Here is a 52,476-nt window from a genome sequence, read left to right as displayed (position 1 = left end):
CTGCGTCCCGGGTAGTGGGCGTGCCCCAACTATCTACCTGGGGTTTTGTCCGCGTGCCTTTGGGGGTGCGTGAAAATCCTTCACCCGCCCCGCCGAAGCAACACCACTGCCCCGGACATCAGCGCAGTCGGGTTAGACTGGCCCAAGTTCATTTGCTCGTTGCAAGACCTTTTGAAAGACCTCTGAAAGACCGCTGAAAGACATCCGCCATGCTCGTGAGTGAAGCACTGTTTCTCCTGCTCTCCAACAAGTCCGCGCACCCTGAGTTGGGTGTGAGCCACCAGCGCGTTGCCCTGAATGGTGCGCTGCTGTGTGACCTCGTGGCCACGGGTTTGGTGGAAGTCCACGGTGGAAAGACCCCCACCCTTTCAGCCGTCCCCGGTGCTGCTGAGCGCGCTGCATCCCACCCGGCACTGGCGCATGGTGTGGAGCGGGTGGAACGGAAAGAGCGTCCCACCCTGTACTCGGCGCTGACTTCCCGGAAGTTCGCCGCTAAGGAGGCGATTGCGGAGCGCCTTATTGAAGAAGGCGTGCTCGATGAGGAACGCGCTGGCTTCCTCGGCCTGAAATGGTCCCGCTTCCCGGAGAAGGACGAGACCATCGAGGCCGTGATGCGCCAGCGCTACCGCGACATCTTCCTGGGTAAGGCGGAGCCGCGCCCGGAGGAGGCCATGCTCATTGTGCTGCTGCGCAATACCGGTGAGCTGCGCCGCCTGTTCCTCGAGGAGATCGAGGGCATCCCGTTCGACGCCCTCCGCGTGCGCGCCCACGACATTGACAAAAATGTCCTCGACGCCGCCACCTACGACAACGCCGAGGGCATCAACCTCATCCTCGAAGGCGTGGCCAAGGCCGCCGCGATCGAGGAAGAGGCCGCTTCCAGCTAACCCCCCAAGGCTCACGCCTTGTCTTAGGCCCTCAGCCTTTAGGCTGGGGGCCTAAGGCACGCGGTAGGTCCACTCGTCGGTGCTGAACTTCTCCTCGACGAGTTTCTCGGCCGCCGCCAAGTCCTCATCGGACAAAGAACCCACCTGGGATGGGTAGCGCGCCATGAAGGTGCTGATCAGGGTATCGATGACCTCTGAACGCTCCACACCCGTCTGCCTGCGCAGCGGGTCCACGCGCTTGGCCGCGGACTGCACGCCCTTGGAGGACAGTTTCACCTTGCCCACGCGCAGGACCTCAAGCATCTTGTCGGCGTTGATGTCGTAGCTCATGGTGGTGTGGTGCAGCACCGCACCGGGGATGCGCTTTTGGGCGGCGCCGCCGATTTTGCCGCCGTCGGAGGTGATGTCATTGATCGGTACGTACCAGGCGTTCACACCCAGGGATTGCAGGCCGGCGAGCACCCATGTGTCCAGGTACTGGTAGCTGTCCACGTAGCTCAGGCCGGCGACGATGTCCTCAGGCAAGTACATGGAGTAGGTGACGCAGTTGCCACCCTCCATGAACATCGCGCCACCACCAGAAATGCGGCGGACCGGCACGATGTCGTGCTTCTTGATGCCCTCCGGGTCCAGCTCATTCTGGAAGGACTGGTAGGAGCCGAAGACCACAGCCTTGTCGTCCCATTCCCAGAAGCGCAGGATCGGGCCCTTGCGCCCAGCCGCGACTTCCTCCAGCAGGTACTGGTCCAGCGCCACATTCACCGGCGTGGGCAGGACCGGGCAATGGATGACAGTCCAGTCATAGTCCGTCAGGTCCTTCGCGTCGAGCAGCGCGCGTCGCGCGACCACGGCCACGTCGCGGGTGGAAAAGCCGTGCAGGTAGACGGGGCCGAGGGGGGCCAGGGCGTCGTCGATAAACTTCTGCAACTCGTCTGTACTTGCGCCGACGGGTGCGCCGATGAGCGCGCTGTTGATCGCGTCGAAGGCTTCCTCAGGTTCGAGGAAGAAGTCGCCGGAGATGCGGGCGTCGGTGATGTGGGCCCCGTCATCGTCGATATCCGCGACGACGAGCTTGCCGCCGGCGACCTTCACTTCAAAGTGGTGCTTCACTTGGCGAACTCCTCTACGATCGCCTTGTTAAATGCCGGCAGGTCAGCCGGGGTGCGCGAGGAAATGATTCGCTTATCGACGACCACCTCCTCATCCACCCACTCCGCCCCCGCATTCTTGAGGTCGGTCTTCAACGAAGGGTAGGAGGTCACGCGCACGCCCTTCAGCGCGTCCGCATCGGTGAGGATCCAACCACCGTGGCAGATCACGCCAACCGGCTTGCCCGCCTGGGTTAGCTCGCGCACGAAGGTAACAGCGGCCTCATCCATGCGGATGTGGTCGGCGTTGCCGGTGCCGCCGGGGAGAATCAGCGCATCGAAGTCCGCAGCGTTGGCCTCAGCCGTAGTCAGATCGACCGTGACGCTCGCGCCCTTCTTGCCGTCGATCGTGCCTGCCTCCGGGGCGATAACCTGCACCGTTGCGCCTGCGGCTTCAACGGCCTCGCGCGGGTCCGTCAGCTCCGAATCCTCAAAGGCGTTCGTAGCAAGGATGGCAACTTTCTTGTTCTGCAAAATGTTTTCACTCATGGCACCCCAGGGTAGAGAAAAACGTCAGCCCGTGGGCTGACGTTTTCGTAAGGGTTTGCGTAGAGGCGGTTAAGCGTCCTGCTTGGCTTCTGCCTTGTTGTCTGCCTTGTATTCTGCCTCGCTGTCGTCCTTCTTGCGGCCAATGGACAGCATGCGATCTCGCACCGCATGGTAGGCCTCGCGCCCATCCAAAGACTGACTTTCCTGCGTGGAAATCTGGATGTCATCCACCGTGATCTCCCCAGTGCGCAGGGACACCATCTCAGCCCAGTAGCGGAACCACACGGCGAACACCGCCGCGATCGGCACAGCCAGGAACGCACCCACGATGCCGAAGATCGTGCCACCCACCGCCACGGACAGCAGCACGATCGCGGCGTGCATGTTCATGGAGCGGGACTGCAGGATCGGGGACAGGACGTTGCCCTCCAGCTGCTGCACCAGAATGACAAGACCCAGCACCAGCAGCGCGTTGGTCAGACCGTTGGACACCAGCGCCACAATCACCGCAAGGGCACCAGCGGTGAACGCACCGATGATCGGGATGAAGCCACCGAAGAACGTGAACACGGCCAGCACCGGCGCGAGCGGCACGCCCAGGATGACCAAGCCAACGCCGATGAAAATCGCATCAACCAGGGACACGATCGCCTGCGTCCGAATGAAGCCCGCGAGCGTATTCCAGGACCGCATGAGCACCTCCGACAGGTGCCAGCCAGCCTTCTGGCCAGCGTATTTACGCAGCCACGGCAGGAAACGGTCGCCGTCTTTGAGGAAGAAGAAGGTCAGCACCAGCATCAGCGCGAGCGTCGTGCCTAGCGACGTCACCACCCCCACACCACTCGCCACCCCCGAAGCGATATTGGATGCCTGCCCGCGTACGAACTCACCAACCTTGTCCATCGCCTCCTGGATCTGGCCGGTGTTCACGTCGACCGGCGAGGACGTTTCCACCCAACTCAGAATCCGGCGCACGCCCTCCTCCGACTGGCGGTACAGGTCCACCGACTGCGATTTGATCATCGGCGCCATCGCCGCGAACAACCCACCAATCGCCCCGAAGAACGTGATGAGCACCAAGAACACCGCCAACGCCGACGGCACCTTATGGTTGCGCAGCCACCGCACCGGCGGCCACAGCACCGTGCAGAAAATCAGCGCCAGCAGCAGCGGCAGCACACCGACCCACACGTAGCCGATGATCTTGAACAAGAACACCGACGCAATCACCACAACGATGAACCGCAGCGCCCACGCCGCAGCCGTCTTGCCGTCATCCGCGATCACCTGCGCCCGGTCGATGCTCTCGCCCCGGTTCACCGGCTCCTGCTCGCGTTCTTTGTCGCTTTGTTTGTCGCTTTGCTTGTCGCTTTGCTGTTCGTTCTGCTCATCGACTTGCTCGCCGACTTGCTTGTCGCTTTGCTTGTCGCTTTGCTTGTCGCTTTGCTTGTCGCTTTGCTTGTCGACCGAATCAATCAACGTCTCAGCAAAATCCTTCTTGCCCTTTTCGGTGCCCTTGTTAGTCACAAATGTGCATTGTGCCAGACATCCCCGAAAACTAATGAAAACTAATGCTGCTGTGCAGCAGATTTCGGCCTCGTGTATCTGGGGTTAGGTCCAAGCCCGTGCTTGGGTTCGCCTTTTGGTCGTGGGTTGGGCGTGGGTTGGGCGTGGGTTGGGCGCAGGTTAGTCGCGTCCGCATTCCACGCCACATGAGTCACAGTTGACCTGGACTTTTCTTGAGCGCGTTCCAGACGCGACTAACCACGCCTGTGAGACTGCGAGGGGACCTTGCTGGGAAGCTCAAAAAATTTTGTAGTTTCCCTGACAAGGCAAAGGATGTTGCGTAGCATTCCCTTCAATCCGAAGTTTTCCTCACGAAAGGAACTCAAGTCATGTCCCGTTTTCTGCGCCGTACCATGATGGCCACCGCCCTAACCGCTGCCGTGAGCGCCAGCGCTGTCGTCCCCGCGAACGCGTGGGAGAACACCTACCAGACGTACGAAGAGGCGGGGAACAGCGAGGGCATGTGCATCCTCGAGTTCACTGAGCAAGAGAAGAACGACGTTAATAATGCCTACAAGCTCTTGTTCGAGACTCTCGCGGACCTTTCTGCTGAGAAGCTCCAGAATAGGGAGCAGGCGGAAATTTGGTACCCGTGGGCGAAGGAGAATCCGAATAAGGATCCGCTGGCATGGCACCTTGGCACCAAGTACAAGGGCAAGGATGTCGGGACTGCGCAGCGTATTTTGGCAACAATTCATCCAAGCAGGAGCTCTGGTCCGTACTACATGGCCGGCAACTTCTTGAAGCAATCCCGTAAGCCGATTCTGGAAGAGCGGACCCTGAAGATCACTCCGTATGAGGCTGGTAAGCGAAAGGGTTCTGGTGCTGTCAAGGTGGGTGACTTTGTAGCACCTGGTCTGTGGGGAATTATCACTGGCAGTCTGAGTATTAGCGGTGCTGCTGACATGGCCGGTGAAGCCCTGAACAAGCTCGGCCCGCGCATTCAGCCGACGATCAAGAGCTACGAAGAGGCACTCACTGCTTGCGAGAAGCGCCAGACGACGAGCGGCAAGATCAAGCAGGGCTCCAGCCTGGACACGAACCAGTTCATTGGTCTTGTTGCCGGCGGTGTCCTGGGTGGCCTTGCTCTCCTGGGATTCATCGCGGTGGCGGTTGGTCCGCTGGTGAATGACTTCTTCACGAACTTCTGGAAGAACGCTGGCGTTCTGCGCTAAGCACCTGAGAAGTTAAGGGGCGTCGAGTGGGAGACCGCTCGGCGCCCCTTGTATGTTGGGAGGGATTTTTGTCCGGTTTCTAGGAAAGAGTTCCTCTGTGTTTATTCGTCGTTCTGCGGTGGCTGCTGCTACCGCCGCTGCTGTTGTCACTGGTGCTGTTGCTGTTCCCGCGCAGGCCTATACCGTCGATTACAACAAGGAGACGGATAAGTGCACGATCTCCTTCACTGAACGGGATCAGGAGCGGATCAATGAGGCGTACAAGAATGTGTACGGCCTGCTCGCGGATCAGCTGGTGAAGACGCTGGGTGAGAAGGAATCCACGGCACGCTACTCGCAGGAGCAGCGTAAAGAAGATGTGGATGTGTATGTGACGTGGGCGAAAACTGCCGACGATCCGTACGGCTGGTCCAAGGATCCCGAGGTGGCGAAGGCGCAGGATCGCCTGTGGAAGTACGAGCGCAAGAACTACAACATGTTCGTCGCGCTGATTAAGGCGTCGCGCAAGGATGTGATCACCCAGGGTGAAGAAGTGATCAGCCGTGAGGAGGCGAAGCAGCGTGGTGAGACCTTGGGGTTGGATCTGAAGGCGATCCTTAAGGATCTTGGTCTGACGGGAATCCTGGGCAGCGTGTTCGGCGGTGTAGAGGACATCACCCACTCGGTGAAGATCATGATGCGTGACGACGTACTGCAGGTTGCCGGCCCGATCGGTGCGTACAACAAGGCGCTGACCGCGTGTGCGGAGAGCAAGAGCGAGTCCAGTTCGGTGCCGGCGGGTTCCTCGCTGTCGATTAATGGTCTGATTGGTGCGGTCATCGCGGGCATCGTGGGCCTGGTTCTCGTGGCTGCGGGGATTGGTTTTGCCGTGCGTCCGGCAGTGGATGATTTTTTGGGTCGTGGGTAGGGGCGCGGAAAAGCAAGCGCCATATTTTTAGCTACAAAACTATCCTGTATGCTTCGGTTAACTTCAAGCGCCGATACCGAAACCCAGGTTAAAAATGGGCGAATTCTTGAGTTTTACCTACTCCTCGGAGTGTAGCTCAGGGTGAAGAGCCTTATCGTTCGCTGTGAAGATCCCTGTACCCCTGTAGGAGAAAACTCAATGCTGAAGCATCTCGCCCGCTCGGTCGTAGCGGGAACCACAGCCCTGGCGCTGGCCGGCGGCATCCTCGTCGCGCCCCAGGCACAAGCACAAGTCGGACCGATGAAGACCACGCAGATGACCGTCAATATGGCGTGCAACCTGCAGATTGATAAGGATAAATCAGCTGGTGTAGTAAGAAGTTTCGCTGGCCTAGCTGAAGGTGTTTATAACGCTGGTAAGTATGAACAGTTAAAGTTCACTCCGTCCGTGACGGCTCCAGAAACCGTGGAGGCCAACGCGGATTTTGATTACGTGATTAGCCCTGGCTCAGTTGGCGCGCCTGGTCAGCTCAGTGCAAGCGCGTACACCATTACGGTAACTAATGCGGATCAGCTCAACGTGTGGGTTGACTTGCCCAAGAACGCTAAAGTCAACGACGTGATCCTTGAGGGCGGGGATAGCCGAGTCAAGCACGAAATCGTGAACAATCGCCTGCGTCTGTACGGCAAGGGGCTTCCGAATGAGTCGAACCCGGCGACGTGGACCCAAAGCGGTTACAGAGGTTGGAAGCACGGCGGGTTGACCGCGTCGAAGCAGCGGGTGGGCGGCGAAGACATGGTCGTGGTGAATCTGCCAAAGATCCGTCTGAAGATGACAGCAACCGGTGCGCCCGGCAGCAAGATCCAGCCATCTTTCGATACGGCAGATGCCAACAAGTTCCCAACATCAGCTTTTGCCCAGATGTACGCACAAGCAAGTGTCAAGGGACCATTCGTTAATAATGCAGTTGCTCACGCCATGGCGCGCTGCGGCCTCTCCGACCGGGACAGCGCCTCGGACACGGCGACGAAGCGCTCGGACAGCTTCCCGGCCGTGACCATCACGGAGCGCAGCCACAAGGCGCAGGCGCTGGTGAAGGTGCTGAAGTACAACGGCGAGCCGGTGGCCAAGGGCACGGCGGTGGACATCACCGTCGACGGTGCTGCGCAGAAGATCACGGTGGGTGACAACGGTGTTGCGTCGCTGCCGGAGGTCACTTTGAAGGAGGGCGCGACCAAGGATGTGGCGGTGGCGCTGGCTGATCACCCAGAGGTGAAGCAGACGGTGACGCTGAAGGGCCAGGCCACGGCGCAGCCGGAGGCGGAGCGCACCGCAACGTTGACGCTGCCGCGCAAGTCCTACCCGGCGACGCTGCGCGTGCTGGTCAAGGATTACCTGGGCAACCCGATCCCGGGTGCAGAGGTCAAGGCAGGCGAAGACGTGGTCAAGGCCGACAGCAACGGCGTGGCTGTGGTGGAGCGGACGGTGTTGGAGGATGCGTCGGAAAGCGTGACCGTCGTTCTCGTAGGCGATGAATCCGTCACTGCAACCGCTGAGCTGACCGGCAAGAAGGATGCGGCGCCGGTTGAGGTGACGCTGCAGAAGGAAGCGCAGCAGGTGGAGTCGAAGGTGTCGGTCACGGTGATTGACACCAACGGCAACGTCCCGCCGGCCGGCACGCAGGTGGCGCTGAAGAAGGGCGATGACGTCCTCACCGCCACCACCGATGACCAGGGCAATGTTGAGTTCACCACCACCGTGACGGAGGGTTCCACCGTCCCGGCGAAGGTCTACCTCGTCGCTGAAGAGTCTTCTTCCGCTGATGTCACCCTCACCCCGGGCGGCACCGCGAAGGCAGAGCTTTTCCTGACCGTGTCCAAGGACGAAGGGCCGGAGGAGCCCGAGGCACCGACCGATGTGACCCGCCGCGCGGAGATCACCGTCAAGCGCATCACCGGCGATGCCCTCCCCGCAGGAACCAAGGTTGACCTGCTGATTAACGGTGAGCCGGAGACCGGCACGGTGAACAAGGACGGCGTCATCGTGATCACGCGCCAGCTGAAGTCCAATGAGAACCTGGACCTCAACGTTGCGCTCGCCAGCGCCCCGGACACGGTCAAGAGCACCAGGCTCTTCGGCGGTTCGGATCGAGTGGGCTCCGTGCAGCTTGTCATGGAGGCGCAGGAGCTGGAGCAGAAGATCATCATCGAGGTCAAGAATTTTGATGGGTCGCTGGTGGCTGGGGAGAGCGTCGATATGCTTATCGACGCCTCCGCGCACACCCTCACCACCGACCCCAAGGGCCGCGCGACCTTCCCCGTGACCGTGACCGAGGGCCAGGACAAGACCTTCCAGGTCGCGCTGAAAGACAACCCCGACGCCAAGCAGGCCGCTGTTGTCACCGCCCAGCCGGGTGCTGCCCCTGCACGCGTGACCGTCACCCGCGGCGCGATTGACGTGGAGATGCCAGTCCGCGTGACCGTCCGCGACGAAGACGGCAAGCCCGCCGCGAATGAGCAGGTAGAAATGCTTATCGACGGTACCTCCCACACCGCCACCTCCTCTTCCGAGGGCGTAGCCACCTTCACACCCAGGCTCACCGAAGGCCAGCGCGCCACCGCCAAGATCCGCGTCGTCGGCGAAGGCGGAACCCCCGCCAACGTTGTCCTCGTGGGCAAGCGCAACGCCAACCCGGTCCAGATCACTGTGACCAAGGGTGCGGCACCGGTCGTGGAGGAGCCGGAGACCCCGCCGACCACTGACGAGCCGGGCACCGATGCGCCAGATACCCCTGATACTCCAAATGAGCCGGGCGACCAGAGCTCCACTGGCTCCTTCCTCCCCATCCTCTTCATCATCCTCGGCACCCTGCTCGGCGGCCTCGGCCTCGGCGCCGCCCTCGGCTGGGCAAAGGATGCCTTCAACCTCCCGTTCTAGCTCTCACTCGCATTGAAAGGTCCTCACACCATGAAGAAGCACAGGATTGCGTCCCTGGCCATCGCCGGGTTGACCTCTGTGGCCGTGGCCATCACCCCCGTGGCCGTTCCCGACAACTCCGTTCTCTCCGCCGCCGTCGCCCAGGCGCAGGAGCAGACCGTCAGCTTCACCAGCGGCCCTGGTGAGATCAAGCTCGGTCAGAACGCAACGTTCACCGTTTCCGTGCCCAACTCCACCGGCGGCTCCGTCCAGTTCTTCCTGGACAACGTCCCCCAAGGTGGGCCGGTGAAGATCAGCAACGACACCGCCTCGGTGCGTATCTCCCCGAAGTCCTACCTCAACCACACCGTTACTGCCCGCTACGTTGACGCCGATGGTTTCAACCCGCGTGCGGACGTGACGCGTGACTTCAACACGCCGATGGACCTCCCGCCAATGCTTCAGGGGTCTGGGCGTGATGATACGGATGATATTTACCGTTCCAAGGTCAATGGCCAGGAACGCACGGTTAGCTCTCCTTTGATTGTTCAGCCCGGCCAGGATGTCACGCTGTGGGCGAATATGGTGGTCAATCGCGGGAATTGGACAATTTCTGGCACTCGTATCTATGAACTTGGCATCAATCCGCCCGTCGGAGCTGAATTTAAGAGTGCTCGACGAATTGACTCGGGTGCGAATGAAGTGACCACTCGTGGCACTGCTGATGGCACAGCCACCAAGACGGGACGTGATTCCGGCTCAGCGTGGGGAACCAGCGGTAATCCGCGTGTCAACCCGGGGTACTTTGGCATCAATGTCACGGACCTCTATTTCAACCGTGACATGCAGATCGAGGGTGCATTCCGGGCACCTGAGGCCCCAGGTGTGTACGTTCCCCAGTTTGGGTACTACAAGTTTTACAACAAGACGAACCACTACCTGCGACGCATGGACAACGCAGCCTTCCGCGTTGTTGCACCGAAGCTTCCGGACCGCAACGTCCGCGGTGCCTCCATTGTGAAGCTGGTGGAGAACCAGGAATTCCTCCAGCGTGAGCCGGGCACCCTGACCGCTGAGGTCACGCCAGCTGACGTGAAGGGCACCGTGGTGTTCAAGCACAACGGCGAGGAGATCGCCTCCGCGCCAGTTGAGAATGGCAAGGCTGTGGCGGAGAACGTCACCTTCGACGAGGCTGGTCACCTGCCCATCACCGTCGAATTCACCAGCACCACCGAGGGCGCAAGCAACGCCATGGGTGCCGGTTCGGTCAACGTCAAGGCCGTTGCCGTACCGACCACGCTGAAGCTGGACGTCCCGGCAGAAGCTGAGATTGACGAGTCCGTGAAGCTCACCGCCACCGTCGACCCCGTCGCCGAGGGCACCGTTGAGTTCTTCGACCGCGACACCTCGCTGGGCGAGCAGCCGGTGGACAACGGCACCGCGACCCTGGACCACACCTTCACCGACGCCGGCGAACGCACCATCAAGGCCGTGTTCACCCCAACCGACGCCGAGAAGTTCGAGGCCAGCGAGGCCACCGCTTCCCTCACCGTGAAGGAGAAGCCGACGCCGGAGCCGGAGCCGGAAGAGCCGACCACCGAGCCGACTGAGCCGGAAGATCCCACCACGGAGCCGACGGAGCCGACGGAGCCGGAGGATCCCACCACCGAGCCGAGCCCTGAGCCATCTCCCGAGCCAGAGGAACCGACTACGGAGCCGACCACCGAGCCAACCCCTGAGCCCAGCCCAGAGCCGGAGGATCCGACCACCGAGCCAACCCCGGAGCCGGAAGAGCCGGAAGAGCCAACCCCGGACAACGAAACCTACGAGCCTGAGGCTAAGAAGGACTTGTCGGAGATCGACGCCAAGGATGGGGTGCCGGCGCCGCTGGATTTCGTTGATAATGCTGATGAGCTGCCTGGTGGCACCGCGTACGAGTGGAAGAAGAAGCCGGACCTCAACAAGACTGGTGACCAGGACCTCGTCATTGAGGTCACCTACCCGGATGGCACCAAGGATGAGCTGAAGATCACCGTTCCGGTGAAGGCGCGTCCTACCCAGGAGCCAACCCCGACGACGCCGACCACTACCACTCAGGCGCCGCCGACCAAGGAGCCTGAGCCGGACAAGGGCTCGTCGGGTTCCTCTGAGAAGGATGATGAGGGCGGTTCCAGCCAGAGCACGGCGCTGAAGGTTGTGCTCGGAATTCTGTTCTCCCTGCTGGGCCTTGGCGGTGGTTTCGCGCTCTGGCAGGCGTTCATGGGTGGCTCTCGCTAATCGACGAGCCCATCCCTCAACCACCTAAAAGCCGCGTCCAGCTGGGCGCGGCTTTCGCATTCCTAGGAGTCGTTCTTAGTCTTGGAATGAGTAGCCAAATGTGTGACTGGTGCCACCCTGCCGCGGCGGTTGTTTCCGTGGGATCTAACTTTTTGGAGTTTGGTGGGAACTGACCTGTTCCTGCTGGTTACGTGGACTCTTTGTCTTTCCTGACGAACGCTTCACCGTGCGTGGCCTGTGGATAATTTTGTGTTATCCACAGGCCGTTTTCGCTGGTCCTTCCGTTTTCTTGCGTTTGCGTTTAGCGTGCATGGCATGAACGTATTCGGATCACTGGTGGCGGGTTTAACCAACCCGATCGAGGCCCTGGCAGACGTTGATGCCCAGCTACTCCTCGATGCTGGCTTCAAGCCCGCCCTTGTTTCTGAATGGACCAAAGCTCACAAGGTCTACTACGGCAAGACCAAGTTCACCCGCAAGCAAGCCAACGCAATGAAGGTGGCCAAGTCGACTCAGAAGTCGATGGATCAACTTGTCTACATCGAGGGCCGGATTTCCGGGATCACAGATCCCGGAAAGAAGTGGGACTTACGGCTGGCGTTGCTTTCCGTCTCGGGCAACTACGACACGTTGAAGCGCCGGTCGAAGGACATCGTGCCTGAGGTGGATAAGCCTGTCCCGGAACCCACAATGCGGTTTGGTCGCTCCCAAGATGAGAGACGCCCGGTCATCATCATGGCCTTGGAAGAAGACGCGGCAGCTATTGAGTTCGCGGCCCGTCAAAACCTGGGGGATGGTCCTGCCGGACCACAGATGTACGAAAACGTGATGAAAAGGATCGGCCTACGCCCCGACGAAGACGATCAACCTTCAGGTATTGCCCCAGCAGTACCCCGCCCCTTGATCCTCATCCCACTGGAGGAACACATCAACATCATGAAAGGTCACGGCAATGATGTCATCCTGGGGCTGACCGATGGCACCACCATGACCGGTGCGGAATTCCTTCAGCAGAATTTTGGGGATGTCCTAGAAGTAGCGATGTTCCACCCCCAAGAAGGACCCGTCAACCTGTACGACACGCAACGCTTCGCCAACCAGAAGCAGCGTGATCTCGCCCGGGCGACCATGCCGACGTGTCCTGTGCCTGATTGCCGGCACGCGGCCGATAACTGCGAGGTCCACCACATCAAAGCCTGGTCGAGGGGCGGGCTGACGAACATGGACAACCTGGCGATGCTGTGCCGGTACCACAACCGCACCAACGATGATGACCCATCCAAACCCCACCACGGCCGGGTAGAGAATATCCGCGGCACACCAATGTGGAGATCACCCAACGGATACTTAGTGCCCAACACAGTCCACCCCTTCGGAGCAATGACACTGCTCTACGGCAGATAACCCACCACCTCACCGAATAGCCGGCATGTCCGGCTATTCGGCATGCCCATTTGCGGGCGCCTGGCCCCGCCTATCGCACCGCAGGGTCTGCGACGACCCCCGAGGGGCATGCCCTCCCGAGCTATCTTTCGTGCGCGGTTAACTCCAATGGACGACTCGCCTCAAAATGTTGAACGCCCCACCGTTGTTCCCATGTTTGGGTGGCGGGGCGCTCGGCGTGTGAAGGTAAAGGCGAGGTGCTTAGTCGCTCGAGCCCAACTCGGTCTTGCACTTTGCTATTGCTACGCCTGCTGAGGTGAAGAAGATCATCGCGCCGACGATCCCTCCGATGATGGAGACCCAGTTATTGGCATTCTCTGCCCGAGCGGGGTTGTGAATTCCTAGTGCGATCTGAATTTGCGTGTTGGCGGCCTTAATCCCATCGCTGAGGCCAGGGATGTTCAGCTGGGAGACAATGGCGATGAGCAGACCCAAGACGCCGCCAATGCTTCCGCCAATGATGCTGCTCCGGCATTCGGAGCTGAGATCCTTGAAGCTGGAGCCCTGCGGCTCGGGGGTTTTCTCCTTCGCCTTGACCGAAATGATCACGATGACTTCGTCAGTGGATCCATCCGGGTACTTGACCGTGATGGTGACCTGCTTGTCACCGGGTTTCGTGAAGTCAGGCTTCGGGTCAGCGAACTCAAACTGGGTGCCCTCAGGCAGCTTATCGACGCCCTTCACATACTCCTTCGCCTCCGGTTCCTCCCCAGCGGTGACCGGTGCCGGGTCAGTCACAGCAACCGGGCCATGCAGCTCGGCCTGGGTGGGCTTTGCCTTGACGGGGATGGTGACTTCGACAGTGTCGGTGGACTTGTCGGGGTAGGTCACGGTGATGGTGGTCTTCTTGTCGCCCGGGGTGGAGAAGTCAGCGTCGTCGAAGCCGAAGGTGGTGCCTTCGGGAAGCTTGTCGGCGTCCTCGACGTAGGACTTCGCCTCCGGGGTCTCCCCAGCGGTGACAGGCTTAGGCGCATCCACGGCAACCGGATCATGCAGCTCGGCCTGGGTGGGCTTTGCCTTGACCGGGATGGTGACTTCGACAGTGTCGGTGGACTTGTCGGGGTAGGTCACCGTGATGGTGGTCTTCTTGTCACCCGGGGTGGAGAAGTCAGCGTCGTCGAAGCCGAAGGTGGTGCCTTCGGGAAGCTTGTCGGCGTCCTCGACGTAGGACTTCGCCTCCGGGGTCTCCCCAGCTGTGACAGGCTTAGGCGCATCCACGGCAACCGGATCATGCAGCTCGGCCTGGGTGGGCTTTGCCTTGACGGGGATGGTGACTTCGACAGTGTCGGTGGACTTGTCGGGGTAGGTCACGGTGATGGTGGTCTTCTTGTCGCCCGGGGCGGAGAAGTCAGCATCAGCGAAGGTGAAGGTGGTTCCTTCAGGCAGTTTGTCGGCGTCCTTGATGTAGTCCTTGGCATTCGGGGTTTCGCCCACGGTGACTTCAGCGGGGTCAGCCACGGCAACCGGGTCATGCAGCTCGGCCTGGGTTGGCTTTGCCTTGACCGGGATGGTGACCTCGACGGTGTCGGTGGACTTGTCGGGGTAGGTCACGGTGATGGTGGTCTTCTTGTCGCCCGGCGAAGTGAAGTCAGCATCAGCGAAGGTGAAGGTGGTTCCTTCGGGCAGCTTGTCGGCGTCCTCGACGTAGGACTTCGCATCCGGGGTCTCACCTGCGGTCACCGGTGCAGGGTCAGCCACGGCAACCGGGTCGTACTGTTCAGCCTGAGTCTGAGTCGGCGGTTCTTCTGTCGGCTCGTCGTCGCAGCCGATCGGGATGAAGTCGGGGGCGGAGGCGTCGACGGGGGTGAAGTTGTCGGCGTCGTCAAGCGTGCCTGGCTGGGCGGTGGTTGCCCATACCGGATCGATCCTCTGGTCGGGGCTGGACCACTCGTAGCCCGGAGGGACAGCGACCCAGTCGGTGATGGCTACGTAGGAGCCGGACGGGATGATGACCTCGGCGATGAGAGCGCCACGCTCGGAAGCCTGCAGGGAGGTGGGTACACCCGAGCCGATGAGCCAGAGGAAGCCGTCGGCAGGCTTTTCAGCCTCAGGGGCGGCAGGGGCGGCGGGGTACGAGATGGCAGATGGCTCGACCGACGCGGCATCAGCGGTAACCGGTCCCACTGCAGCACCGAGCGCGAAGTAGGCGTCCGGGGTGGACGTGGATTCGCTGAGGTTGATGGTCCACTTCACGGGGCGGGCGTCGAGATTGCGCACGGCGTAGCTGCGGTAGACACGCCCGCCGGGCAGGAGGCCTTCGCCGCCCCATTGAGTCGGGGTGTTCTCGGACCAGGTGGAGGAATCAGCAAGGCCAATGGCAATTGGGCTGGCATCTTCCGGCACCGAGGAGCACTCCGCGGAGGCAGCCACGACGGTCTGGTTCGGCAGGTTGATCTGCTGCGCGACCGCCACGCCACCGCCGATGAGGGCAACGGAAAGGCCAGCTGCGATCGCTGTGGATTGTCCGCGGCTCAGTTTGTTCTTGAGGTTCATGGTTGAGCTGCCTTTCTAGGATTCCTGCGCGGTGACACGCCAGGTGGCGGTGGCTGTTGGGGGAGTCTTGCCGCCGAGGAGCCAGTTGTTGTCGTTCATCCATGCCTTCACGCAGACGCGGACAGCCTCACCGGGCTGGTTGGCCTGCGTGGGTGCGGGCAGATCGAAGGTGGAGGTGCTCTGACCTCGCATGTTCAGGGAGTTCTGTGCGCCGTCACCGCTCACGCCCGAAGCGGAGCAATCGTCGACGCCCGGGTAGATGCGTGCGCGGAGGGACTGCTCAAACGCTGAGGCGCGCAGGCCGTTTTCAGCGATGGTCGCGGTCGCGCCACTCGCCGTACCAGCGCCGAGGCGGAGGTACATCGGTGCGTACACAGCGTTGTTTTCGCCGACCTTCAGCGCCATGGCCCTGGAATCGAAGGTCATGCTCTGCACCTTGCCGTCGTTGGCCCAGTCCACGCCGTTCGCGGAGTGTTCGAGCACGAAGGCGGAATCAACGGTGAAGGGGAATTCGGCGCCAAGGTTGAAGCCCTTGGAGCGTGCCGCTTCGGTCGGGGAGGTCAGCGCGAGCACCGTCGCGGAGAGGAGCGCGGCGGATGCGGCTGCTCGTATCATCCGTTTGTTCATTACTCTGCCCCCAGTTCGTTGAGTGCTTCGATGCTGTTTGCCAGGGCGTTGATGTCGTCCGCGTTCAGGCCGCCTTCAACGGGCGCGATCTTCGGGGTGACGCGTGCATAGCCGCCGTCAGGGAGGGAGATGGTTACCGTCGGCAAGCCATTTGCTTCACGACGAATCCACCCCTCACCCCCTTCCTCCCCACTCGCCCGATCGAGGATGGTGTGGATGTGCGCGACGTCGGCGTCGGTAAGCTCGCGCGTTGCTTCGACCTCGAATTCGCTGTCGTTGATGGTGAGGTCGTCCTGGCGGGTCAGGCCGGTGACTGCTTCGAGTTCGGCGGTGGTCTCGTCGGATGGTGCCTCAGTCGGAGACAGCTCCGGCAGCTCAGCGCCGAACGCGACCTCCGGCAGCTCCGCATCGAAAGCTGCACTGCGGGATGCGGACGGGCCGGTGGAGCCGGTGTCGTCGTTCATGTTCAGGCCGCAGCGGGAGCTGAGCGTGTAGGTCCAGGGGCCGCCGGTCTGCGAGCGGCCGGGCTGGTAGTAGGGCAGGACCCTAATGGTCAGTTCGGACCAGGCTTCCTTCGTGCGTTGGTTGGTGCCCCAGTGTGGGGTGATGGAAATTTCACCGAAGGTGTCGGCACCGTTGGCCGATTGCTGAACGAACTTGAAGGTTTGGCCACTGCGCAGGCGGGTGAACCGTTCACCACTGTCGATGGTTTTGTTGTCGTTCCAGCGGAGGTATTGCATACCTCTGTTGCGGAAGTAGCTGCTGTTGCCGTACTTGATGCCCCAGGTTGGTTCGAACGCTTGGATGGATCCGTCGGGGCGGCAAGCAACCTTGGTTGTCGCGCCGGTGTCGAGAGTGAAGTAGAAGGCCGCGAGAAGCTTCCACGACGAAGGGGTCCAATTCACCTCAGGCTGCGCCGGCATGTTCACGCTGGCGCCGGAGCGGGTGTTGTTGTCGCCGCACTTGGCGCCGTTGCCGCCGTGGGCGCAGGCGTAGTCGCGGGTGCTCGTGCCTTGGGGCGTGGTGCGGTAGGGGGAGTTGGCGCCGGAGTTGGTGCCGTTGGCGGAGTAGGAGGACTGGGCCCATTGGCCGACGACTTCGAGTGGTTTCTCGTCAGCGCGGAAGGCGGCTTCGAAGTCCGCGGTGCGGGTTTCGGCGCCGAGGGTCTCCGTCGGGCCGAGGGCGTGGAGGGAGCCGAGGGTGAGAGCGCCGGCAGCGAGGATGGAGCCGGTGGCGGCGACCAGGCGGGTGGTGCGTGTCGTCTTCATTATTGGGAAACCTCCGTCACCGTGACGGGCCAGGTCACCTTGCCGGAGGTGTACTCACCCGGCTGAAGGTCGTGGATGTTTTCTTTCGGGAGCTCGACGGTGAAGCAGAATGCTTGTGCCTCGCCGGAGGCGGCAAGGATGAGGGCATCGGTTACGTCGTTACTGATGGCGGTGAGTTTGCCCTGCTGGAGGACGCCTTCCGTGGCGCCGCATGCGCCCTTTTCGACGGTCGCCGTAAACCGGTCCGCAATCTCGTTACTGTCGTTGTTATTGAATTGTGGCCGGCCAAGAGTCACAGTCGCGCCGTTGCCTTCTTTCACGCGCAGCCAGTGGGTTGCGGTGACGGGCAGGTCGGGCTGGATCTTTTCGCCGGTGAAGCTGAAGTTGAGGTCCTCGGTGGGGTTCTGGAAATCCGAGGTGTCGGATGCCTGGGCCTGGAAGCTGCCGGTGAGGAATGAACCGACGGTCCATTCCGCATCGGACCAGGCTGCCAGGGTTGTCATCGCGCCAAGCCCGATGACAGCGCCTGAGGCGGCAATGGCTTTGCCGCGGCGAGTGAACTCTTTACGCACGATGTGTCCTTTTGCTGTATTGCTGTCATCGGGTGGGCATGGGCCCCGGAAACGAGGGTTAGTTCTTCGGAGCTGCGTCGAAACGCCAGACGATGTCGTTGGATTCGTCCTGGCCCTCGTAATTAGCACCGAGGGTGACCTTGATGCAGAAGTTCTGTACGTCCTGGCCGGTCAGGTCGAAGGTGCCGCCAACGTTGACCTTGTCGCCGGTGGTGTCAGCCGCGCAGTTAGCGTCAGCGGTCTTGAGCACCTCGGCGGTGAGCGGCAGGTTGCCAACCTTGGTCTCAGCGGCGAGGGTGACGGTGGAATCAACGCCGCCCTCGATGTTCTTCAGCTGGTAAGCCTGAACCACGGTCTGGCCTGGCTGCATTGGCTGCTCAGGGGAGAAAGCGAGGGTCAGGGCTTCGTTCTCAGCGGCGTGGTCAGCGAAAGCAGAGTCGCCAGCAGCACCCTGGATGCCGAACTTGGCGGTGGAGAAGCTGCCCTTGGCAAATTCAGAATCGGACCAAGCAGCAAGGGTCAGGGCAGCGCCAAGACCAATAACAGCAGAACCAGCAGCGATCGCGCGGACCTTACGGGATGCAGTAGACATATGAGACTCCTGTGAGTGAGGGATATAAGGGGGACTGCACAGAGAAATATAAGGTTTCTGCCGGGTTATTGCAGGGTCCTTAGGAGGGGGAGGCCATGTCCTGTAGGGGTTGGTTTGCCGCGAATTAACCGCGTTGGCGTGGAGAAACAGTTCGACGTGGGAGTTTAGTTTTGGGTGTGAATGTATTTAACCTGCCGTTAACCGTGCGTCTAGTTTTCATTTTGTCAATAATTCATCTGAACCCCGCCCGTCGGGGGTAGTTTTGCGGGGCCAAAAGGCCCATCCAACAATGAGGCCTGCGAGCAGGGTGATGAGCAGCATGATGCGCGGATCGGACAGGGTGGTGACAACTTTGCCGAGTCCAGGAGCGGACCAGAAGAGCTTGCCCACTTCCTCCACCTTGTAGGGGGCAATGTCGGGGGTGTCGTTCGCATCGCCCTTCATCTCAATGATGCGGCCGACGGGGTTCTCTGGGTCGGGCTCGTTGCTAATCACGCGGTGTGTGATGGGAAGTTGGCCTTCGCGGTAGACGGTGGTGACATCGCCGATGGCGGCGTCCTCGGCAGGAATCATGCGGACCAAAGCTACGGATCCAGCCGGAATGTCGGGGCTCATGGAGCCGGTTTTGAAGACCATGATGCGGACGTCGAAAAGCAAAGCGGCGACGACGGCGGCCACGCACAGGACGCCGAACATAGCCAAGAGGGTCAGAACCGACTCCGCGAGCCAGTAGCTGAGGCCCTTCTTTTTTCTTTCCACGCGATGGGTCATGCCGTGAACACTAGCGCCTTGCTGCGGAAATGGCGCAACAAAAAGAAAGTTGAGCGAAGCGGGAACAACTTTGAACACAGTGCCGTTGTAAAGATTGAGTCAGTCAGGCTCAACCTCGCGGCACTGTGGTCGTTCTAAGTGATACAGTGGCTCGCAGAAGTTGAGTCGTAGGGACTTAACTTGAGAAACGAAGACACTAAAACACTTAGGAGGACATGATTATGGGACGCGCAGTTGGTATTGACCTTGGTACGACGAACTCGGTTGTTTCGGTACTTGAGGGTGGCGAGCCGGTAGTTATCGCTAACGCGGAGGGTGCACGGACGACGCCGTCGGTCGTCGCTTTCGCTAAGAACGGCGAGATCCTCGTCGGCCAGTCCGCGAAGAACCAGGCGGTGACGAACGTTGACCGCACCATCCGTTCCGTGAAGCGCCACATGGGCGACAACAGCTGGAACGTTGATATTGATGACAAGAAGTACACCCCGCAGGAGATTTCCGCCCGCACGCTGATGAAGCTGAAGCGCGATGCGGAGGCTTACCTGGGCGATGAGGTGACGGATGCTGTTATTACCGTCCCGGCATACTTCGAGGACGCGCAGCGTCAGGCAACGAAGGAAGCTGGCCAGATCGCAGGCCTGAACGTTCTGCGTATCGTGAACGAGCCGACGGCAGCTGCCCTGGCTTACGGCCTGGACAAGGGCGAGAAGGAGCAGACCATCCTGGTGTTCGACCTGGGTGGCGGTACTTTCGACGTCTCCTTGCTGGAGATCGGCGACGGTGTCGTTGAGGTTCTCGCTACCGCTGGTGACAACGAGCTGGGTGGTGATGACTGGGATCAGCGTGTGGTGGATTGGCTCGTCGATAAGTTTAAGAGCCAGCATGGCATCGACCTGACGAAGGACAAGATGGCTCTGCAGCGTCTGCGTGAGGCTGCTGAGAAGGCGAAGATTGAGCTGTCCTCTGCGCAGCAGGCCTCCATCAACCTGCCGTACATCACGGTGGATGCGGACAAGAACCCGCTCTTCCTCGATGAGAGCCTGTCTCGCACCGAGTTCCAGAAGATCACCTCTGACCTGCTGGATCGCACGAAGCAGCCGTTCAACCAGGTGATCAAGGACGCTGGCCTGTCCGTCGGCGACATTGATCAGGTTGTCCTGGTTGGTGGTTCCACGCGTATGCCGGCTGTGTCTGACCTGGTCAAGGAGCTCACCGGCAAGGACCCGAACAAGTCCGTCAACCCGGATGAGGTCGTGGCACTCGGTGCTGCACTCCAGGCTGGTGTGCTCACCGGTGATGTGAAGGACGTGCTGCTTCTCGACGTCACTCCGCTCTCCCTCGGCATCGAAACCAAGGGTGGTGTGATGACCAAGCTGATCGAGCGCAACACCACGATCCCGACGAAGCGTTCGGAGACCTTCACCACGGCTGAGGACAACCAGCCGAGCGTGCAGATCCAGGTTTTCCAGGGTGAGCGCGAGATGGCTGCGGCCAACAAGCTGCTCGGCTCCTTCGAGCTCGGCGGCATCGCACCGGCACCGCGTGGTGTCCCGCAGATTGAGGTCACCTTTGACATCGACGCCAACGGCATCGTTCACGTGACCGCTAAGGACAAGGGCACCGGTAAGGAAAACACGATCAAGATCCAGGAAGGCTCTGGCCTGTCCCAGGAGGAGATCGACCGGATGATCAAGGACGCTGAGGCTCACGCTGACGAGGACAAGGCTCGCCGCGAGGAGCAGGAGACCCGCAACAACGCGGAGTCCATGGCTTACCAGACCCGTAAGTTCCTGGATGAGAACTCCGACAAGGTCTCCGAGGACATCAAGTCCAAGGTCACCGCTGCAGCTGATGAGGTCGATGAGGCGCTGAAGGGCACCGACATCGAGGCCATCAAGGCCGCAGTGGAGAAGCTCTCCACCGAGTCCCAGGAGATGGGCAAGGCCATCTACGAGGCAGAGGCCAACGCTGGCGCTGCTCAGGCTGACGCCCCGGCGGATGACAATGTCGTCGACGCCGAGGTCGTTGAGGATGACGCTGACAACTCCGAGGACAAGTAAGGAGCTGGCACCATGACCAACCCGAATGAGCCCATGCCTGAGAACCCAGGAACTCCGGAAACCCCGGACAGCCCGGACACCGCCGAGCTCCCCGAGACCGAGGAGTTTGACGCCCAGGTCGACCCTGACGTGGACGGTGACGGGGAGGTCTCCGACCTGGGGCGTCAGCTCGCTGAGCGCACGGAGGATCTCCAGCGCGTCAGCGCCGAGTACGCCAATTACCGTCGCCGCACGGACCGCGAGCGCACACAGATCGCTGATCTTGCAAAGGTCAAGATCGTGTCGCAGTTGCTCCCGCTTCTCGACGATTTGGAGCTCGCCCGCCAACACGGCGACCTGAACGAAGGTCCCCTGAAGGCATTCGCTGACAACCTGAGCGCGGTTCTCACCGGTCACGGTGTTGCCCCCTTCGGTGAGGAAGGCGACGCCTTTGACCCGGAGATTCACGAAGCCGTGCAGGATCTGTCCTCCAGCGACGAGAAGGTCCTGGGGACGGTGCTGCGCCGCGGCTACAAGCTGGGTGACAAGCTGGTCCGCAACGCGATGGTGATCATCGCTGACCCTGCTGGGGCTGATGCCCCAGCAGGGGAAGCTGAGTAGTCGCCCAGGCTGACCTTGGGGGCGGGACGGGGAACCCCGCCCGCCCCTTTTTGCTCGACGGGGTCGAGAAATCTGACAGCGGAAAAATCGGCTCTTTCAGGCCTAAGGCTCTGACCAGTACTTTTAATAACTCAACAAAATTGGCTCCCCGCTGGGGCGTTAGATAAATCGAATTAGTTCCGAAAGCTTCCTATGTGGAAAGGAGGAGGTGCAGATGGCTATGCAACAGGAATGGTCCAATAAGGACTATTACGGCGACTTGGGCTTGAGTAAGTCGGCCACAACCGCCGAGATTAAGAAGGCGTACCGCAAGCTGGCCCGGGAGAATCACCCGGATTCGAACCCCGGTAATAAGGCTGCGGAGGAGAAGTTTAAGCGCGTGGCCGAGGCGTATGACGTGCTCGGTGATGAGGCAAAACGCAAGGAATACGACGAATTTAAGTCGATGATGGACTCCGGAGGCTTCATGCGCTTCGGGGGGAGGGGAGGCTCGGGTTTCCCGGGCGGGTTTCGCTCGACGGGATCGCAAGGCTCCTCAGGCTTCGGCGGAGGATTCGACGACTTCTCGTTTGGACAAGGCGGAGGATTTTCTGCGGAAGGCGGTCTTGGTGACATCTTCGGTGGCCTCTTTAACCGCGGCGGCAATGGTGGCAGGAATGCTCGGCCGACGCGGGGGGCCGACGTCGAGACGCAAATAACGCTTGACTTCCGTGAGGCGGTGAAGGGCACGACGATCCCGGTGGAGCTCACCGGTGAGGCGCCGTGTACGGACTGCCATGGCTCCGGCTCGAAGGACGGCAAGACCACGACGTGCCCGGATTGTGCTGGTAGTGGTTTTGTCAGCGAGCAGAAGGGCGCCTTTGGAATGTCCCGTCCGTGCTCTCGCTGTGGTGGCACGGGCCAGGCGATTGAGGATCCGTGTGGGACCTGCCACGGTAGCGGGACGGTGCGGAGGACTCGGTCGATCAGGGTGCGCATCCCGGCTGGTGTGATTGATGGGCAGAAGGTCCGTCTGGCTGGTCAGGGTGAGGCGGGCCCGAATGGGACGCCCGCGGGTGACCTGTTTGTCAACGTCACGGTCCGTCCGGACAAGGTGTTCACCCGTGATGGGGATGACCTGGAAGTGACGGTTCCGGTGAGCTTCAGCGAGTTGGCCTTGGGTGGCACGGTGACTGTGCCGACCTTGGATAACCCGGTGAAGGTGAAGGTTCCTGCGGGCACGCCGAATGGGCGGACCCTGCGCGTGAAGGGCCGTGGTGTGCAGCGCCGGTCGGGCACGAGCGGTGATCTGATGGTCACGGTGTCCATCGAGGTGCCGAAGGACCTGGATGCGGCAGCAACGAGCGCGCTGCGTGCCTACGCCCAGGCTGAGAAGGATTCCGGTTTCAACCCGCGCGCGGGTTGGGCCGGGGCGGTGTAGGAGGTGAGCGCGATGGCTAGTTCGGAACAGTACTTTGTTATCTCCGTTGCCGCCGAGCTCACCGGCATGCACGCCCAGACGCTGCGCACGTATGACCGGATGGGTTTGGTTAGTCCGGCGCGCACGTCTGGCGGTGGTCGCCGCTACTCGGAGCGCGATATCAAGCGCCTGCGCCAGGTGCAGTACCTCTCCCAGGAGGAGGGGGTGAATCTGGCCGGGATCAAGACGATCATCGAGCTCAGCGAGCGGATTGATCGGCTTGAGGATGAGAATGCGGAGCTCAAGGAGAGCCTGGCCAAGGCACGAGTTGCTTCTCGACGGGGTGGTGAACTCGTCCACGTTCCCCGCTCCACCGCGCTCGTGGCATGGTCACGCGGCGCCCGCCGCGAGCGGGGGTAGTCAGGCAAGCTGGAGCGGTGTTTACGGAAGGGGTAGTTTCTGGCATTATTTCTTCGGTAAACACCTACTAAAACGCACAAGAGAAGAGGGCGCGCTGTGTTGAGGAATGCGCACCGACGGTTTACTGCCATTGCTGTGGCAGTGGCGTTGAGTGCTCCCATGGTGGCTCAGGCGGAAGAGGCGCCTGTTGCGCTACCCGCTGCGCAACCGGTGGCGGTCAATGAGGTCCGCGAGGACCCTCGTGTGGCGTACATCGGGGACCGGTTGGTGCTCCGTCCGGTGGGATTCACTCCGACGAAGATGGAGTGGGTCGTGGACGGGGCATTGGTAAAAACGTGTGAGTTCCCCAATGGTTTTGAGGCCTCTGAGTGTGGGCTGGTGCTGGATTTCCCAGCGGGCACGATGGTGGAATTGGTCAGCTACTCCCCGTCAGGCAAGCGAATTGTGCCGCTGGTGGTCACCGACCCGGCAGAAGGCTTTGGTTTTGCGGGTACGCAGCAGACGACCGTGAACCGCGAGGTGGGGCAGGCTATTACTCTGCGTGCGGGGGAGAAGCTGCCGGCTGAGTCGAGCACGATCGTGTGGCGCCGGGCAGACCAGGTGCTCAAGACGTGTGAGCTGGGATCTCTGGAAGACGTGGAGAAGTGCTCCTACACCCCGAGTGAAGCGGATGAGGGCGCGATTATCGACGTCCAGTTGGTGTACCGGAGTCGCGTCGTATCCACGCTGACGGCCAATGTGGGCACCATCAAACCGGTTCCTGGCAGTGATGTGCCGGAAGATGGCAAGCAGGCGGACATGTACGTGCCGGTGTACCCACAGGCCTACGCTCGCACGGGGCATGGTGGCAGCACCCACACACCGACCTTTGATTTGTCGCATGATGGCCGCACCTTTGAACGCCAGCCGGCCCCGACGGGCACGACGTTTGAGGTGCTCACCGGCCCCGCCACGGTGGACCCGGATGGTCGCCTGACCGTAGTGGCGCCGAAGGAGAAGAAGACGGGGGAGAAGGTCCCCGTCACTGTGAAGGTGACGTACCCGGATGGCTCCACGGACATCACGACGGTGGAGTTCTTGCTGGTGGAAAACCTGTTGGCGGATAAGTATGACCCGGCTTATGAGCAGGGCCGTACTGCCGCGAAGGGCAAGACGATCACCGTGCACCAGGTGGAAGAGCGCACCATGCCGGGTGTGGAGTACACCGTGGTGGAGCCGGAGGGCGGATTCGGGGGGTGGCTGGTTGGCGTCGATAAGCTGACTGGCACTCTGACGCTGACCGCGCCGAAGGACAGCAACGCCCCGCTCACCGTGAAGGTGCGCGCGATTTATGCGGATGCGTCGAGCGACGATCTGACCACCACTGCCCACGTCAACTCCGGCAACGATGATGCCAGCAAGTACGTGCCGTCCCAGGCAGAACCGGTGATTGCTGCGCCGGGTGAATCCCGCAGCGTCACCCCGAAGGGCACGCTGCCGGGGTCCACGTTTGATCTCGTGGGGGATGGCGGGCTGGAGAAGGTGAGCGTCGATAAAGCAACTGGCCGCACTGATTTCACGGTGCCGGCCGATGCGAAGCCGGATGCGCTGTACCTGCCGGTCATGGACGTGACGTACCCGGATGGTTCGCAGAATCGTGTGGCTACGCCGGTGCGCGTGACTTCGCTTGCGCAGAGCGCGAAGCCGGCATGGGAGAAGCTCACGGTTGCTTTTAATCGCTCCGCCGAGGTCAAGCAGACCGGCACGGTACCGGAGGGCACGAAGTTCGGCCTGTCGGAGAGCTTCAGCCCGGCAGGCTGGCACGTGCGTATCGACGAAACAACCGGCCGTCTCACCGCCACCACCTCCCGCGACGTGAATCCGGGGGCAACCCTGAAGATCCCGGTTGTGGTGACGTATGCCGACCGTTCCCAGCGTCAGATTGAGGTGCCGGCCGAGGTAGTGAAGAACAAGTGGTTGGAGATCAACGAGAAGCTGGGCTCCAGCAACGTGGACTGGATTGCCATTGCGGTGTCGGTGGTTGTGAGCTTGGTGCTCTCGCTTGCGGCATCGAGGTATGCCCAGCAATTTGTGGATCAGATCAAACGGCAACTGAACCTGAGGTAATAATGCGCGCGATGTTGACACGCTTTTTAGCTGCAGGAACCATCGCCGCGGTGGCGCTGGGTGGTGCGGTGGCTCCGGCACAGGCTGAGGTGACGGAGCATGAGAAGGGGCATTTCTATTCCTCAGAGACCGGCACGTTGACCGGTGCCACGATTCAGGCGACGAACAAGGACCTTGTGGATCTGACCTGGCGTTCCGTGGCGGGTGTGCTGCTGACACGCCTGGAATCCTTCGTGTACCTCAACGATGTGGAGCAGCACAGCACCCCAGATTCTGTGCGTACCTGGCGCGAGGGCACCACCGACATCGTGGAGATGCGCTCCGTTGACCGGGAACCCGGCTCCAATACCGGCATTGAGGTTGTGCGCACGCTGCGTCTCGACGGCACAAAGGCCACCATCGACGTCACCCTGCGCAACACCACCTCCCGCACCCAGAAACTGCAGGTGGACCTGCAGCATGCCGGGACTAATGCTGCGCCTGCCTTCACCATCGAATCGGATCACGGCGCGTTGGTGACGACCACGGATCGCCCGGATTTCACCGTCAATGTGGACTTTTCGGGCAACCCGCAATCCACCGGTTTCTCCGGCGGCGGCAAGTGGGCTGACGCCCCCTACGGCAAGCCGGGTGTCAAGGGCTACCGCGGCATTGGTGGCGCGCGCTACCAAGGTGGCCGCTGGTTTACACCGCTTAAGCCGGGGGACACCTTCACCGGTTCCATGACCGTGACGGCCACCCCGGCCGCGCACGCCGTGGACGTGGACCGCGACGGCATTCCCGACGAATGGGAACGCGACGGCTACACCCCCGCCGGCACTAGCGACAAGTTGGATCTGCCGGCCTGGGGTGCATCCCCCGATAAGCCAGACGTGTTCTTGCAGCTCAACTGGATGGAACCGGAAGTGGACTCCAAGTCCTGCGCGCCGGGCGGCCGCTTCGCCCGCTCCACTGGCGGTTACAGCAGCTTCCTCGAGTGCGCGGAGGCCAACAAGAACGAGTACCGCCCGTCTAAGAAGGCACTGAAGGAGCTCGTGGACCTCTTCGCGGATAACGGCGTGAGGTTGCATATCGACGCTGGATCCTGGTTCAACACCTTCACCAACGACCCCGCCGAGATGAAGGGCGGCCCAACCGTGAAGTACAAGTTCCCGTACTACGACTCTGAGGCGGCCATTAAGCCGACCCTCGAAGCCGACCGCATGTCTTATCTGGGTGACCGCGCCAGCGTGTTCCGCCTGGGCATCATCGGTGACCGCTTCCTTGACGGGGATCACTCCTCCGGTGTGTCTTCCACCCCGGGTGGGTCCTTCTACGTGGCCAAGCAGTCCACCATGACCAGTGATGATCAGGTGCGCAACACGATCTTGCACGAGCTGGGCCACAACCTTGGCCTCACCCACGGTGGCACCTACGCCGTACCGGCGAACCGCAACCTGAATAACCTGCCGAATTACCTGTCCACGATGAACTACCTGTACCAGTTCTCCCACTTCGGGTATTCGGATAAGGAGTCCCGTTCCGGCGGCGTGCAGCCACCGGTGTGCGCGGTGAAGTACTGCTACTCGGGCTCCTATGTTGTGCCGGCGGACTGGCAGAACCTCTTGCTGGCGGAAGGCCTCAAGGGTCACAACACCCCTGATGCTGGTGACATCCACCACGAGGACTCCACCGTCCGCGACCTTGAAGTCAACGCCGCGGACAAGAACAGCGGCAAGGGTGGCTTCCGTCTGACGGAGGACCACGGCCACCGCAACGGCATTATCCCGGCCCTGCCGGATAACCACATCACCGGTGAGATTTCCAACCTCGGCCGTGCGGCCCACACCTTCATCCTTGAGGCCACCTACCCCGGTGGCGCGGTGTGGCGGGAGAGATTCCGTGTCGAGGGCATCCCGCATGACCTGCCCGCCGAGGATTCCACCGAGCCCACCGCCGGTAAGCGCCGCGTGAGCATCCCGCTCCAGGTGAAGAAGGACTTCGCTGGAGCATCCCTGCCGGTGACCATCCGCCTGTACAACGAAGGTGGCGTGCAGCAGTACAACGAGACGCTGTCCATCCCGGTGCTGGATTACAACTCCGAGGAGTTGTCCAAGGTCCTCGAGGAAGTTCTTGCGGACCCGAACGCCGACCCCAAGGTGAAGGAAGCAGCGCGGGAAACCGCTGAGCGCCTGAAGCAGGCCAATTCCGGCGGCGGCAACGGTAACGGCAACAACGGCGACGCGGACAATCCCATCGTCCGTCCGTCGCTGCCGAACAAGCCGGAGACCTCGCCGCTCGCGGGCAGCTCCAGCAAGGGCGGCTCCGGAATTGAAAGCGGCGCCGAGTGGAAGATCCCGCTCATCGTGCTGGGATCTCTCCTCGGCTTGCTTGGCCTTGGCGCTGCGGCGCAGTGGTTCTTGGCGCAGAGCCAGAACCGCTAGAGCTAGCTAGAACTCGATCGCCGCCGCACCCTTGATGTTGCGGAGGTTGGAGCGAGCAACCTTGACCATGTTGCCAATGCCGCCGTCAAGAACCGTCTTCACTGCGGATTCAGTGAAGCCCTTGATCATGGCCCAGTCGAAGTTCGGCGGCAGGGACAGGGCGTTCGGGTCGGTGACAATGTCCACGAGTACCGGGCCGTCGTGGGCCAGAGCCTTCTTCAGGGTCTTCTTCAGATCCTGTGGCTTTTCCACGCGGAAGGCCTTAATGCCCACTGCGGAGGCGATGTCGGCGTAGTTCACGCCGTCGTGGGAGGTGCCGAATTCCTTGAGGCCAGCCACCATCATCTCCAGCTTGACCATGCCCAGGGTGGAGTTGTTAAACACCATCATCTTCACCGGCAGGTCGTACTGCTTCACGGTGATGAGTTCGCCGAGCAGCATGGACAGACCACCATCGCCGGAGAAAGTGATCACTTGGCGGTCACGATCCGCGGCCTGCGCGCCGATGGCCTGGGGGAGTGCATTCGCCATGGTGCCGTGGCGGAAGGACGCCAATTCGTCCTTCTTGCCGTTCGGGGTGATGTAGCGGGCAGCCCACACGTTGCACATGCCGGTGTCGACGGTGAAGAGGGCGTTGTCGTCCGCAAGCTCGTCGATAAGCTGTGCTGCATACTCCGGGTGAATCGGGGTGGCCTTGTCGCTGGGGCCGAAGTTCTCAATGACGTTGTCCAGCAGCTTGGCGTGCTTCTTGAGCATCGAGTCGAGGAAGGAGCGGTCCTTCTTCTCCTCAATGTGCGGCAGGATGTTCTCAATCACGCTCTTCACATCGCCGACAACCGGGTATTGGACCTTGGTGCGGCGGCCGATGTTTTCCGCCTTGATGTCCACCTGCGCCACATTCGTGGTGGGCAGCCAGGCGTTGTACGGGAAGTCCGTGCCCAGAAGGATGAGCAGGTCCGCTTCGTGGGAGGCCTCGTAGCAAGCACCGTAGCCGAGCAGACCATTCATGCCCACGTCGAAGGGGTTGTCGTACTGGATGTTCATCTTGCCGCCGAAGGAGTGGCCGATCGGGGACTTGATCTTCTCCGCTAGGGCAAGCACCTCATCGCGGGCGCCCACGGTGCCCACACCGCAGAACAGCGTGACCGTCTTTGCCTCATTGATGGCCTGCACCAGCTGGGCGGCCTCTGCCGGATCCGGGAAGACACGCTTGTTGTCGCCGCGCGCGATCGTGGATTCCAGCAGCGGGATGTCCGCGGCGTCCTGGCTGGCAATATCACCAGGCATCACGAACACAGACACACCCTTGCCCGCCATGGTGGACTGGATCGCGTGATGCAGGATCCGGGCACCCTGCTCAGCGGAATTGGCCATCTCGCAGTAGCTGGAGCACTCCGCAAACAGCGACTCCGGGTGCGTTTCCTGGAAGTACTTGGAGCCAATTTCCTGGCTGGGGATGTGCGATGCAATGGCCAGCAGCTTGGCACCGTTGCGGTGCGAGTCATACAGGCCTTGCACCAAGTGGGTGTTGCCCGGGCCGCACGACGCAGCACACACGGCGAGTTCACCGGTCACGAGGGATTCAGCGCCGGCCGCGAAGGCTGCCGCTTCTTCATTTCGCACGTGAATCCACTCAATGCTGGATTCGGCCACTGCGTCGGAGACAGGATTGAGCGAGTCACCCACAATGCCGTAAATACGCTTAACGCCGTTTGCTTCTAGAGTCTGGACAATCTGGTGCGCAAAATCTTTGTTCATCATTCCTCCGTCACATTTCGTGTCGACGGGTTCCACGGTACGCCTGTTTCGCGCGACGCCTTTTTGCTTATCGACGCACCGCCTTCCCCACCTCCCCCACAAACGCCCCATCCGTGAAGTAATCCGAGTGCCCGCCGGTGATCCCGGGGATCTGCTCCGCCCCGAAGCGCGGGTCTGCCGGATTGAAACCGTGGACCGCATCGGCGCCGGAGCGCAGCGCCAGAATCGGATCAGTAGGGGAGTCCGCCACTAACACGCGGGTGTTGGTGCCAATGAGGTTGAGGTCATCGACGCTGCGCGCCGGCACGCCGGGGGAGCCGGCGAGGATGAGCTCGTCGGCAAACAGCCCATGGTCCATCGCCGCCCGCGCGGCCACCACCGAGCCGTAACTGTGACCGATGACCACCTGGCGGGCATCCGGGAAGCGCTCGTCCAGCGCCATCTGGAATGCCGCCAGGTCATCCGCACCCGCCCGCGCATAAGACGGATTCGCACCCGACGGGACCGACACCGGCGGGCGATAGCCCTGCCACACCACCACCGCGCCACCGGTCGTCGCCGCCAGCTGCTGTGCCCGCGCAATCGCGCCGGGAAGGTGTGCCGGGTCGCCCGTGGTCACGCCCGCCACCATGGTGGTCACACTGGACGGGTTGATCCGCCACGAATCATCCCCGGGTGGGCCGACCATGACGGTGTAGCCATCGCCGTAGTGGGGTCCAGTGTCATCGGTCAGGGGAGTGGCTTCCAGGAGCAGACCATCCGCCCCACGAACAGCATCGCGGATGGAGTTTGGGACGGTGTTCAAGTTCCGTTCGCTGATGCGCTCCAGCGGTTCATCGGGGTGGAAGACGAGCCGATCCAGGTCCGCCTCGTGCGCCAGCAGGCATGCCCCGGACACGGAGGCCGCGCAGGCTTGGTCCAACATTCGGATCTGCATCGCGAGTGCCGCCAACGCCGCACGATGCACCACCGACAATCCTGGATTGACTGCCGTGAGCTGCCCTAACCCAGCGCTGCCACTGCCGGCGAGGGCATCCCATGCCCGTTCCAATTCACGCTGCACCACAGCCGCCATGTCCAACACATCGGCCACGGCGGTAAGGCGCTCAGCGGGTTCCTCCAACGCCGCGCCCAGGGAGGTCAGGCGCTCTAAACCCTGGGTGGCGGTGGGGCCGTCGAGGCCGACGTCGATAAGCATCCCTCGATGCGTCCAGGCTTCTTCGATGCGTGAGCGAATGCTCGATGAGGCCTCGCGCATCTGCTCCGCGGAACGCGTGAGTTCGCTGGCTACAAGCATGATGAGCCCCCAAAGCCGTGGGTGCTATCAACCCGGCGCACCTCCTGGGCGAAGGTGGCCAGATCCGCCGCGTGGTCAGACACGTTGGCGGAGCGTCTAGCTATCCCGGCGAGCAATGTCTCATGGGCTCGAGCTAACGCCACGGCGGTGAGGCTGGGCGTTGACAAACCATCTAATTGCGGCAGGTGCCAGTCCGGGAAGGTGGGAAGTGAATGTGCTGGTGTTTGGATGTAATTCATGTTTCCGAGCAAAAACCATCGAGCCATCTAGCGCAAGGAAAACACGAAAAGTCGCCCGAAGGGCCTGTGGAATTCGCTTCAAATTCCACATACCCTGGGCGCATGCGAATTGGAATCGTGCAAGTCACCACCACAAAAGACACGCATGAAAATTTGTTGCTTGTCACTGAAAGCATTCGGGAGGCTGCCACGAAAGGCGCCACGCTCATCGTGTGCCCGGAGGCAACATCCCAGGCTTTTGACTCCGGCCGCTTAGACACCCAGGCCGAGGAACTCGACGGGCCATTCTCCACCGGCCTGCGGGAGCTGGCCGCGGAACTCGGCGTGATCATCGTCGCCGGTATGTTCCGCCCCGCCGATACCCAAGGGAAAGTCAACCGGGTGTACAACACCGCCCTGATCACCGGCAATGGCCACCACGAGGGCTATGACAAGATCCACACCTTCGACACCGCCACCTACAGCGAATCCGCCACCGTCAAACCCGGAACGAGGCTGCACACCTTCACCCATGAAGGCATCACCATTGGTGTAGCCACCTGCTTTGACATCCGCTTCCCGGAGCAGTTCAAGCAGCTCGCACGCGACGGCGCCCAGGTCATCGTCGTGCCCACGAGCTGGGCTGATGGGGCGGGCAAACTCGACCAGTGGAACATCCTCACCCGCGCCCGCGCTCTTGACGCCGGGGTGTTCATCATCGCCGCTGACCAGGCCCGCCCCGGTGGCCGCGCCAACGCTGGCCAAGCCTCCGGCCCCACCGGCATCGGCCACTCCATCGCCGTTGCCCCCGATGGCAGCGTCATCGCCCAGGCCGGCTACGAGCCTGACGTCCTCATCGTGGACATCGACCCGGACCAGGCGCCCAAACAGCAAAACGCGGTGCCGGTGCTCTAATACACCTGCGTCAGCGTCAACCAGTCCGACGTATCCGCCAGCGCCCGCAGCCCCGGCTCATCCACGCCGGCCGCATCCACGAGCAGCTCCACAGCCTCACCCGCGCCACGCTCCGCCGCCGCAAACACCGCGGCACGCGCACCGGCCAACGCGTCACCGCGCGCATCGATCGTGCCGCCCAGCGTCACGGCCTCACCGCTCGCGCGCCCCAACGTCCAATACTCGCCCACCCGCGGGGCCCACGTCGTGCCCGCCGCCGGCAAGAAAAAGACCAACTCACCAAAGCTATTCTGCGGGATCGCCGGCGCCAGGCAATCCCATGTCGGGTCAGCGTCCTCAGCATAAGTAGCCGCCTCCACCGCCTCCGGCCGCAACACCGGAAACACCTGGCCAGCCTCATATTCCACGGGCACGGGCGCGGACAAATGCACGGACCAAAAATCCACCTGGCTCGCACCGAAAAGCGGGCGCACGCCAACAACTTCCATCGCGGTCGCCGGGGGCTCGCCCGCAAGATCCGCCTCCCGCGCCGCACGCGCCATACGCGCCAGCCCAGCTAGCATGTGCTCACGCGTCGCGTCCACAGCATCATCCGGGTACGCCCACAGCACCGCATCCACGGCCTCAGCAACAGGGCCCATCAAGTCCTCATACGATTCAGCGGATACAGCAAGCCTTCGCCTATCGACGCCCACCTCTTCCACCCCACCCTGATCCCCCACCAGAGCCCCAATCAGGGAATGTGCCTCCGGAACCTGGGGAAGCCTACTGACCAGCTCTTCTAGCAAAGATGGGGGGAAATCCACGCGCGGTGTCATGTACTACAAGATACCGTGTCGCTCTCGACCGCTAAGCTAGCCAAGACAGTCCAGACAGTTAAGACAGTCTTGCGATCCAGCGGATCCCGCGGAGACACCACAAGCTGAAAGGCCCACCCATGGAATACACCCCTTACGTGTTGCTCACTGATGTTGGATGGATCTCCATCCTCCTCATCATCGGCAACGTCCTGCGTCAGCGGGTACGCGTCCTCCAGCAGCTTCTGCTGCCAGCGCCCATCACCGCCGGACTCATCGGCCTGTTCCTCGGTCCGGAAATCCTGGGGGTTATCCAGTTCTCCGACAAGATCGGTGCCTACACATCACTGCTCATCGCGGTGGTCTTCGCGTCCATGGCCTACTCCATGGACCTTGGCGGATCGGTGGCCAAGGGTGCGCGCAACATGTGGGCATTTTCCACCACCATGTTCATGTTCCAATGGGGCCTCTTCGTCCTGCTGGGTATCTACCTGTTCAAACCGGTCTTTGGTACCGAGGACTGGTTCGGCATGATGCTCCCCGTCGGCTTCGTCGGCGGCTTCGGTACCGCCGCCGCCGTGGGTTCTTCCCTCGAGGACACCGCTGGTGCCGTCGCCGCATCCTCCCTTGGCTTCACCTCCGCGACAGTAGGCACCCTGGTGGCCATCATCGGTGGTGTCATCGTGGCCAACTGGGGCATCCGTAAGGGCAAGGCAACGGAACTCCAGGGTGATCTGCCCAAGGAGCTGCGATCCGGCTACATCGAGAACGAAGCGGAGCGCCCCTCCATCGGTAAGGCAACCACCAACCCGTCCTCGATTGAACCGCTCGCTCTCCACGGCGGATTCATCGTGTTCACGGTGCTCGTGGCCTACCTGGTCAATGATTTCCTCTCCAGCGTCTGGAGCAACGTTTCCATCCCGCTGTTCGCCCTCTCCTTCGTCATCGGCTTCATCGGCCGTGGCTTGCTGCGCCTGTTCAAGAAGCCGAACTACCTGGACAAGGACACCGTCAGCGCCATCTCCGGCGCGGCCACGGACTACATGATTGCCTTCGGTATTGCCTCCATCGTCCCCGCAGCACTTGCCGCTTACTGGCAGGCACTCGTCCTGCTGTTCGTGCTCGGCCTCGTGTTCTGCCTCTTCTACCTGCTGGTCATGGCGCCGCTGTACTTCGGCGAGCAGTGGATCGAGCGCGGCCTCTTCGGCTGGGGTTGGGCAACCGCCGCAGTGGCAACCGGTATTGCGCTGCTCAAGATGGTGGATCCGAAGCTCAAGTCCGGCACGCTCAATGAGTACGGTGTGGCCTACGTCGGCTTCGGCCCCTTCGAAATCGGAATGACCATCCTCGCACCAATCGCCGTTCTCGCGTCCTTCACCGGCGTGTTCGGCTGGGTGTCCACGCTCATCGCCGCCGGCATCCTCATCATGACCTTTGCCCTCAAATGGGTCCCGGTCCGCGACGGCGCCAAAACCTAGCCAAAACCTAACCCGCCTCCTTCTCCCGCGCAGCCTTCGCGGCGTACCACACGGTGATGCCCTCCTGTATTCCCTTCCTGGACGCCGCCTCCACTCGGCCCACGGCATTCCACGGCGTCAAGTTCTCAATCCGCCGTTTCAACGCGCCAACCCGCCCCCGGAGCTCCTCATCCTCCGTATAAAAATACCCGAGCACATACGCCAATAGCTCCAGCTCATCGTCCGTGAAGACCAGCGGCGGCATCTTGTCGCCGCGCACCAAACGGTACGAATTCTCGCCGCGCCGCGCCACCTCAATCTCAAATCCAACGGCGCGGAGTTCCTTGATGTCGCGCCTCAACGTTCGCCTATCGACGCCCATCTTCCCCACCAATTCCTCCCCCGTAAACGCCTGCCCCGTTTGCAACACCGCCATCAACTCCGCCCCACGCAGAAACGGCGGGCATTTCGGCCGCCCCTCAAACACCGAAATCTCCGAAATTTCCACCCGCTTCATCCCGATTTCCCCCTGTTTCCCTTTCCTCGTGCCCAGCTCCCGGTTCCAGGTCCCCTTTTCCCGTTCCCTGTTCCCAGTTCCCCGATTTCCTTTGCTTCGACGTTAACCACCACGCTCGCGCCGCACCAGCAAAAACTGCCCACTTAAGTGGACACCCCACATTTTCCCGCCTCTCTCCCTGCTTTTCCCTCGCTCATTCCCTCGCTTTTTCTTTGCGTACCGGGCTTTTCGTGTGTTTCCTTGCTTTTCTCTTCCCCTCTTTCCCTGATCTTCTTCCTTTCCTTGTGCCTCCCGCATGTATATGTCTCGCGGAGGATGCGGACAAACCTGTCCATTTGGGCGCGGTTGACCCGCTGGACTGCATTTTTGGAGCTTTGAGAAGCGGACGCACAGTGTGTCCGCATCAACTTGGGGCAAAGTGGCTGGTCAGGGAGTCGAGCGTCGAGAAGCGGACAGATTTGTCCACACCTCATTTCATCCATATATATGCGCCCCGAGCTGCTCGCGAAGGGCTCACGAAAGGCTCGCGGAGGGCTCGCGAGAGGCTTGCGGAGGGCTCGCGCAAGGGTTCCGCAAAAGATTTTTGGAGTTGAGTGGAACAGACTCAAGTTTTAAGGCGTTGTAGAGAGTGACCAATTAATTTAGAACAAAGAAAAGCATGAAAGGAGCACTTCAATGAGCTCGTTTAATCCCACTACGAAAACGCAACAGGCGCTGCAGGAGGCGCTCCAGTCCGCATCCGCGAAGGGCAATCCGGATATTCGGCCGGCGCACTTGCTGCACGCAATTTTGACGCAGGAGGACGGCATCGCCGCGCCGGTGCTGAAGGCTACCGGCGTTGATCCGGAGACGGTGGCCAAGGAGGCGGCGGAGATCGTCGATGGCTACCCGAAGGCGGAGGGCCAGAACATGGCCAACCCGACGTTTAACCGGGATGGTCTTAACGCGCTGAACGCGGCGCAGGAATTAGCAGGCGAACTCGGTGATGAATTCGTTTCCACCGAGGTTCTGTTGGCGGGAATCGCGCGTGGTTCGGAGGAAGCTGCTGAGCTTCTGAAGAAGCGTGGCGCGACGTATGACGCTATTAAGGCAGCGTTCCCGTCGGTGCGCGGGCACAAGAAGGTGACTTCGGAGGCCCCGGAGGGCCAGTTCCAAGCTTTGGAAAAGTACTCGACGGACCTCACGGCGCGGGCACGCGAGGGCAAGATTGACCCGGTGATCGGCCGTGACAGTGAGATTCGTCGTGTGGTTCAGGTGCTGTCGCGCCGCACGAAGAACAATCCGGTTCTCATCGGTGAGCCGGGCGTGGGTAAGACCGCCATTGTGGAAGGCCTTGCCCGTCGCATTGTGGCCGGTGACGTACCGGAGTCCCTGAAGGGCAAGACCTTGATCAGTCTTGATCTGGGCTCGATGGTCGCTGGTGCGAAGTACCGCGGTGAGTTCGAGGAGCGCCTCAAGGCGGTTCTGGATGAGATTAAGCAGGCGGACGGCGAGATCATCACGTTTATTGATGAGCTGCACACGATCGTCGGCGCCGGCGCCTCCGGCGAAGGTTCGATGGACGCTGGCAACATGATCAAGCCGTTGCTCGCCCGCGGCGAGCTGCGCCTGGTCGGTGCGACGACGCTGGATGAGTACCGCAAGTACATCGAGAAGGACGCTGCTTTGGAGCGCCGTTTCCAGCAGGTGTACGTGGGGGAGCCGACGGTGGAGGACACCATCGGTATTCTCCGTGGCTTGAAGGAGCGCTACGAGGTTCACCACGGTGTCCGTATCCAGGACTCGGCACTGGTGGCCGCGGCTACGCTGTCGGACCGCTACATCACTAACCGTTTCCTGCCGGACAAGGCGATTGACCTCGTCGATGAGGCCGGCTCGCGCCTGCGGATGGAGATTGATTCTTCCCCGCAGGAGATCGATGAGCTGGAGCGTATTGTGCGTCGTCTCGAGATCGAAGAGATCGCGCTGACGAAGGAGTCTGACGCTGCTTCCCAGGATCGTCTTGCAACGCTGCGCCAAGAGCTGGCTGATCAGCGCGAGAAGCTCGGTGAGCTGAAGGCGCGTTGGGAGAATGAGAAGGGCGAGATCGATAAGGTTCAGCGCCTGAAGGAGGAGCTGGAGGATCTGCGGAACCAGTCCGAGATCGCCGAGCGCGAGGGTGACTACGCGAAGGTCTCCGAGTTGCGCTACGGGCGGATCCCGGAGGTGGAGGAGGAGCTGGGGGCGGCGGAGACGTCGACAAGCGTGAAAACAATGCTCAGCGAGGAGGTGACTCCTGATGTGATCGCTGATGTTGTGTCGAGCTGGACCGGCATTCCTGCGGGCAAGATGATGGAAGGCGAAACCGAGAAGCTCCTGCGTATGGAGGATGTTCTGGCTGGCCGCGTGGTTGGTCAGCGTGCGGCGGTGGAGGCCGTCTCTGATGCGGTGCGGCGTTCTCGCGCGGGCATTGCGGATCCGAACCGCCCGATTGGCTCGTTCCTGTTCCTCGGTCCGACGGGTGTGGGTAAGACGGAGCTGGCCAAGTCGCTGGCGGAGTTCCTCTTCGATGATGAGTCGGCGATGGTCCGCATTGATATGTCCGAGTACGGCGAGAAGCACTCCGTCGCGCGCCTGGTTGGTGCGCCTCCGGGATACGTCGGCTACGACGCGGGCGGCCAGCTCACGGAAGCTGTTCGCAGGCGCCCGTACAGCCTCGTGCTTTTCGACGAAGTCGAGAAAGCCCACCCCGACGTCTTCGACATCCTGCTGCAAGTCCTCGACGAAGGCCGCCTGACGGATGGGCAGGGCCGGACCGTGGACTTCCGCAACACGGTGATCATCCTGACGTCGAACCTCGGCGCGGGCGGCACGCACGACGAGATCATGGAGGCCGTCAAGCGCGCCTTCAAGCCGGAGTTCATCAACAGGCTTGACGACGTCGTCGTCTTCGACTCGCTCACCCAAGAGCAGCTGGTGGGCATCGTGGACATTCAGCTGGGCACGCTGGCTCGTCGCCTGGCGGAGCGCCGCCTGGTGCTCGACGTCACCGACGCTGCCAAGCAGTGGCTCGCCGACCGCGGCTACGACCCGGCCTACGGTGCTCGTCCGCTGCGTCGCCTCATCCAGAAGGAGATCGGCGACAAGCTGGCCAAGAAGGTCCTCGCCGGCGAGATCCGCGACGGCGACACCGTGCACGTCGACGCCGCGCCGGGTGGGGACACCCTGGTGATCGAAGGTGGTGCTGGGGACTAACTTGACGAGTGTCAGATATGGCAGTTAAGTTAGTTGTGACAGTTAACCGATGGAAGGAAGGTGGCCTCAATGAAAACTCTCGACCCAACGGCATTTAGTACTGCCGATGTAGAGAAGCTCGAAGAGGTCGCCTCCTCCGACCTTCCCCCTCAGGTCAAGGCCCTTATCCACGAGATCGTCGACTACGTACGTAGTGGCGAAACGATTTACCTGCTGCACAAGGATGAGGAGCTCACCCCGAACGAGGCAGCAGAGCATCTCAAGATGAGTCGCACACACCTGTGCAAGCTCCTCGACCGCGGCGAGATTCCCTTCCGTAAGGTTGGCACCCACCGCCGCATCCTCGTCAGTGACCTCGTGGCCTTCAACGAGAAGCGCCATGCCGCGCAGCTCGAACTTGCTGAGCGTTTCGCGCACCACAGCGAAACCACTGCCGCTTCGAATGAGGCCCTGGCGGACCTGGCCTAGACTCATCCCCATGCACCAACCCCTCACCACCATCTACGCCCGCACCTTGCTGCCCGGCGTGGAGAACGAAGAGCTGGCCGCCCACGATCTTGGAGGTGGCCACTTCGTGGTGGCATCGGTGCCGTTTTTGGATACGAGCATCAATGTCGGGGACATCGTCGAGTGCGTCCGCGTTGGCGGCCGCCTGCACATTAACCAGGTGGTGGTGAAGGGCGGCGCCGAAACGGTGCGCATTCTCGTGCAGCGTCCCGGCCCGAACGACATCGCGGAAACGCTGCTGGCTTTCGGCTGCCGGGTGGAGATGGGCCCGGGCGGAATGCTCGGCGCTTCCCTCGGCCCGGACGCGCCGAAGGATGGTATCCGCGAGTGGTTGGAAGGCCTTGAAACTCAGGGCATCATTTCGCTCGCGTAGGTAGTGTGGGCGCCATGAGCGTCTACGTTTCCTCCGAAGAGCTGCGCGAACTGATTCGCACCGGCCAGAAGTTCACGCTGCTGGCCGCGCTGTGGGATGAGCACGCTGGCCGTGCACGGTCTGCCTTTCACTCTGAGCACATTCCTACGGCTCAGTTCTGTGACATGTCGTTGCACCTCGTGGGTACGCCGACCGCGGAGGTCGGCCGCAATCCGTTGCCGTCGTTGGTGCGGCTGAGTGAGACGTTCCGGCACTGGGGGATCGCGGAGGATCGCCCGGTCATTGTTTATGACGTCGGCCACGGCGTTTTCGCCGCCCGCGTGTGGTGGACGCTGCGTTGGGCGGGCGTGGAAAACGTCCGTATTCTCGACGGCGGGTTCGCCGCATGGGATGCGCTCGGCTTCGACACGGTCGCCGGCCCCGGCCCCGTCAACGTCCATTCGGAGCTTGACGCGCAGCGCGGCCAGGTGCCCACGATCGACGATGTGCACGGTTTTAAGGGCCTGCTTATCGACGCTCGCCAGCCCAACCGCTTCCGCGGCCTCAAAGAACGCTTGGACAAGAAAGCCGGCCACATCCCCGGTGCGCGGAATCTGCCGGTGCAGGATCTCTTTGACGGTGACGGCATGGTGAAACCTATTGACGAGATCCTGGAACGCTTCGCCCACCTGGGCATCACCCACACCACTGATCCGGCCTCGACCGTTGTCTATTCCGGCTCGGGCAACCACTCCGCCAAGTTGCTGGCCGCAGCCGTTCATGCTGGTCTGCCGATGCTCACCCACTACATCGGCGGCTGGTCCCAGTGGGCTGCGGACGTGTCCAACCCGGTCTCCCGCGACATCTAGCCCCGCGACTGCCCGGGGCTCGGCCCCACCCCGTCGCACCTCGGCCCCATGCCCGCCCGCCTGGGCCCAGGAGGAGCACATATATAGCTGAAATGACATGCGGACAAATCTGTCCGTTTGCCTCCCGAAAAGACCGTAAACAGCGCAAACGCCCCATTTTCAAGCGGACACATTCTGCGTCCGCTTCTCCAGCCCTCTTCAACGCTGGTCACGGCACCACTGCTCCCCAAACGGACACATTTGTCCACATCACTTGTCGCACATATACCCGCACTCTTGACTCACGCATACGCCCGCGCCTACCCGGGATCAACCCCAACTCCCGATACAGTGCTAACCGATGGGTTTTGTACTACTAACACTCTCCGTGCTCGCCCTGGTCGGGGCGAGCCTTTTGTGGCGCGCGGATTCCGCTGAGAGTTCTAGCCAGAATTCCGCCCTGAAAACCCCACAACCAGCCACAACCAGCAAACCCAAGCAACCCAAAACCCCCAAACCCAAGCCCGCCAAGAAGCCTAAGCCCACCAAAAAGCCCAAGGCTCACAAACTCTCCCGCCGCGCGCGCCGTGAGTGGGCCACGGCCAACGGCTTCACCTACACGAACGAGGACGAGTTCCTCCACGACGAGTGGACCCGCGGCGCCGCCGCCACCGGCGCGCCGATCCGCGACGTGCTCACCGGCACCAAGTTCGGCCACGAAACACGCATCGCGGACATCGACGGCACCACCGTTATTGGCATGGGAACGGGTATGACCAGTGATGTTGTCGTGGATATGCGTCGTCTCCCGCTGACTCGGCAGCTGTCGGACGATCTCGTCGAGGTCGCCCAAACTGAAGGTTTCGCGGTCTTCGCCTCCGAGGCCGGCCCGGCCGAGCGGATGCTCGATGTCCGCGTCCGCACGGCGCTGGAAATGCTCCCGCAAGAGGTCGGAGCGGTCTGGTTCGAGTCAGAGTGGGTCGTCGCGGAATTCGAGGAACCTGCAGGCTGGGATGCGGTTTTCGCACCCCTCGCGCTGCTCGCTGACGCCGCGCGCACCCTCCCGCCCGAAACCTGGCCACGCCTCGAGCTCGCCAGCACTTCGCGGGAGATGGGGAAGCCCATGCTTATCGATGCCCCCTCCTCCCAACCCCAATCCCACCCCTCCCATCCACCCATTGCCCGCCCGGAGGAGCCGTTGGAGATGCCCACGCGCCTCACCGGCAGCGTGAAGGGCGAGGTAGCGGACCATGAGGTGGGATCGGATGAGATCAACGCGATCGGCACTGGCGGCCAGGACCCGCAACCTAATGACGGCACCCGCGTCGCACGCAAACTCGACCCGCCCTCCATTTTCGGCGACTAACCACCCGGCTACCCCACGGACTAACTCCGACTAATCCACCGGCTAACGCACGGCTTTTCCCCGAAGGTGGCTAACCTTAGTGGCATGAGTGCCACAACTATTGATGCTGCCGCCAAAGCCCGTCTTGCTGAGCTCGTGAAGGAGCTCGCTGTTGTCCATGGTCGGGTGACGTTGAGTTCCGGTAAAGAAGCTGATTACTACGTGGATCTGCGCCGCGCCACGCTGCACCACGAGGCAAGCCGCCTCATCGGTGCTCTCGTGCGCGAGCTGACCGCTGACCTGGATTTCGACGCTGTTGGTGGCCTCACCCTCGGAGCCGATCCCGTGGCCACTGCCGTGATGCACGCGGACGGTCGCCCGATCGACAGCTTCGTGGTGCGCAAGGAAGCGAAGAAGCACGGCATGCAGCGCCGCATTGAGGGCCCGTCCATCAAGGGCAAGCGTGTCCTGGTTGTGGAGGACACGACGACCACCGGTAACTCCCCGCTCACGGCCGTTGAGGCGTGCCGCGCGGAGGGTGCTGAGGTGGTTGCGGTCGCCACCGTGGTCGACCGCGCGACGGGTGCGGACAAAGTGCTTCACGAGGCCGGCCTCGACTACCGCTTCCTCCTCGGTCTGGATGATCTTGGCCTCGCCTAATCCCGACACTCCCGACAACTCCCATACCCCCGCGGACCCCGCCGAGAGCACCTCTGAGGCGAAGGGCCCCACCGAGTGGAACGAGGGCCGTCACGGTGTTGGCCCGTGGGAGGGGGAGTGGCCTGCGGATCCGCGTTTGGATCCCCAGTTTTTGGAGAACGGCGATACCCGCAATGTTGTTGACCAGTACCGGTACTGGTCGATGGATGCGATTCGTGCGGATCTGGATGAGCGCCGCCACCCGTTTCATGTCGCGATTGAGAATTTTGAGAATGACATGAACATCGGCACCGTTGTCCGCACCGCGAATGCGTTTCTGGCGGAAGCGGTGCACATTGTGGGGCGACGCCGCTGGAATCGCCGGGGTGCGATGGTGACGGACCGCTACCAGCACATCATTCATCACGAAACCGTCGCTGATCTGATGGCCTGGGCCGCGGAGCGCGGCTTGGCTGTCGTGGCTATTGATAACACTCCGGGCTCAGTGCCATTGGAGACCGCGGAGCTGCCGCGCGAGTGCGTGCTCTTGTTTGGGCAGGAAGGTCCGGGTGTGACGGTGGAAGCGCAGGATGCGGCGATGATGACGTGTTCGATCGCGCAGTTCGGTTCGACGCGTTCGATTAATGCGGGGGTTGCGGCGGGTATCGCGATGCACGCGTGGGTGCGCCAGCACGCCAATCTTGAGGACGCCTGGTAGGTTCCGCGCCGCGGGGGAGCGCGGATATATGTGTGAAAAGAGGGGCGGACAAATGTGTCCGTTAGGGGGTCGGTGGGGTTGTGACCAGCGTTAAAGAGGGCTAGAGAAGCGGACGCAGAGTGTGTCCGCTTGAAAATGGGGTGTTTGTGCTGGTTGCGGTCTTTTAGGGAGGTATGCGGACAGGTTTGTCCGCATGTCATTTCAGCTATATATGTGCTCTGCGCGAGGGAGAGTTAGGGGGAGAGGTTTTGCAGTTGTGGGGTTTTCTTCCCTGGTTACGGAAGGGAGGGGACGAGGCCGAAAGGCAAGGAAGGGAGAGGAGGGAGCGGGGAAGCCCGGAAGCTAGAAAGAGCGAGAAATGCGGGGAAGCGAGGGAAAGAAGAGAGAGGGAGGAAGTAAGGAGAGGAGGGGGAGGGGAGAGGGGAGAGGAGAGGGAGAAAAGCGCAGGGGAGGCGCTAGAAATGGGGGTTGGCTCCCAGTAACGAAAGGGAGTAGAAAATAGATAAAGATTTATTGAAAGCGCGCCGCGAGAATGCGCGAGAATGCGCGAGAATGCGCGAGAATGCGCGGGAATGCGCGGGAATGCGCGGGAAAAGCGCTGGAACGCGCTGGAAAGCACTGGAAAAGTGCGGGAGAAGGAGGCAGAGTGGCACGCATGAGACCATCTGTCTCTGACTCGGCGGAAATGTGGGCGCACCGGGCGGACCTCGCTGAAGCGGCGATCAATGAGCGGCACGCGTCGCGGTTGTGGGGGTTGCCGCGGACGAACCTCGCGGTGGTGGCGTGGCCGGCCACTCAGCAAGAAAAGGCGTTCGTGACGTGGCACTACTGGTGGCAGGCGCATTATGTGGACTGTCAGGTGGATGCGGAGCGTCGTCAGTCGACGAAGGCACGCCGGGCAAGCATTGTGCGCACGGTGCGGGGCATTCGGATCCGGAACCGCCGCAGCCTGTCTAAGAACCGGTACTACGACGACAAGGCGTGGCTGGCGCTGGCGTTGGCACGAATTGGTGCGGAAGAGGGTTCGGCGAAGAAGGCTGGGAAGTCGGGGAAGTCGAAGCTGCGGTTGTCTGGGCTTGCTGGGCTGCCGGGGGTGTCGAAAGTGGCGCGGTTGTTGCGCCGACCGGTGACGCGGATTCGGGCGCTGGAAGACCTGGAGTTCAACATCCTCGCGGGGTTGGACAGCGTCACGGGTGTGCTGCCGTGGCGGACGGATGACCGCTTCTTCAACGTGCCGGCGAATGGGCCGGCGGCGATCATGATGGCGCGAAGTGGCAGGTTGGATAAGGCTCGTGAGGTGATGAGCTGGATCTTCGACCACGTCATGGCGGATAACGGGCTCGTGCAGGACGGAATCCGTTTGCATGCGGATGGTCCACGGGCTGTGGAGATCGCGTACTCCTACAACCAAGGCACGGTCTTGGGGGCGGCGCTGGAGATTGCGATTGCGCTGGGGAACGAGGAAGACAGCAGCGCGGAGGAGCAGATGTTCTACATTGCTCGGATCCATGACCTGGTGCGGGCAGTGGGGAAGCATATGGCGACGCCGGCGGGGGTGATTGATAACCCTCGCGACTGCGGACCGAACCAGGGTGGGGACGGGGCGCTGTTCCAGGGGATCTTGGCGCGCTACCTCGCTGACGTGGCGGTGCGGTTGCCGGATGAGACGGCGCAGGGGCGCGCGGCGAAGAGGGAAGCGGCACGGCTGGTGATGTCGTCAGCTGCTGCGATGTGGAACAACCGCCTTGAAGTGGACGGATTGCCTGTGTTCCCGGTGCGCTGGGTGGTGGGGGCGAGGTTGCCGCATAACTATGGGGGTGGGGAGGCGCATATAGGCAAGAGCCCCAAAATTCCTGAACGGGACCTTTCTGTGCAACTTTCTGGCTGGATGTTGCTCGAGGCTGCAGCGCGGGTCGCGCAAAGCGGGCATACTAGTTAACGTAACCGCATTCGAGTGAGAGGACTCTCCATGCCTATTGCAACCCCTGAGGTTTATAACCAGATGCTCGACACGGCCAAGAAGGAAGGCTTCGCCTTCCCGGCCATCAACTGCACCTCCTCGGAGACCATTAACGCTGCACTGCGTGGTTTCGCTGAGGCAGGCTCGGACGGCATTATCCAGTTTTCCACTGGTGGCGCCGAGTTCGGTTCCGGCCTGTCGGTGAAGAACAAGGTTGCGGGTGCGGAGGCTCTCGCGGCGTTTGCTCACAAGGTGGCTGAGCAGTACGACATCAACGTGGCGCTGCACACGGACCACTGCCAGAAGGAAGTTCTGGACGAGTACGTGCGTCCGCTGATCGCGATCTCCCAGGAGCGCGTGGACCGTGGTGAGCTGCCGCTGTTCCAGTCCCACATGTGGGATGGTTCCGCCATCCCGATCGATGAGAACCTGGAGATTGCGCAGGAGCTGCTGGAGAAAGCTCGTAAGGCCAACATCATTCTCGAGGTTGAGATCGGTGTTGTCGGTGGCGAAGAGGACGGCGTTGAGGCAAAGGCAGGCGCGAACCTGTACACCTCGCGCGAGGACTTTGAGAAGACCATCGACGCAATCGGTACCGGTGAGAAGGGCCGCTACCTGCTGGCAGCCACCTTCGGCAACGTCCACGGTGTGTACAAGCCGGGCAACGTGAAGCTGCGTCCGGAGGTCCTCGACATGGGGCAGAAAGCGGCCGTGGAGAAGCTTGGCCTGTCCGCTGGTGACCGTCCGTTCGACTTCGTATTCCACGGTGGCTCTGGCTCCGAGCCGGAGAAGATCGCTGAGTCCCTGACCTACGGTGTGGTGAAGATGAACGTGGACACCGACACCCAGTACGCATTCACCCGCCCGGTGGCGTCCCACATGTTTGAGAACTACGACGGTGTGCTGAAGGTCGACGGCGAGGTGGGCAACAAGAAGGCCTACGACCCGCGCTCCTACCTGAAGAAGGCAGAGCAGTCCATGTCTGAGCGCGTTGTTGAGGCGTGCGAGAACCTCAAGTCCGTGGGCAAGTCTGTGTCCCGCTAAACACCCCTCAACTTAAAGGTCAGGCCGCTAAAATGGCCTGACCTTTTGTATTCCCTCGAACAAGTGTGATGCCAATGGAACGACGAATGAATCGCGTGCGTATGTCCACGCGCCAGCGCATGGCGGCGGTGGAGGATTCGCTGGAAGCGCGCCTGAAACGTGTGCTGCAGCGCTTCTGGCCGGCACTCCAGGTGGGTGTTGCGGCGGGTTTGGCGTTCTTCATTGCGTCGGAGTGGGCGGGCCACGGGCAGCCGTTCTTCGCGCCGATCAGTGTGGTGATCATCGTTGGGCTCTCCGGCGGCGAGCGGATTAAGCGCGCGCTGGATATGTCGCTGGGGTGCATCCTGGGAGTGCTCGTCGGCGACCTTGTGTTCGCGCCACTCGGCCCGGGCGGCTGGCAGATCGCGCTGGCGGTGTGTGGGTCGATGCTGTTCGCGTCGTTTTTCTCCAAATCCATGCTGGTGGCAAACCAGGTGGCTATCGGGTCGATTCTGATTTCCACGATCATGCCGCCCGATGCCGCCGTCACGGGACTCGACCGCGCGGTGGACGCGTTCATCGGGTCCGCGGTGGGCCTGGCCGTTGTGGCGCTCGTGCCATCAGCGCCGCTCACGGCCGCGCGCCAGGAGATATCCAAGGTCCTCGCTATTTTGAGCTCCGTGCTTGACGACGTCTCCACCGGCATCTCCCGCCAAAACCCCACCGAGATGGCCCTGGCATTGGAAGCCATCCGCGGCACGCAGTCCGACATTGATGCGATCTCCACCGCCACCAAATCCGGTGAGGAATCCACTCAGCTCTCGCCGTTTTTGTGGGGCTCGCGCCGTGATGTTCAGTCCTTGTCCCGCATTGTTCCGTCCACCGACAACGCGGTGCGCACCACCCGCGTGCTGGCCCGCCGCGCCCTCGTGCTGGTGGAGGACCAGGACATTGTCTCGCCGAAACAGTTGTGGATCTTGGACCAGCTCTCCTCCATCGCGCTGGAATTATCCGACCTGTTTGAGGCGAAGACAAAAGTCAGCCGTGCCCAAGGCATTCCGGCGGTAGCGAACCGCCTGCGCGCCCTCGCCGCGGAGACCGGACTAGAGGTCCTTGACCTGGACTGCCAGCCCCCGCATGGCCCCTACTCACCGTGCCAGGGCCCGAATGCTGATGAGGTCAACGCCACCGTGCACCAACCAACGGACAAGAGCCGCGAAGCCACCCTGTCCGCCGCGGTGATTCTGGCGCAGTCACGCTCGCTTATCGTCGACCTGCTGAAGATCTGCGGCTGGTCCCGCGAATCCGCGGTAGCGATGCTTAAGCCGACCTCCGAAACCCCCGCCTACCCGCCGGAGCTGGGCACGGGTGACGTTGGTGGACAGGGAAGCGACTAATCGCAGCCCCGGGTGAAGGATTTGTACCGAGCCTATCCGCAAGGGCTATAAACTCGCAGGTCAAAGGTTGGTATAGCCCCACCATCGGGCGCTGCGATGTAAAATCCTTCACCCGCCAGCGCGACTACCTACCCGCGCACCGCCTGAATGTCGCGCAGGTGCCGGTAGAACGTCACGCGCTCCACCGGGCGCTTGGCAGCCACACCATCGACGGTGACCAGAATGCCCTGCCCACCCGACTGCAGCGCACGCCCCGTGGGCGTGTGCGTGGGGTCCAGCGGTGAGGGCACAAATTCACGCCCACCCCACAGACGCGGGAAGCGTCGCGCCGGGGGATTAACCGGCCCCACAATCGCGGCAGCCGCCAGGCCCGGGGCGGAAACAGTAGGAACTAAACGCGCACCATACGGCGTCACGGCACCGCGCCGGGCGGGTTCACCGGTGCCGCGGATAAGGACAGTGCTGTCCACGACGATCTCGCCAAAATACGGCGCATCATCAACGTGCTGCAGCATCGCCGAACCAGCAACAACCACACCGGAGTCATTGCGGATACACGGGATCGGGCGAACGGGCCCGGACACCGCAAGGGCGAGGCGCTCCGCAGAAGAAAGATCCGCCAGCCCCCACAGCACCGAAGCGGGGGAGGTGGGATCCACGGGCAGGTAGGCCACCTCCGCCCAGAGGTAATCCGCGCGCATCATGCGGGTCAGCACCGCACTCAAGGCCGCGTCCGTGCCGGACACAATGACGCGCAAAGGCTCGTCCGGCTGCTGGGGCGCAAAAGTGGGCTCCCCCAGATGCGACACCGACGGCGACGCCGCAATCTCCTGCAACGACGGCGTGGGGTCAACGGGGAGGACTAACCGCGCGACCTCATCAAGAAACCGAAGGTCTTTCCGCGAAGGGATCGCCGGAAGCCGGTGCTCCTCCACATCCACAGCACCGCCAAAAATAAACCCAGTGTCACACGCGCAATGAACAAGCCGCATGGCGCTCACGCTACAGCCCCACGCCCACGGTTTGTATATTGAGGCCATGTCCCACGAACCAATCCGCGTCTGTGCCGTTGTCTTCCGTGATGCCGAAGGCCGCGTGTTGGCCGTGCGCAAGAAGAACACGCACCGCTTCATGCTGCCCGGCGGCAAGCCCGAAGCAGGTGAAACGCCGCGCGACACCGCCGTGCGCGAGGTCCGCGAGGAGATCGGCACCGCCATTGACGCCACCACACTTACCCACCTAGGCACCTTCCGCACAACCGCGGCGAATGAGGCGGGACGTGAGGTGGAAGGCACCATCTTCACCTGCCCTGCCACGGTGGATCCGGTACCGGCAGCAGAGATCGCGGAAGTCCGGTGGATCGACCCGCACAACCCACAAGATGCCGGCGTAGACCTCGCCCCTTTATTAGAGACAAAGGTCTTTCCGGCGCTCACTGCGAACAATCCAACAGGGTAGCGGTACAATAGCGCTGGACTTTTGCGGGCTGACCCCGCAATGAGCACGCACATGACAGCTGTGAACACAGCGTGAATTAGGGAGCGTTTCTATGGCGGCCATCATTATCGTCGGTGCCCAGTGGGGCGACGAGGGCAAGGGTAAGGCCACGGACATTCTTGGTGGCAGGGTCGATTATGTGGTGAAGCCCAACGGCGGCAACAACGCCGGCCACACCGTTGTCGTGGGCGGTGAGAAGTATGAGCTGAAGCTTCTGCCAGCGGGTGTGCTCAGTGAGAACGCCACCCCGGTGCTGGGCAACGGCGTGGTGGTGAACTTGGAGGCTCTGTTCGAGGAGATCGACGGCTTGGAGGCCCGCGGCGCGAATGCGAGCCGCCTGAAGATCAGCTCGAATGCGCACTTGGTATCCCCGTACCACCAGACGCTGGACCGCGTGCAGGAGCGCTTCCTGGGCAAGCGCGCGATTGGCACCACTGGCCGCGGCATCGGCCCGACCTATGCGGACAAGGTCGCCCGCGTGGGTATCCGCGTCCAAGATCTTTTCGACGAATCCATCCTCCGCCAGAAGATCGAATCCGCTCTGGATGTGAAGAACCAGATGCTGGTGAAGATGTACAACCGCAAGGCCATCGACCCGGAAGAGGTGCTGGAGTACTTCCTCAGCTACGCCGACCGCGTGAAGCCGATGGTCATTGACGCAGAATATGAGCTGAACAAGGCTCTTGACGAAGGCAAGCACGTGCTCATGGAGGGCGGCCAGGCCACCATGCTGGACGTGGACCACGGCACCTACCCGTTTGTTACGTCCTCCAACCCGACTGCCGGCGGCGCCTGCGTGGGCACCGGCATCGGTCCGACGAAGATCACCGCGTCCCTGGGCATCATCAAGGCGTACACCACCCGCGTGGGCGCCGGCCCATTCCCCACGGAGCTCTTTGACAAGTGGGGCGACTACCTCCAGGAAACCGGCGGTGAGGTCGGCGTGAACACCGGCCGCAAGCGCCGCTGCGGCTGGTACGACTCCGTGATCGCCCGCTACGCCACCCGCGTCAACGGCTTCACCGACTACTTCCTGACCAAGCTGGACGTGCTCACCGGCATCGGCGAGATCCCCATCTGCGTCGCCTACGACGTCGACGGCGTCCGCCACGACGAAATGCCGCTCACCCAGTCTGAGTTCCACCACGCCGAGCCCATCTACGAAACGATGCCGGCCTGGGACGAAGACATCACCGGCTGCCGCACCTTCGAGGACCTCCCCCAGAAGGCTCAGGACTACGTCCTCCGCCTCGAGGAACTCTCCGGCGCACCGATCAGCTACATCGGCGTCGGCCCCGGCCGCGACCAAACCATCGTTCGCCACGACGTCATGGAGCGCTAAAGCTCAACCACCGCATAACGCGCCTTTCCCGCGAATGGGGAGCGGCGCGTTTTGCTTATCAGCATCATCGGTTTTGTCTATACCCCCGTTGGTGGGGATGGGAGGAGGGTGGTTTAAAACCGCTGGTCGCATTCACCTGCGATTTCATGGGAATTCCAACCTATTTTGATTTTGTGTAGAAATGGAAAAAGCTTTGTGGTGGAGACATTTTGTTGCCGCTGATAGTTTTTATAGATGTGAGAAACCGTATGGTGCCCGCAATTATTGCTGTGCGCCGTTAAAGCATCTCATGTACGGACTGCGCCGCTACGCTTCATGCCCCCTGGCGCGGACCGAATTACTTATTACTTTCACTTCTTTGGAAGGAAAACATGAACATCAAGAATATTGCCCGCCGCCGTGGCGTAACCATCGCGGCCGCGGCACTTTCTGTTGCCATGGTGAGCCCTTTCGTCCACGCCGTAACGCCAGGGACACCGTTCGTCTCGGTTGCTAACGCGCAGCCGGACCAGGCAAGCACCCCCCCCGCGAGCGGTAGCGACAAAGCCATCTACTCCCCGGGCAAGGCGACCCAGAAGGGCACCATCTCCGGTTCTGTCAAGGAGATCGTCGAAGCCAAGATTGGTTTTGGTAACGTTCAGGACTCTGGTAAGGCACTGAAGGGTGTTAAGGTCTACGCCCAGTGGTACGAGGGTGAAAACACTCAGCATTCCTCGCCGGTCTACTACACCGAGTCTGATGCTAACGGTAACTTCACCCTGAATATGGCTCCATACACCGATGCTCTCGGTGTGACCCGTGAGTTCCGTGCGGATGCCAGTGTAGGTAACTTGAATGATGGTGCTGACTGGAGCCGGGATGAGAACCGTGAGAAAATCCGCGTGTGGACCGAACTTCCGGAAGACCTGACGGATAAGTACCGTCTGGTGCACCAGCCGGCAGCTGGTATCTTCCCGGGTATTGGTGCTAATACCACCCCGACTACACAGGGTGATCACCAGTGGGGCGGCAACAAGATCACCGGCATGACCATCCAGTACGCGCAGAAGGACAAACTGCCGCAGCATCTCCCAGAGAATAAGTGGGCGGAAAGCACCGGCACTGGTGGCAACGGTGGCACCTACGCCGGTCGAGCTTTCTGGAACCTTGACGTTCTGCAGGGCGCTAAGAACCACAACACAGTGAGCGCCTTTGACGGTAAGGACGTTCCTGCCGCTGGCATGAAGGTTGTTGGCTCCTACCTCACCGATGACGCGGTGAACAAGATTGAGGCGTACGCGAAGAGCAACTTCGCGGGCAAGACGTTGCGTGGCAAGGGCTGGACCCCTGTTGATGAGCAGGGTCTGCAGAAGTGGATCAATGAGCAGGTGGCAGCGGATCCAGAAGGCTGGATCGCAGAAACCCTGACCACCACCACCGGCGCTGACGGTACGTTCGAGCTGCGGTGGAAGGGCCTCTATGGTTACAGCCACAAGACGCGTGGACTTGTGTCTGAAGACAAGTTCGGCAAGCTCGCAGGTTCCCATGGCGAGGGCAACTGGACTAACGGTCTTTCGAGCTCCAAGCACGTCAATATGCACTGGAGCTACGTCAGCATTCTTGGCAAGGACGGCAAGCCGCTTCCGGACAACATCGGCGCGCTGTACCCGTGGGCTCTTGGCCAGTGGGCTGGCCCGGGCTTCGGTGCTGACTTGAACGCTGGCGCTAACGCGCAGCTCTTCGGTGGCGACGGCGCACTCATCGGTAACACCATTGACAGCTACACCGGCTGGAACATCGCGCTTGCTCCGCAGGCTTTGAAGTTCGACGTTGTCGATAAGAACACCACCGACAACTGGGCCAACCTTGGTGACAAGGTCCAGACTGATACTGCCGGTCTGCCGATTGCGGACAACCTGAACTACTACATCGAGTGGGTCGACAAGAACGGCAAGGTCGTTAAGACGTGTGCAACCGCTAAGCCGGACTCCGCAACCAAGATCCCGAGCTGTGAGCTCGAGGTTCCAGCGGACGCTCAGACCGGTGACACGTTCACCGCTCGCCTGAAGGTCACCCCTAACAACCCGGACCCGAAGAACGACCTGGTTCTGGCGATGGATGCCTTCGCAGTCGCTCGCGACTATCTCGCGTACGACCCGATCGACGCGAAGCGTGGCGAGGAGGCCACCTCTGAGCCGAAGTTCGACAACCCGGCAACCGAGACTGAAGAAACCAAGCCTGACAAGGCTAAGTTTGAGCTCGGCAAGCTGCCTGAGGGCGTCACTGAAGACCAGGTCAAGGTTGACCCTGCGAACGGTGTTGTGACCTTCACCCCGAAGGCTGACCAGGCTGCTAAGGCGTACAGCTTCCCAGTCGTCATGCGCAACGAGGAACTCCAGGTTCCAGTTCTCGACGAGAACGGCGACCCCGTCAAGGACGGATCCGGTAACCCGAAGACCCAGGGCCGCATCGTCGCTCGCGCTGACGCTACCTTCAACGTTGCAGAGCTGACTGCTGCGACGGTTGAGCCGAAGTAC

At 61.7% G+C, this 52,476-nt stretch carries 41 protein-coding genes; 27 read left to right on the top strand and 14 right to left on the bottom strand.

All coding sequences use genetic code 11. The features are described from left to right. Nucleotides 1–209: 209 nt before the first annotated feature. Nucleotides 210–887: a GOLPH3/VPS74 family protein gene (locus L8U60_RS09475; protein ID WP_269966126.1), complete on the top strand. Its 678-nt coding sequence runs from the start codon at nucleotides 210–212 to the stop codon at nucleotides 885–887. Between the two features lie 51 nt (nucleotides 888–938). Here the strand turns inward: L8U60_RS09475 and L8U60_RS09470 are convergent, their stop codons facing one another. The 3 genes from L8U60_RS09470 to L8U60_RS09460 form a co-directional block, all read right to left on the bottom strand. Further along, complete coding sequence (locus tag L8U60_RS09470; RefSeq protein ID WP_269966125.1) at nucleotides 939–1,997, bottom strand: lipoate--protein ligase family protein; 1,059 nt, start codon at nucleotides 1,995–1,997, stop codon at nucleotides 939–941. Continuing rightward, nucleotides 1,994–2,524 (bottom strand): type 1 glutamine amidotransferase domain-containing protein, encoded by a 531-nt coding sequence (locus tag L8U60_RS09465; RefSeq protein WP_269966124.1) that lies wholly within the window; start codon nucleotides 2,522–2,524, stop codon nucleotides 1,994–1,996. The genes L8U60_RS09470 and L8U60_RS09465 overlap by 4 nt, the downstream gene beginning before the upstream one ends. A 69-nt stretch (nucleotides 2,525–2,593) precedes the next feature. Continuing rightward, on the bottom strand, nucleotides 2,594–4,051 hold the full coding sequence (locus tag L8U60_RS09460; protein ID WP_269966123.1) for an AI-2E family transporter: 1,458 nt from the start codon (nucleotides 4,049–4,051) through the stop codon (nucleotides 2,594–2,596). A gap of 368 nt (nucleotides 4,052–4,419) precedes the next feature. Between L8U60_RS09460 and L8U60_RS09455 the strand changes: the two genes are divergently transcribed. From L8U60_RS09455 to L8U60_RS09435, 5 genes are all read left to right on the top strand, one after another. Next, nucleotides 4,420–5,265: a hypothetical protein gene (locus L8U60_RS09455; RefSeq protein ID WP_269966122.1), complete on the top strand. Its 846-nt coding sequence runs from the start codon at nucleotides 4,420–4,422 to the stop codon at nucleotides 5,263–5,265. A gap of 97 nt (nucleotides 5,266–5,362) precedes the next feature. Continuing rightward, nucleotides 5,363–6,172 carry a hypothetical protein gene (locus L8U60_RS09450; RefSeq protein ID WP_269966121.1) on the top strand — a complete coding sequence of 270 codons (810 nt, stop codon included), beginning with the start codon at nucleotides 5,363–5,365 and terminating at the stop codon, nucleotides 6,170–6,172. Nucleotides 6,173–6,370: 198 nt separating this feature from the next. Beyond that, entirely contained in the window at nucleotides 6,371–9,109 is a 2,739-nt protein-coding gene (locus L8U60_RS09445; RefSeq protein ID WP_269966120.1) for a hypothetical protein, read from the top strand. Nucleotides 9,110–9,139: 30 nt separating this feature from the next. Next, complete coding sequence (locus L8U60_RS09440; RefSeq protein ID WP_269966119.1) at nucleotides 9,140–11,365, top strand: Ig-like domain repeat protein; 2,226 nt, start codon at nucleotides 9,140–9,142, stop codon at nucleotides 11,363–11,365. A 315-nt stretch (nucleotides 11,366–11,680) separates the two neighbouring features. Beyond that, a complete protein-coding gene (locus L8U60_RS09435; RefSeq protein ID WP_269966118.1) occupies nucleotides 11,681–12,769 on the top strand; it encodes an HNH endonuclease signature motif containing protein in 1,089 nt (362 codons plus the stop codon). Between the two features lie 240 nt (nucleotides 12,770–13,009). On the opposite strand, the gene L8U60_RS09430 is transcribed toward L8U60_RS09435, so the two are convergent. The 6 genes from L8U60_RS09430 to L8U60_RS09405 form a co-directional block, all read right to left on the bottom strand. Further along, entirely contained in the window at nucleotides 13,010–15,301 is a 2,292-nt protein-coding gene (locus L8U60_RS09430; RefSeq protein WP_269966117.1) for a Rib/alpha-like domain-containing protein, read from the bottom strand. 15 nt (nucleotides 15,302–15,316) lie between these two features. Beyond that, on the bottom strand, nucleotides 15,317–15,928 hold the full coding sequence (locus tag L8U60_RS09425; RefSeq protein WP_269966116.1) for a hypothetical protein: 612 nt from the start codon (nucleotides 15,926–15,928) through the stop codon (nucleotides 15,317–15,319). Then, on the bottom strand, nucleotides 15,928–17,196 hold the full coding sequence (locus L8U60_RS09420; protein WP_269966115.1) for a hypothetical protein: 1,269 nt from the start codon (nucleotides 17,194–17,196) through the stop codon (nucleotides 15,928–15,930). The genes L8U60_RS09425 and L8U60_RS09420 overlap by 1 nt, the downstream gene beginning before the upstream one ends. Continuing rightward, nucleotides 17,196–17,768, bottom strand: coding sequence for a SipW-dependent-type signal peptide-containing protein (locus tag L8U60_RS09415; RefSeq protein WP_269966114.1), 573 nt, complete (start codon nucleotides 17,766–17,768; stop codon nucleotides 17,196–17,198). Before L8U60_RS09415 ends, L8U60_RS09420 begins: the two co-directional genes overlap by 1 nt. Nucleotides 17,769–17,826: 58 nt before the next feature. Then, nucleotides 17,827–18,360: a SipW-dependent-type signal peptide-containing protein gene (locus L8U60_RS09410; RefSeq protein WP_269966113.1), complete on the bottom strand. Its 534-nt coding sequence runs from the start codon at nucleotides 18,358–18,360 to the stop codon at nucleotides 17,827–17,829. A 216-nt stretch (nucleotides 18,361–18,576) separates the two neighbouring features. After that, nucleotides 18,577–19,131, bottom strand: a complete 555-nt coding sequence (locus L8U60_RS09405; RefSeq protein ID WP_269966112.1) for a signal peptidase I — start codon at nucleotides 19,129–19,131, stop codon at nucleotides 18,577–18,579. Nucleotides 19,132–19,352: 221 nt separating this feature from the next. Between L8U60_RS09405 and dnaK the strand changes: the two genes are divergently transcribed. The 6 genes from dnaK (at nucleotide 19,353) to L8U60_RS09375 (ending at nucleotide 28,139) form a co-directional block, all read left to right on the top strand. After that, nucleotides 19,353–21,191 (top strand): molecular chaperone DnaK, encoded by a 1,839-nt coding sequence (gene dnaK, locus L8U60_RS09400; RefSeq protein ID WP_269966111.1) that lies wholly within the window; start codon nucleotides 19,353–19,355, stop codon nucleotides 21,189–21,191. A 12-nt stretch (nucleotides 21,192–21,203) separates the two neighbouring features. Further along, nucleotides 21,204–21,791 carry a nucleotide exchange factor GrpE gene (gene grpE / locus L8U60_RS09395; RefSeq protein ID WP_269966110.1) on the top strand — a complete coding sequence of 196 codons (588 nt, stop codon included), beginning with the start codon at nucleotides 21,204–21,206 and terminating at the stop codon, nucleotides 21,789–21,791. 214 nt (nucleotides 21,792–22,005) lie between these two features. Beyond that, a complete protein-coding gene (gene dnaJ, locus L8U60_RS09390; RefSeq protein ID WP_269966109.1) occupies nucleotides 22,006–23,211 on the top strand; it encodes a molecular chaperone DnaJ in 1,206 nt (401 codons plus the stop codon). Nucleotides 23,212–23,223: 12 nt separating this feature from the next. Further along, on the top strand, nucleotides 23,224–23,610 hold the full coding sequence (locus L8U60_RS09385; protein WP_269966108.1) for a heat shock protein transcriptional repressor HspR: 387 nt from the start codon (nucleotides 23,224–23,226) through the stop codon (nucleotides 23,608–23,610). A 96-nt stretch (nucleotides 23,611–23,706) separates the two neighbouring features. Beyond that, complete coding sequence (locus L8U60_RS09380; RefSeq protein WP_269966107.1) at nucleotides 23,707–25,716, top strand: Rib/alpha-like domain-containing protein; 2,010 nt, start codon at nucleotides 23,707–23,709, stop codon at nucleotides 25,714–25,716. Nucleotides 25,717–25,727: 11 nt separating this feature from the next. After that, a complete protein-coding gene (locus tag L8U60_RS09375) occupies nucleotides 25,728–28,139 on the top strand; it encodes a hypothetical protein (protein WP_269966106.1) in 2,412 nt (803 codons plus the stop codon). Nucleotides 28,140–28,145: 6 nt separating this feature from the next. Here the strand turns inward: L8U60_RS09375 and L8U60_RS09370 are convergent, their stop codons facing one another. Then, nucleotides 28,146–29,897 carry a pyruvate dehydrogenase gene (locus L8U60_RS09370; RefSeq protein WP_269966127.1) on the bottom strand — a complete coding sequence of 584 codons (1,752 nt, stop codon included), beginning with the start codon at nucleotides 29,895–29,897 and terminating at the stop codon, nucleotides 28,146–28,148. A gap of 67 nt (nucleotides 29,898–29,964) precedes the next feature. Then, on the bottom strand, nucleotides 29,965–31,194 hold the full coding sequence (locus tag L8U60_RS09365) for an alpha/beta hydrolase (RefSeq protein ID WP_269966105.1): 1,230 nt from the start codon (nucleotides 31,192–31,194) through the stop codon (nucleotides 29,965–29,967). A 341-nt stretch (nucleotides 31,195–31,535) separates the two neighbouring features. On the opposite strand from L8U60_RS09365, the gene L8U60_RS09360 reads away from it, so the two are divergent. Then, nucleotides 31,536–32,327: a carbon-nitrogen hydrolase family protein gene (locus tag L8U60_RS09360; RefSeq protein ID WP_269966104.1), complete on the top strand. Its 792-nt coding sequence runs from the start codon at nucleotides 31,536–31,538 to the stop codon at nucleotides 32,325–32,327. On the opposite strand, the gene L8U60_RS09355 is transcribed toward L8U60_RS09360, so the two are convergent. Then, nucleotides 32,324–33,145 carry a hypothetical protein gene (locus L8U60_RS09355; RefSeq protein WP_269966103.1) on the bottom strand — a complete coding sequence of 274 codons (822 nt, stop codon included), beginning with the start codon at nucleotides 33,143–33,145 and terminating at the stop codon, nucleotides 32,324–32,326. The two genes, L8U60_RS09360 and L8U60_RS09355, sit on opposite strands and share 4 nt — an antisense overlap. A gap of 119 nt (nucleotides 33,146–33,264) precedes the next feature. Here L8U60_RS09355 and L8U60_RS09350 point away from each other — a divergent pair, with 119 nt between their 5' ends. Further along, nucleotides 33,265–34,602, top strand: coding sequence for a sodium/glutamate symporter (locus L8U60_RS09350; protein WP_269966102.1), 1,338 nt, complete (start codon nucleotides 33,265–33,267; stop codon nucleotides 34,600–34,602). A gap of 7 nt (nucleotides 34,603–34,609) precedes the next feature. Here L8U60_RS09350 and L8U60_RS09345 read toward each other — a convergent pair whose 3' ends face one another. Then, complete coding sequence (locus L8U60_RS09345; RefSeq protein WP_269966101.1) at nucleotides 34,610–35,098, bottom strand: helix-turn-helix transcriptional regulator; 489 nt, start codon at nucleotides 35,096–35,098, stop codon at nucleotides 34,610–34,612. A gap of 675 nt (nucleotides 35,099–35,773) precedes the next feature. Here L8U60_RS09345 and clpB point away from each other — a divergent pair. The 10 genes from clpB (at nucleotide 35,774) to L8U60_RS09295 (ending at nucleotide 47,121) form a co-directional block, all read left to right on the top strand. Further along, entirely contained in the window at nucleotides 35,774–38,332 is a 2,559-nt protein-coding gene (gene clpB / locus L8U60_RS09340; protein ID WP_269966100.1) for an ATP-dependent chaperone ClpB, read from the top strand. Between the two features lie 69 nt (nucleotides 38,333–38,401). Beyond that, on the top strand, nucleotides 38,402–38,800 hold the full coding sequence (locus tag L8U60_RS09335) for a helix-turn-helix domain-containing protein (protein ID WP_269966099.1): 399 nt from the start codon (nucleotides 38,402–38,404) through the stop codon (nucleotides 38,798–38,800). Nucleotides 38,801–38,810: 10 nt separating this feature from the next. Further along, the gene (locus L8U60_RS09330) at nucleotides 38,811–39,212 is read left to right on the top strand and encodes a DUF4265 domain-containing protein (protein ID WP_269966098.1); all 402 of its coding nucleotides are present in this window, start codon (nucleotides 38,811–38,813) and stop codon (nucleotides 39,210–39,212) included. 14 nt (nucleotides 39,213–39,226) lie between these two features. Next, nucleotides 39,227–40,060: a sulfurtransferase gene (locus tag L8U60_RS09325; protein ID WP_269966097.1), complete on the top strand. Its 834-nt coding sequence runs from the start codon at nucleotides 39,227–39,229 to the stop codon at nucleotides 40,058–40,060. 340 nt (nucleotides 40,061–40,400) lie between these two features. After that, nucleotides 40,401–41,405: a type III secretion system chaperone family protein gene (locus L8U60_RS09320; protein WP_269966096.1), complete on the top strand. Its 1,005-nt coding sequence runs from the start codon at nucleotides 40,401–40,403 to the stop codon at nucleotides 41,403–41,405. An 84-nt stretch (nucleotides 41,406–41,489) separates the two neighbouring features. Then, a complete protein-coding gene (pyrE, locus tag L8U60_RS09315) occupies nucleotides 41,490–42,044 on the top strand; it encodes an orotate phosphoribosyltransferase (RefSeq protein ID WP_269966095.1) in 555 nt (184 codons plus the stop codon). Then, entirely contained in the window at nucleotides 42,031–42,741 is a 711-nt protein-coding gene (locus L8U60_RS09310) for a TrmH family RNA methyltransferase (RefSeq protein WP_269966094.1), read from the top strand. The genes pyrE and L8U60_RS09310 overlap by 14 nt, the downstream gene beginning before the upstream one ends. Before the next feature lie 655 nt (nucleotides 42,742–43,396). Next, a complete protein-coding gene (locus tag L8U60_RS09305; protein WP_269966093.1) occupies nucleotides 43,397–44,680 on the top strand; it encodes a glycoside hydrolase family 76 protein in 1,284 nt (427 codons plus the stop codon). Nucleotides 44,681–44,710: 30 nt separating this feature from the next. After that, nucleotides 44,711–45,745 (top strand): class II fructose-bisphosphate aldolase, encoded by a 1,035-nt coding sequence (fbaA, locus tag L8U60_RS09300; RefSeq protein WP_269966092.1) that lies wholly within the window; start codon nucleotides 44,711–44,713, stop codon nucleotides 45,743–45,745. A 74-nt stretch (nucleotides 45,746–45,819) separates the two neighbouring features. Next, entirely contained in the window at nucleotides 45,820–47,121 is a 1,302-nt protein-coding gene (locus L8U60_RS09295; RefSeq protein ID WP_269966091.1) for an FUSC family protein, read from the top strand. A gap of 128 nt (nucleotides 47,122–47,249) precedes the next feature. Here the strand turns inward: L8U60_RS09295 and L8U60_RS09290 are convergent, their stop codons facing one another. Continuing rightward, entirely contained in the window at nucleotides 47,250–48,113 is an 864-nt protein-coding gene (locus L8U60_RS09290; RefSeq protein WP_269966090.1) for a hypothetical protein, read from the bottom strand. 46 nt (nucleotides 48,114–48,159) lie between these two features. Between L8U60_RS09290 and L8U60_RS09285 the strand changes: the two genes are divergently transcribed. The 3 genes from L8U60_RS09285 to L8U60_RS09275 all read left to right on the top strand — a co-directional run. After that, nucleotides 48,160–48,579 carry an NUDIX hydrolase gene (locus tag L8U60_RS09285; RefSeq protein WP_269966089.1) on the top strand — a complete coding sequence of 140 codons (420 nt, stop codon included), beginning with the start codon at nucleotides 48,160–48,162 and terminating at the stop codon, nucleotides 48,577–48,579. 91 nt (nucleotides 48,580–48,670) lie between these two features. Continuing rightward, nucleotides 48,671–49,960: an adenylosuccinate synthase gene (locus tag L8U60_RS09280; RefSeq protein WP_269966088.1), complete on the top strand. Its 1,290-nt coding sequence runs from the start codon at nucleotides 48,671–48,673 to the stop codon at nucleotides 49,958–49,960. Nucleotides 49,961–50,331: 371 nt separating this feature from the next. Beyond that, the coding region (locus L8U60_RS09275; protein WP_269966087.1) for a Rib/alpha-like domain-containing protein at nucleotides 50,332–52,476 on the top strand (2,145 nt) is incomplete at its 3' end.

Origin of the sequence: Corynebacterium meitnerae (assembly GCF_027570075.1) — a bacterium.
Lineage (GTDB): Bacteria > Actinomycetota > Actinomycetes > Mycobacteriales > Mycobacteriaceae > Corynebacterium > Corynebacterium meitnerae.
This window is presented reverse-complemented; position numbering and strand designations above follow the sequence as displayed.

Coding starts and splice junctions, on each gene's coding strand:
- L8U60_RS09475 (WP_269966126.1), top strand. CDS start 210: ATGCTCGTGAGTGAAGCACTGTTTCTCCTGCTCTCCAACAAGTCCGCG.
- L8U60_RS09465 (WP_269966124.1), bottom strand. CDS start 2,524: ATGAGTGAAAACATTTTGCAGAACAAGAAAGTTGCCATCCTTGCTACG.
- L8U60_RS09455 (WP_269966122.1), top strand. CDS start 4,420: ATGTCCCGTTTTCTGCGCCGTACCATGATGGCCACCGCCCTAACCGCT.
- L8U60_RS09445 (WP_269966120.1), top strand. CDS start 6,371: ATGCTGAAGCATCTCGCCCGCTCGGTCGTAGCGGGAACCACAGCCCTG.
- L8U60_RS09440 (WP_269966119.1), top strand. CDS start 9,140: ATGAAGAAGCACAGGATTGCGTCCCTGGCCATCGCCGGGTTGACCTCT.
- L8U60_RS09435 (WP_269966118.1), top strand. CDS start 11,681: ATGAACGTATTCGGATCACTGGTGGCGGGTTTAACCAACCCGATCGAG.
- L8U60_RS09430 (WP_269966117.1), bottom strand. CDS start 15,301: ATGAACCTCAAGAACAAACTGAGCCGCGGACAATCCACAGCGATCGCA.
- L8U60_RS09425 (WP_269966116.1), bottom strand. CDS start 15,928: ATGAACAAACGGATGATACGAGCAGCCGCATCCGCCGCGCTCCTCTCC.
- L8U60_RS09420 (WP_269966115.1), bottom strand. CDS start 17,196: ATGAAGACGACACGCACCACCCGCCTGGTCGCCGCCACCGGCTCCATC.
- L8U60_RS09410 (WP_269966113.1), bottom strand. CDS start 18,360: ATGTCTACTGCATCCCGTAAGGTCCGCGCGATCGCTGCTGGTTCTGCT.
- L8U60_RS09405 (WP_269966112.1), bottom strand. CDS start 19,131: ATGACCCATCGCGTGGAAAGAAAAAAGAAGGGCCTCAGCTACTGGCTC.
- dnaK (WP_269966111.1), top strand. CDS start 19,353: ATGGGACGCGCAGTTGGTATTGACCTTGGTACGACGAACTCGGTTGTT.
- grpE (WP_269966110.1), top strand. CDS start 21,204: ATGACCAACCCGAATGAGCCCATGCCTGAGAACCCAGGAACTCCGGAA.
- dnaJ (WP_269966109.1), top strand. CDS start 22,006: ATGGCTATGCAACAGGAATGGTCCAATAAGGACTATTACGGCGACTTG.
- L8U60_RS09385 (WP_269966108.1), top strand. CDS start 23,224: ATGGCTAGTTCGGAACAGTACTTTGTTATCTCCGTTGCCGCCGAGCTC.
- L8U60_RS09375 (WP_269966106.1), top strand. CDS start 25,728: ATGTTGACACGCTTTTTAGCTGCAGGAACCATCGCCGCGGTGGCGCTG.
- L8U60_RS09370 (WP_269966127.1), bottom strand. CDS start 29,897: ATGAACAAAGATTTTGCGCACCAGATTGTCCAGACTCTAGAAGCAAAC.
- L8U60_RS09365 (WP_269966105.1), bottom strand. CDS start 31,194: ATGCTTGTAGCCAGCGAACTCACGCGTTCCGCGGAGCAGATGCGCGAG.
- L8U60_RS09360 (WP_269966104.1), top strand. CDS start 31,536: ATGCGAATTGGAATCGTGCAAGTCACCACCACAAAAGACACGCATGAA.
- L8U60_RS09355 (WP_269966103.1), bottom strand. CDS start 33,145: ATGACACCGCGCGTGGATTTCCCCCCATCTTTGCTAGAAGAGCTGGTC.
- L8U60_RS09350 (WP_269966102.1), top strand. CDS start 33,265: ATGGAATACACCCCTTACGTGTTGCTCACTGATGTTGGATGGATCTCC.
- L8U60_RS09345 (WP_269966101.1), bottom strand. CDS start 35,098: ATGAAGCGGGTGGAAATTTCGGAGATTTCGGTGTTTGAGGGGCGGCCG.
- clpB (WP_269966100.1), top strand. CDS start 35,774: ATGAGCTCGTTTAATCCCACTACGAAAACGCAACAGGCGCTGCAGGAG.
- L8U60_RS09335 (WP_269966099.1), top strand. CDS start 38,402: ATGAAAACTCTCGACCCAACGGCATTTAGTACTGCCGATGTAGAGAAG.
- L8U60_RS09330 (WP_269966098.1), top strand. CDS start 38,811: ATGCACCAACCCCTCACCACCATCTACGCCCGCACCTTGCTGCCCGGC.
- L8U60_RS09325 (WP_269966097.1), top strand. CDS start 39,227: ATGAGCGTCTACGTTTCCTCCGAAGAGCTGCGCGAACTGATTCGCACC.
- L8U60_RS09320 (WP_269966096.1), top strand. CDS start 40,401: ATGGGTTTTGTACTACTAACACTCTCCGTGCTCGCCCTGGTCGGGGCG.
- pyrE (WP_269966095.1), top strand. CDS start 41,490: ATGAGTGCCACAACTATTGATGCTGCCGCCAAAGCCCGTCTTGCTGAG.
- L8U60_RS09305 (WP_269966093.1), top strand. CDS start 43,397: ATGAGACCATCTGTCTCTGACTCGGCGGAAATGTGGGCGCACCGGGCG.
- fbaA (WP_269966092.1), top strand. CDS start 44,711: ATGCCTATTGCAACCCCTGAGGTTTATAACCAGATGCTCGACACGGCC.
- L8U60_RS09295 (WP_269966091.1), top strand. CDS start 45,820: ATGGAACGACGAATGAATCGCGTGCGTATGTCCACGCGCCAGCGCATG.
- L8U60_RS09290 (WP_269966090.1), bottom strand. CDS start 48,113: ATGCGGCTTGTTCATTGCGCGTGTGACACTGGGTTTATTTTTGGCGGT.
- L8U60_RS09285 (WP_269966089.1), top strand. CDS start 48,160: ATGTCCCACGAACCAATCCGCGTCTGTGCCGTTGTCTTCCGTGATGCC.
- L8U60_RS09280 (WP_269966088.1), top strand. CDS start 48,671: ATGGCGGCCATCATTATCGTCGGTGCCCAGTGGGGCGACGAGGGCAAG.